Source organism: Stenotrophomonas sp. STEN031 (genome assembly GCF_056759975.1).
In genome coordinates, this window is the sequence record NZ_JBRREA010000022.1 from 1 (window position 1) to 57,671 (window position 57,671).

Genomic DNA, 57,671 nt, shown 5'->3' on the forward strand with positions numbered 1-57,671 from the left:
CCGCTCTACCATGGCCGCAAGCACAAACCACAACCCGATTGCACCCACCCCGCCCCCAGCGCGGGCTGGTGTTATTTGTGGGTGTTGTGGGAGCGGGGGCAGCCGCGAAGCCGGCACCATTGAAACTGCCAGCCACTCCACAACCTGACAGAGCGTCTGCTTCGCGGCTGACGCCGCTCCTACAAAACCCCAGTGCTTCAACAATTGCAGCCATCGCCGCCGCCGCCGATACTCGGCGCGGCCATGAACCCGCTTTCCCCTTCCCTGCTGCAGGCCGCAACCGACATCCCGGTGATGGTCGGTTTCAGCGGCGGCCTGGATTCCACCGTGCTGCTGCACCTGCTCGCCAACGCCCCTGGACGCCAGCCCGGCAGCCTGCGCGCACTGCATGTGCACCACGGTCTGCAGACGCTTGCCGATGACTGGCAACAGCATTGCAGCAAGCTCTGCGCGCAGTGGAACATCCCGCTGCAGGTAGTGCATGTCGATGTCCCGCGCGACACTGGCCAAGGGCTGGAAGCGGCTGCCCGTGATGCCCGCCATGCCGCCTTCAAGACACATCTGCTTGAAAACGAATGGCTGGCCCTGGCCCACCATCAGGACGATCAGGCAGAAACTTTCCTGTTGCGCGCACTGCGCGGCGCCGGTGTCGACGGTCTTGCCGCGATGCAGGCACAACGCCGCTTCGGGGCCAGCACCTTGTGGCGCCCACTACTGCAGGTAGCGCGCAGCACGCTGGAGGCCTACGCCCGCCAGCACGCGCTGCAGTGGATCGAGGATCCCAGCAACAGCAGTGCGGATTTCGACCGCAATTTCCTGCGCCTGCAGGTGCTGCCACTGCTGCGCCAGCGTTGGCCCCATGCAGACGCAGCGATGGCACGCAGCGCCGCACTCGCGGCACAGGCAGCGGCGCTGTTGCATGAGGACGATGCGAGCTTGCTACTGCATTGCCTGGGTGCTGAGAACGCGCTGCTGCTGAGCGAGCTCAAGCAGCTCGCAGCGCCGCAACAATCCCGCGTACTGCGCCTGTGGGCGAAGCAACAAGGGCTGCCAGCACTTCCGGCCAAGGGCGTGCAGGCAATCCAGCAACAGCTGCTGTCCGCTGGCCATGACCAGCAGGCCGAGTTCCGCTGGCAGCAGGTCCGCATCGTGCGCTGGCGGGACCAGCTACACGCAGTGCCCTTGATCAAGCCCTGGCCCGAGGGCTGGACGCGCGAATGGGACGGCGCTGAACCAGTGGATCTACCCGACGGCGGCAAATTGCTGCTGCAAGGCGCGGGCGCCTTCGATGAACCGCTGCAACTGCGCCAGCGTCGCGGTGGCGAGCGCATCCAACTGCCAGGGCGCGACCACAGCCACCAACTCAAGCATTGCCTGCAGCAGGCTGACGTGCCGCCATGGTTACGCGCGCAACTTCCCCTGATCTGCGCTGGCGACAGCGTGCTGGCGGCTGCGGACCGGGTGATTTCGGCTCCCCTGCAGGCATGGCTGCAGGCTCACGACGCGTCACTGCAATGGCAGCCGCCAGGCCCGGTGAATTGACCCTTTCCCGCTGGCCGCTCACACTTGCACCATGGCAAAGAAGTCCCCCAATGAAGCCTCACCGGTGGCCCACTTCGAGCAATCGCTCGAAGAGCTGGAGCAATTGGTAGAGAAGATGGAAGCCGGCGACCTGAGTCTGGAACAGTCGCTGACCGCATACGAGCGTGGCGTAGGCCTCTACCGCCAGTGCCAGCAGGCGCTGGAACAGGCGGAACTGCGCGTGCGCCTGGTTTCCGATCCGGCCCAGCCGGAAAAATCCGAACCCTTTGAAAGCAGCGGCAATGAAGACTGACGCCCTGCTCACGCGCTGGCTGCAACGTACCGAAGAACAGCTGCAAGACGCCCTTCCCGACCCGGAACTTGCCCCGCAGGGCCTGCATCAGGCCATGCGCTATGCCGCGCTGGGCGGCGGCAAGCGCATGCGCCCCATGCTGGTCTACGCCACCGGCCATCTGTTCGGTGCCGATGAGGCACGTCTGGATGCAGCCGCCGTAGCGGTCGAGTTCATCCACGCGTATTCGCTGGTGCATGACGACCTGCCCGCGATGGATGACGACGACCTGCGCCGCGGCCGACCCACCACCCATATCGCCTTTGACGAGGCCACTGCGATTCTCGCTGGTGACGCCCTGCAGACCCGTGCCTTTGAGATCCTGGCAGGTGCGTGGATGCCGCCGGCATTGGCGTTGAACTGCATACAGACCCTGGCCAGCGCCTCCGGCGCCGCCGGCATGTGCGGCGGCCAGGCACTGGACATCGATGCCACCGGCCAGCAGCAGGCACTGGCCGACCTCAAGCAGATGCATGCCATGAAGACCGGCGCCCTGATCCGCGCCGCGGTACGCATGGGTGCGCTGTGTGGTGAAGCCAGCGACGCCCAGCTTGCGCAGCTGGACAGTTTCGCCGACACCCTGGGCCTGGCTTTCCAGGTCCGTGACGACATCCTCGATGTCGAAGCCAGCTCGGAGCAACTGGGCAAGACTGCCGGCAAGGACCAGGCGCAGGACAAGTCGACCTTCCCCTCCTTGCTGGGCATGGACGGCGCAAAGGCCACGTTGTCGGAACTGGCTGCCGCGATGCAGGCGGCACTGGTTCCATTCGGCCAGCGCGCGGCAGCATTGGCTGCATTGGCCGAACTGACGGTGCGCCGCACGCACTGACCGCGCTTCTGCAGGCCCCGGGTAGCGCTGTGCCACGGGGCTCTCATACCAGTCCCTTCCCCGTCCGGCCTGCAGGCATTGCATCAGGCCGCACCCCAGAGGTGCGCAAGCCGACCTTGCCCCCCCCTTGGCCCCGGCAAAGGGAGCGGCAAAACCGCCGCGCTTGGCATAAACAAAAAGCCCGGGATTCCCCGGGCTTTTTATCAGACAAACATCGCGCTGATTACTTGATCAGGCGGATCGTCATCGGATAGCGGTAGGTCTCGCCCTTGTTGGCCGCCAGGCCAGCAAGGATCGCGAACACCAGACCACCGATCCATGCAGCCAGATAGGTCAGGAAGCCGATCACCACGACCATCAGGATGCCGCTGATGAAGTAGGCACCCAGCAGCGTGAGCTGGAAGTTCAGCGCTTCCTTGGAGTTGGCGTTCAAGAAGGCCTTTTCCGGCTTGTCCTTGTTCACCAGCCACACGATCAACGGCACGATGAAGCTGAAAAAGATGCCCGACAGGTGCACCAGCATTGCAATGCTGTTGTCATCGGAAGCGCCTGCGCTGGTCGGCGCCGGCGGCGGAGTGTTCTGGTAGTCGCTCATTGTTTCCCCAAGATCCTTGTAAAGGGCTTATCCATAAAGGTAGACAGCTATAGGAAGTCTATTAACTTCCACATAAGAATAGTCCGCTGTTTAGTAAGACTGCGTCAATCATTACCTGCCACAGTCATCTTCCCGACAAGGATCGAACCGGTGGCGACATGCGAACGCTTGTCCACGTCGTTACCTACTGCTTCGATACCGGCAAACATCTGCTTGAGGTTGCCAGCGATGGTGATGCCGTCTACCGGGTAGGCGATCTGCCCGTTCTCCACCCAGAAACCGCCAGCACCCCGTGAGTAATCTCCGGTGATCCCGTTCACGCCCTGCCCCATCAGTTCGGTGACCAGCAAACCCGTGCCCATACCCGACAGCATGGAGGCCCGATCACCCGCATTGGCCTTCACTTTCAGGTTGTGGACGCCACCGGCATTGGCCGTGGTCTGCAAACCGAGCTTGCGCGCCGAGTAACTGCCCAGGATGTAACGCTGCAGTACGCCGTCGGTGATCAAGGCCGAGTTGCGGGTTGCAACCCCTTCGCCGTCGTAGGAACTGGAGCGCAGGCCGCGACGCAGCAGCGGCAGCTCGTCGATGGCAAACCAGTCCGGGAACAGCTGGGTGTCCACACTGTCGAGCAGGAAGCTGGCACGGCGATACAGGGCGCCACCGGACACCGCGCTGAGCAGGTGGCCGATCAAGGAGCGCGCCATTTCCGCGGCGAACAGCACCTGCACCTCGCCGGTCGGCAACGAGCGCGGCTGCAGGCGGGCGACCGTGCGCTCGGCCGCGCGCAGGCCCACCGCTGCCGGGTCGTCCAGGTCTTCGCGGGCGATGGCACTGGTGTACCAGCCATCACGCTGCATGCCATCGCCTTGCCCGGCGATCAGCGCGCAACCGATGGAATGGTGGCTGCTGCGATCACGGCCGATGAAGCCATGCGAGTTGGCATATACCGACACGCTCTGCGCCGTGGAGGCCGACGCGCCGTCGGAATTGCTGATGCGGCTGTCGCTGTCACGGCCAGCCGATTCACAGGCCAGCGCCAGGTCCACTGCCTGCTCGGCGGTGAGCGCCCACGGATGCCAACCGTCCAGATCGGGGAACTCGGTGGCCATCAGCGCCGGATCCGCCAACCCGGAGGCCGGGTCGTCCTCGGTATGGCGAGCAATCGCACAGGCCTGGGCCACGGTGGCCTCCAGGTTGGCTTCCTGCAGGTCGGCGGTGCTGGCACTGCCCTTGCGCTGGCCGAAGTACACGGTCACCGCGATGCCGCGGTCGTGCGTCGCCTCCACCGTTTCCACCTCACCCAGGCGCACGTTCACATCCAGTCCACGGTCTTCGCTGCAGCTGACTTCCGCCTGGCTGGCGCCCATGGCACGGGCCCGCTCCAACAGCTGCTGGGAGATGCCGGCCAGGCGCTCCAAGCGCTGCAGGCTGTCGTCGGCGGCAGGGTTATCGGTGCTAATGACGTTCAATGCTTTATCCTTGGTGGCCGAATCCCTTCACATCTGCCCGGTTTTGCAGGACCGGCGGCGTGGCGTGGATTCTTCGTGAAGCCCGGCGAGCGCCTGGCTTTCCTGTCATGAAGTTTAGTAGGTAGCAGTGCGATGCGTGGACGCGATCAAGAAACCGGTGAATATTTGGGCGAAAGCCGTAGCCAGAACCGGCGCGAAGCGCTGGAAGTACTGGCCCTGGGCGAAACCCTGGTGGCGCTGACCCCGGCCCAGCTGGCACGCCTGCCGATCCCGGAAGGCCTGCTGGAACACATCGAGTACTCCAAGCGCATCACCTCGCATGGCGCGCGCAAGCGCCAGCTGGCCTTCCTGGCCAAGCAGATGCGCCGCGAGGAAGACGAGACGCTGGACGCGATCCGCAACGCGCTGGACGCCAACAGCGAGACCTCGCGCCGCGAAGTGGCGATCATGCACCGCATGGAGCGCTGGCGTGAGCGGCTGCTGGCCGAGGGCGATGTCGCCCTGGGCGAGCTGCTGGACGAGCATCCGGAGGCCGACCGTCAGGCCCTGCGTACCCTGGTACGCAACGCCTTGGCCGAAAAGGCCAAGAACAAGCCGCCGCGCGCCTACCGCGAGATCTACCAGGTATTGCGCGAGCTGATGCTGGTGCCGGTGTTGAGCGCGGCAGCGGAAGTTGCTGGCGATGATGACGATGCTGCTGATGATGTGGATGGCGACGACGAGCAGGATTGAGTTGGATTGAGGGGCGTTGCTGCTGGTTTGGTTCTGCAGCGAAAAGCTTCCCCTCATCCGCCCCTTGCGGGGCACCTTCTCCCGCTCGCGGGAGAAGGGACGGCTGGCATGTGAAATTTGGCGGAGTCAGCTCGAACTGCAGCTCTGCAATCCCTTCTCCCGTTTACGGGAGAAGGTGCCCGAAGGGCGGATGAGGGGGCTCTTCAGCCTCAAACTCAAGCCTGGGTACCACCCACCGTCAGCCCATCAATCAGCAAGGACGGCTGGCCGACACCGACCGGCACGCTCTGCCCGTCCTTGCCGCAGATACCCACACCTTCATCCAGTGCCAGATCGTTGCCGATCATGCGTACCTTCTGCATGGTTTCCGGGCCGTTGCCGATCAGGGTTGCGCCCTTCACCGGCGCGGTAATCCTGCCGTCTTCGATCAGGTAGGCCTCGGTCGCCGAGAACACGTACTTGCCGCTGGTGATGTCGACCTGACCGCCACCGAAGTTGACCGCGTACAGGCCCCTTTTCACCGAACGGATCATCTCCTCCGGGTCATGGTTGCCGGCGCGCATATAGGTATTGGTCATGCGCGGCATGGTCATGTGCGCGAAGGATTCGCGGCGGCCGTTGCCGGTCGGCGCAACGCCCATCAAACGGGCATTGAGTGTGTCCTGCATGTAACCGACCAGGATGCCGTCCTCGATCAGCGTGGTGCACTGGGTCGGGGTGCCTTCATCGTCGATGTTCAAGGAACCACGGCGGCCATCGAGGGTGCCGTCATCGACAATCGTCACGCCCGGCGAAGCCACGCGCTCGCCGATACGGCCGGCATAGACGCTGGTGCCCTTGCGGTTGAAGTCGCCTTCCAGGCCGTGGCCGACCGCTTCGTGCAGCAGCACGCCGGGCCAGCCCGGGCCCAGCACCACCGGCATCACCCCGGCCGGCGCCGGAATGGCTTCCAGATTCACCAGTGCCTGGCGCAGTGCTTCGCGCGCGAAGGCTTCCGGGCGCTCACCGGCAAACAGTTCTTCGTAGCTGTAGCGACCACCGCCACCGGCATAGCCGGACTCGCGGCGACCGTTCTGCTCGACGATGACCTGTACGTTCAAACGCACCAGCGGGCGCACGTCGGCGGCCAGCACGCCGTCGCTGCGCGCGATCAGCACCGTATCGACGCCGCCGGACAGGCTCACCATCACCTGCTGCACGCGCGTATCGGCGGCACGCAGGAAGCGATCCAGGCGCTTGAGCACCTCCACCTTGGCCTCGTTGCCGATGCTGTCCACCGGGTCCAGCGCCGGGTACAGCGCGCGTGCGCTGCCCCGCACCAGCGAGCGCACGTTCTGCGCGCCGCCCTCGCGGGAGATGGCGCGCGCCGACTGCGCCGCCGCCAGCAAGGCGCTCGGCTGGATATCGTCCGAGTAGGCAAAGCCGGTCTTTTCGCCGGCAATGGCACGCACGCCGACACCCTGCTCGATCGAATGCGCGCCATCCTTGACGATGCCGTCCTCCACGCTCCAGCTCTCGCGGCGCGAGTGCTGGAAGTACAGATCGCCGAAATCGATACCCGGCCCAAGCAAGGTGCCAAAGGTGCGTTCCAGGCGATTGGCGTCCAGCCCGGCGGGCAGCAGCAGGCGGGTTTCGGCGAGCGAGAGAGCGTTTTCGGTCATGACATTCCAGATGGGGGCAGGCGCGCCATCATGCAAGCCTGCGCAAATTCAGGGGGAGCTCGCCGCCCTGGGGGTCACCGCGGGCGGCGGCAGACGGGCGGCATCACGGTCCAGCACTTCGACCTTGGGATCTTTCCACGGCCCGGTCACCTTGTAGGTCTTGGAGCCGATCTCGCCCAGCGGCTTACCCAGCACGGCATTGGCGGCCGCGCCTACGGCAGCACCCACCGGGCCACCGGCTACCGCGCCGACCACGGTGAGCAGGTTGCCCGAGCGTGGATTCACGTCGATGGTCTGGTTGAACTGCTGGGCGACCAGGTCAGCCTGGCCGCGGATGGTGATCTCCGCCGCCGGTGCCTCGATGGCGATCTTGTCGGTACTGGCCTGGCCGTTGCCGAAGCGCATCGCACCTTCCACGTGGTTGAAGGCCAGGCCCTTGGAAAACAGATCGCGGAAATCAAACAGCAGGCGCCGTGGCAGCTGCGCCACGCTGAGCAGACCCAGCACCCGCCCCGCACCCGGTTCCACTTCCAGCAATTGGCCGTTGCGCAGGTTCATGTCCATGCCGCCCTGCAGGCTGGCGAGGTTGAAGGCCGCCGGCCCCCCTTGCCAGCCGGCCTGCAGATTGACCTTGCCCTGCCCTCCACGCAGCTGCCCGGCATAGCCAAGCCGCTGCAGCAGGTCGCCCAAGTCCTCGCTCTGCACGGCGGCAGTGGCCTGGGTACGCGCCTGTGCCCCCATGCCACGCCATTCCCCGTGCGCATCGATCACCTGCTTGGGCGCGCGGATCGCCAGCTCCTGCACCTGCAGGCCATCACTGGTCGGGCGCGTGCGCAGTCGGGTCTGGCCAAGCTTGACCGTGGCGAACTGCAGATCGTCGATATCCAGCGCCAATGGCGGGATGTTGGCCGGATTGATGGCCGCTGCCGGGGTGTCGCTGGATTCTGCCGTGGCCGCCTTGGCGGCCTGCCAGTACACACGCGCCAGTTGTCCGCTGACCGTGCCGCCATCGGCGGTGGGGACGCGCAGGTTGCCCGCCAGTGCGGGGCCATCAAGCTGCACGGCAACGGCGTCGGCACCGGGCCGCAACTGCAGCCGGGTCTGCGCGAAGCGCCCGCCCACCAGCAACAGCTGGTCAGCCAATACGTCGACCTGCTTGAGCGCCACACCGCCGTCGCTGCCATCGCTATCGCCACCGCGTGCCAGGGTGATCCACTCCAGCGCATCCAATGAAGGAGTGCGGCCATTGACCACCAGCCCCTCGGCCGGCGGCTCGTGATCGACAGCATCGCTTCCCATGGTGACCTGCACGCCGGTCTTGCCGTTCTGACTGCGCGCGGCCAAGGCCATCAGCTTGCCGAAGGAGACATCAATGCGCCCCGCGCCCATCGGCAAGGCGGCCTGCACGGTCGTCGCCAAGGCATCGGCAGCCGGCTTGTTCAACGGTGCCGGCAACTGCAGGCGGGTGCCCTGCAGATCCGAGCGCAGGGTCAGCAGGGTTGGCGGGCCCGTACGCGCGCCAACCTGCTCCTTGGGCAGGCTGACCCCCACCGTCCATGCCGAGGTGCCATGCACATAGGGCTTGAGCCAGGCCAGCTCCGGCGCGCGATCCAACAGCTTCCCGGCGTCCAGGTCCGCACTGAGCTCGGCCTCGAAGGCATGCGAGGGGTCCTTGACCGGCTTGCCGGCGCGCAGCGCCAGCACGCCGTCACGCTCCTGATGGCGTACCTGCAGGGCCGGCGCATCGAAACCATCGCTGCTGTACTGGGCCTTGCCGCGCACACCCTCGAACTGCAGGTCCCAGCGTTTGTCCGCCATGCGCACGCCACGCAGATCGATATCGCCGCGCAGATGCCCACCACCATCGTGGCGCAAGGGCAGCAACAGGTCGAAATTGACGGCAGCGGGGCCGGCGACGCTCAGGTTGTCCAAGGTGTCGCCATAACTGGCCTGCAACGGACTCTGCCGCAACATCGCCAGCAAGCGCCCACTTTCATCGACAGTACTGGCCTGCACCAGCAGCCGGGAATCGGCAAAACTGGCGATACCCGCGCGTAGCTGATCCACCTTGACCCCGGCCAGCGCACCACGCCCGCTCAGTTCAAATCCGCCGCCAATGAAATTGATATCGGCGTTGACGTGCTGCATCAGCGGCCAATCCTGCTGGAAGCGGATCGACCCGTCATCGATATGCCCACCGGCCTCGAACCGGCCGTTGTTGCCGGTGAACGGCCAGTCGTCCAGATCGCCTACCGCCAAGCCGGTGCCACCACGCAGGGTGCCATCGACCAAGGCCGCATCCAGCCAGTTCACCGCCGCCTCGCTCATGTTCGAGCGCACCCAGAACTGCTTGGCGGCAGTCATCGGCACATCATCGATCTTGGCCGCCAGGCCTATCCACGGCCGCGTGCCATCGCCCTGGAACCACAGCCCACCGCGCACATCGGCAGCATAGTTCCTGCCCTGCACCCGCAACGCCGGCGTCCCGACCTGCCAACCGGCACCTTCGCGCCACCCCACCAGGTCGCCGGAAAGCTGCAGCTCATGCAGCACGCCGAATCCGGTCGGCCAGTCAAAGCGCACCACGTGATCCGGCTTCAGCGCCAGTGAAAATGCCTGCGCATCGCCTTCAAAATGCCCACGCAAACCGCTCAGGCCGGGGCTGCCACCGACCGCAGCGAAGCTGGCATCGAGCAACTCGCCACTGGCCCGCAGCGGACCATCGGCCGTGCCCAGCAGGTTGATATCCGCAAACCGCAGCGACGGTTTGGAACGATGCAGCCAACGCCGCAAGCTGGGCTCCAGGCGGTCGCTGAGCGCCAGCACCTGCAGCAACGGACCGGCATCAAGCTGCTTGCCCTGGACCGCGAAATGCCGGCCGCCGGCGAGCAACAGACCATCCAGCGCCTGAGTGTTGCCGTCGGCAGCGATCCGCAGCGTGGGGGCATCCAGCCGCCAGCCACCCTCGATCAGCTTCCAGCGCGCGCGCAAGCGCAGCTTGCTGAAAGCCACGGTCGGCGCGGCACCAGCGCCCGGCAACGGTGCACCTGCCAATTGCACATCGTCCAGTTCACCCGCGGCGGTGACCGCCACCACGCGTTTGTCCTGCAAGCGTACCCAGCTCTGCAGTTCACCCTTGCCCTGGCGCAACTGCACGCCCGCAAATTTCAGCAGCGAGGACCAGGCACCCAGTTCGGCTGGATCGGCCGAGAACCAGGCCTGACCATCGCCACGTTGACGCTGGAAATCCAATACCGCGGTAACCGGCGCGGCGCGGGTGTCGATCCAGCCCTTGGCACCTACCCGCAGACGCTCACCGTCCACGCGCAGGCGCAGGTCGATGCGAGGAATACGCGTTTGCAGGCCGATGGACGGCGCCTGCACCTGCAGTTGACCGCCAATCACCTGCAGCTCACCCAGCCTGCGCAGGGCGTCCAATGGATCGCCGCCGGCCCTGGACTCGGGCAGACCACGCACCGACCAACGGCCGTCATCGGCCCGTTGCAGGGTCAACGCCAGTCCGCGCAGGCGCAACTCGGTCAGCGGCGCGCCAGGCAGCAGACCCGAATACACCGCCACCAGTACTTCAGCCTGGCCGATGCGTACGCCTTCGCCCTGCCCCACCCGCAAGCCATCGAGCTGCAGGATCGGGCCACGCCGGGTCCAGCGCGTGTCCAGCTTATCGAAGGCTACCGGTTGCCCGGCGCGTTCGCTCAACCAGGCAGCCACCTTGTCCGGGTGTGCCTCCACCATCGGCAGCAACTGGCTGACCGTGCCGACCAGCAAAGCCACGCACACCAGCGCGATCGCCAATGCCATCAAGGCGTAGCGACGGAAGCGGCGTAGGCGGTGGCGCAACAGCGTGGTCATCAGCTCACTTCGTGCTTCCGTGCGGCGAAGTGAGCGCGCTCAGAGCAGCACGACATCGAACTGCTCCTGCAGGTATTGATCATCGGCCTGGAAGCGGATGCTCTTGCCGAGGAATTCCTCCAGCTCGGCCACCGCCGCCGACTCTTCGTCGGTGATACGCGCGACAACCTTGCTCGATGCAATCACCAGCAGGCGCGCGGCTTCGAACTGGCGCACGGCACGGGTGATCTCGCGGAAGATCTCGTAGGTCACGGTCTCGGCAGTCTTGATGCTGCCGCGGCCGCTGCACTGCGGGCAGGTTTCCGACAGCTGGCGCTCCAGGCTCTCGACCGTGCGCTTGCGGGTCATTTCGACCAGCCCCAGCGGCGAGAAGTCGTACACCGTGGTCTTGGCGTGGTCGCGCGCAAGCGCCTTTTCCAGCGTGCGCAGCACCTGGCGGCGGTGCTCGGCGTCATCCATGTCGATGAAGTCGATGATGATGATGCCGCCCAGGTTGCGCAGCCGCAGCTGGCGGGCGACCGTCTGCGCCGCTTCCAAGTTGGTGCGGAACACGGTCTCTTCCAGGTTGCGCTGGCCAACGAAAGAACCGGTATTGACGTCGATGGTGGTCATCGCCTCGGTCTGGTCGATGACCAGATAGCCACCGGACTTGAGCGGCACCTGCTTGTTCAAGGCGCGGACGATCTCGTCCTCGACCCCGAACATGTCGAAGATCGGGCGGTCACCGGTATACAGCTCCAGCTTCTCGCCCAGCACCGGCATGTACTTGGCCACGAAAGCCTGCAACTGGCCGAAGGTTTCCTTGGAGTCGACCTTGACCTTGTCCACGTCCTTGCGGATGAGGTCGCGCACCGAGCGCAACGGCAGGCTCAGGTCCTCGTAAATGATGCTGCACGGCGGCGCCTCGCGGCCGCGCCGCTCCACCACCGCCCAGACCCGCGACAGGTAGGAGATGTCTTCGGCCAGGGCCTCGGCCGGCTGGCCTTCGGCGTTGGTGCGCACGATGTAACCGTAGCCGCCGTGCTGGGCCGAGATCTCGGTGACCAGTGACTTCAGGCGGGCGCGCTCGCCCTCGTCCTCGATGCGGGCCGAAACCCCGACCATCTTGGACTGCGGCAACAGCACCAGGTAACGCGAGGGAATGCTGATCTGCGTGGTCAGGCGAGCACCCTTGGTGCTGATCGGGTCCTTGACCACCTGCACCACCACGTCCTGGCCATCGCGCAGCAGCTCCACGATCGGCACAGAGGAGGGCAACGGCAGGCTGGGCGCGGTTTCGTCGGTATCGGCCGCGACCGGCGCCGGCCGCACCACATCATTGGCGTGCAGGAACGCAGCGCGGTCCAGGCCCACCTCGACGAAGGCCGCCTGCATGCCCGGCATCACCCGCTGCACCTTGCCCTTGTAGATGTTGCCGACCACGCCCCGGCGCCAACCGCGCTCGATATGCAGTTCCTGCAACATGCCGTTCTCGATCACCGCCACGCGGGTTTCGCGCGGGGTGACGTTGACCAGAATTTCTTCAGACACGTCCTTCATTCCCCCTTGTCCATGGAATCTTCGTCCGCGCCCGCGGCAAATGCCGCCAGCAGCGCGGCGGTCTGTTGCAATGGCAACCCCATCACCCCGGAGTAGCTGCCGGCCAGATGGCTGATGAAACGCTCCGCCCCGCCCTGGATGGCGTAGCCGCCGGCCTTGCCCATCGGCTCGCCAGTGGCGACATAGGCCTGGATCTGCGCCGCGCTCATCGGCGCGAAGGTCACTTCCGAGACCACCGTGTCCAATGCATGTCGCCCGGCCGCAGCCAAGGCCACCACGGTGATCACCCGGTGCGTGCGCCCGGCCAGCGAGGCCAACATGGCCGCCGCGTCGTCGGCATCGGCCGGCTTGCCATAGACCCGGTCATCCAGCACCACCTCGGTATCGGAGCCCAGTACCACGGCTTGCGGATCATCGGCGACCAGCGCCAGCCCGGCCCGGGCCTTGTCCAGCGCAACCCGGCGCACATAGGCCTCGGCCGCCTCACCCGGCGCACGCTGCTCCGGCACCTCCAGGTCGAGGGCGCGGAAAGGCACATCAAGGCGGGACAGCAGTTCGTTGCGACGGGGCGAGCGGGAGGCGAGATAAAGCATCGTGAAAGCATAACCCGCGCCAGCAACCTGAATGATGAGCATTGCTGGCAAAGTGACGGCGACCCCATCATGGCTCACCACCCGTTCATCGCCCTGTGTTCATTTTCACGATCCAGCCAAGGAGGATCACCATGCGCCGTACCGCCCTCGCCCCACTGCTGCTGTCCCTGTCACTCGCTCTTGGAGTCTCGATGACCGCCCATGCCCAAACCGTCCCGGCCGTGGTTGCCAGCGACGCGACCTTGTTGAACGTCTCCGCCCAGGCCGAAGCCCGCCGGGTGCCGGATGTGGCCACCCTGTCCGCCGGCGTGGTCACCCAGGCGGTCGATGGCAACACCGCCATGCGCGACAATGCCGTGCAGATGGACAAGGTGATGGCGGCGATCAAGGCCGCTGGCATTGCCGAGCGCGACATCCAGACCAGCGGCATCAACCTCAGCCCGCAGTACCGCTACGCCGAGAACGAAGCGCCGAAGATCACCGGCTACCAGGCCAACAACACGGTCAGCCTGAAGGTGCGCGACATCAGCAAGCTGGGCAAGGTGCTGGACAGCCTGGCCGCGCAGGGGGCCAACCAAATCAATGGCCCCAGCTTCGAGATCGACCAGCCCGAGCCGGTCTATGACGAAGCCCGCCTGGCCGCGCTGAAGAAGGCCCAGGCCCGTGCCGAGACCTATGCCAAGTCGCTGGGCCTGCGCGTGCGCCGTATTGTCAGCATTTCCGAAGGCAGCCAGGGCGGTTTCCGGCCGATGCCGATGATGGCCATGGCCGCCGGCCGCGCCAACAAGATGGAGATGGATACCGCGGTGTCGCCGGGCGAAACCACCGTCTCGGTCAACCTGGACGTGGTGTTCGAGCTGGGCCGCTGAGCCAACCAGCAGCTGCAACAAGAACGGCGCCTACGGGCGCCGTTTTTACTGGCAGCGACGCCTGCGCTTGTTTGTGGGAGCGGCGTAAACCGCGAAGCTGACGCCGCTGCCGGCAGTAGCAGCTCTGATCCCGCACTCGCTTCGCGGCTGACGCCGCTCCCACAAGGTCCTACCTGCCTGCCACCACGCAGTCCGTAGCCCGGGTAAGCGCAGCGCACCCGGGGCTGTTCGCGCACAACGGCAAGCCCCGCAGATTTGTGGGAGCGGAGTAAGCAGCGAAACCGGGAGAGCTGAAGTCGATGACAGCCGTACCAACTGATTGAGTAACTGCTTCGCGGCTGACGCCGCTCCCACAAGGTCCTACCTGCCTGCCACCACGCCGCTCCGGCGCCCTCAAGCTGTCCGCCAGCTGACCAGGAACATTCCCCCCGCTTGCCGAACGTCTGAATAAAAGGCGCACTGCAGCCAGGGGACGCACATCTGCAACCCCGTCCCGTGTCATCGCGCGTTGTTCTCTGTCACACGCCCACGCATGGAGGTGGTACATGGTCCGCACGCAACAACGCAGTCCGTCCCTGCACGTAGAACCCTCGCGCATCCTTGCCTACAGCACTGCCCTGGCACTGCACGCGCTTGCCCTGGGCCTGTTGTTGATTCCGCTGTCACAGGTACCACTGCAGCGGGAGGCCGAGCGGGAGCGCTGGCAGGTTCCCGACGTCAAACCCATCGTTCCCAATCCGCCAACGCCACCGGTCGAGGTTCCGGTAACCCGCGCCCCGGCCACGCCTCCGCGACAACCGGCACTGGCGGCGCCCGTGGACAGCACGCCGATGCCGGTCTTCGCCACCGAAGCGGTCGTCACCGCGCCAGTGGATGTCGCCCCTGTCATCGACGACAGCCCGGCAATCGCCCCGATCGGCGCGTCCGCGCCGCTGCAGGGCGTGCAGCTGCGCTACCTCTCGGCGCCGGCGCCAAGCTACCCGCGTGAGGCATTGCTGGCCGGCGCCCAGGGCACGGTGACACTGCGGGTCTTGGTGGACGTGGACGGCTCGCCATTGGAAGTCAGTGTCGAGCACAGCAGTGGCAATCGCAGTCTGGACACCGCCGCACGCAACCAGGTGTTGCGCCGCTGGAAGTTCCAGCCCGCCACGGATGGTGGCCGTCCGGTACAGGCATACGGACTGATCCCGGTCGACTTCAAACTGGGCTGAACAGGGCAAATGAGCGCTTATGGCAGCGATTTCTAAACGCTGCCATAAGCGCCGCCAAACTGTCTGTGGCTATTAATGATTATTTCACTGCGTCGTCACCCATGGGAAACCTAGATTCGCGGCCGTCGATGTTCTTGGCCGCGTTCTGGCGGCCTTCTTGCCGCTGTTCCCTGGAGAGAGACCGTGAAACATCCGACTTACCTGCGCAGCAACCGCCTCAGCGCGGCCATCACCGGCAACCTCAGCCGCCTGCTTCTGCTTCCACTGACCCTGGCAACGACTGCATCGTTGGCCATGGCCCAGGAGCAGCAGGCCACCAACCTGGACCGGATAACCGTCACCGGCTCCAACATCCCCCGCGCCACCACTGAAACCGCCTCCCCGGTGCAGGTCATCACCCGACAGGAAATCGACCGCACCGGCAAGGCCACCATCGCCGAATACCTGCAGACCCTGACCAGCGACGGTGCCGGTTCCATTCCCAAGAGCTTCGGCACCGGCTTTGCCGGTGGCGGCTCGGGCATTTCCCTGCGCGGCCTGGGCGCAGCATCCACCCTGGTTCTGCTCAACGGACGGCGCATGGCGCCGTACGGCCTGGCCGATGATGGGCAGAAGGTCTTCACCGACCTGAGCGTCATCCCGATGGATGCGGTCGAACGCGTCGAAGTACTGAAGGACGGCGCCTCGGCGATCTATGGCTCCGACGCCATCGCCGGCGTGGTCAACATCATCCTGCGGCGCGACTTCACCGGCGCCATGCTCAAGGCTTCCTATGGCACCTCCGGTGACAGTGACGGCAATGCGCGCAAGGCCTCGCTGACCGCCGGCGTGGGCGACCTGGACACCGATGGCTTCAATGCCTTCGTCAGCATCGACCTCAGCAAGACCGATGACATCCGCATTTCCGACCGTCGCAACCGCAAGTGGATCGGCAACGGCGACCTGAGCCCTTATGGTTTCGATCGCGTCGCCGGCGGCCAGTTCTTCCCGCTCAACGGCGCCATCACCTCCAACGGCACCGTCGCCGGCAGCTCACCGGCGGGCAGCATCCGTGACCCCGCTACGGGCATCTACCAGTCCTTGCCCGGCTGTTCGCAGTTCTCCAATATCAGCCCGGTCGATGCTGGCGGCGGCTGCCTGTGGCAGACCCAGGATTTCCGCAGCCTGAGCCCGAGCGAGGAATTCGGCAACCTGTTCGCGCGCGGCACCTTCGTGCTTTCGGACAACTTCGAGATGTACGGCGAGTTCGGCTACTCGAAGAAGAAGAACGTGTTCTACAACACGCCCAGTGGCGTCTCCGGCACCTGGGGTTACCCGGGCGGCCCGGTCAATGCCAGCAGCGGCCCCGGCGCCACGGTGCTGGGTGCGGACCATCCGGACAACCCCTTGGGCGTGGACGCACGCCTGCGTTATGCAGCCTTTGATGTTGGCCCGCGTGTCACCACCAACACCAATGAATTCACCCGTTTCCTGGTTGGCGTGAAGGGCACTGCCGGCGACTGGGATATCGACACCGCCTACCTGCACTCGGCCACGCAACTGGTCAACGAACGCACCGGTTTCCTGCGTTACAGCCACGTGCGTACCGCACTGACCGACCCCAACAGTCCGGTCGGCTGGTGGCGTATCGGTGCCAACGCAGGACAGAACTCGCAGGCGTTGTACGACTACATCTCGCCCACCATCCACGCCAATGCCTCGACCACACTGGACATGATCGACTTCAAGGCATCGCGCAGCCTGGCCGATCTGGCCGGTGGCCCGCTGGGTTTTGCCATCGGCGCCGAATACCGCCGCCAGAAAGCCAATCTCGACCCGCAGAGCTACACCGATCTGGGCGACATCATCGGCCTGGGCTACTCGGCCTATAAGGGCACCCAGGAAGTTGGCGTGCTCTACTCGGAAATCGTAGCGCCGGTGCTGGACTCGCTGGAGTTGTCCGGCGCCCTGCGTGTGGACAAGTACAAGGACGGCGATACCGCCACCACGCCGAAAGTCGGCCTGAAATGGACGCCTGCCGATTGGATCGCCTTGCGTGCCACCTATGCCGAAGGCTTCCGCGCCCCCGGTCCGGCTGAAGCCGGCGACGGCGGCCTTGCGGCTTTCAGCGCCGCGCGCGACCCAGTGCGTTGCCCGAACGGTACGCCGGCACCGGGCGCGACCGCGGTGGACTGCGCGGTCAGCCTGGCCATCATCACTTCGGCCAACCCCGACCTGAAACCGGAGAAGTCCAAGAGCTATACCGTCGGCCTGGTGCTGGACCCGACCTCCAGCACGACGATGACCTTCGACGCCTGGCAGATCAAGCGCACCAACGAGATCAACCAGGGCGATACCGATCTGGCCCTGGCAGCCGGCCGCGGCATCCGCTCGGACAACGACCTGCCCGGCATTCCCAACAGTGGCAGCCTGCTGGCGGTCAGCGTTGACTACATCAACTCCGCCTCCACCACCATCCGCGGTTTCGACTTCGACATCCGCCAGCGGGTGGCCCTGGGCAACTATGGCAAGCTGCTGATGGACCTGCAGTGGACGCGCATCAACTCGTTCGAACGCGACGATGGCACTGGCACCGTGTACCAGTACGCCGGCACGCACGGCAACTGCGATGTCACCAACTGCATCGGCACGCCCAAGGATCGGCTCAACCTTGGCCTGACCTGGGACATGGACCGTTTCAGTATCAGCGGCATCGCCAATTACATCGGCAGCATGGACAACGTCGCCTTTGAAGGTGACAGCTGCGCCAACCACTATGGCGATGGCTCCGATGCACCACGTGGTTGCGAACTGCGTTCGTTCTACACCATCGACCTGTCCGGTCGCTGGCGTGCGACCGATGCGTTCGAGATCTTCGGCTCGGTCCAGAACGTCACCGACCGGATCGCGCCGCTGGATCCGCTGACCTATGGCGCGGTCAACTACAACCCGCTGCATTACAGCGGTGCGGTTGGCCGTTACTACACGATCGGCGCCAAGTACACGTTCAAGTGATGTCCCCGGCCCCGGCGCGAGCGCGCCGGGGCCACGTGGGCGACAAAGGCGCGCCCGCGCTGCCGGCAAGAGTTCCTCACCCAGCCGGCCTGTCATCGTCCCCCGCGTCCGCAGGCAATGGCAGACTGTCGCATCCACTCGCTGCCGGAGCGCCCACGCCATGTCACCTAGCTTGCCGCCCATGGAGGCTTTCCTGCAGGCGATCGAACGGTTTGCCGCAGCTTCAAACGCCCCCAGCGCCGAACAGGCCTTGGCGGCTGTGGCCGACACGTCAGCCAGCCTGCCATTGGACAACCTGGACAGGCTGGAACGGCGTATCCGCTGGGAACTCTCCGCCGCGAAGCCGGCGCATGCAGGTTTCTGGTCTCGGGCAAAGCCTGCCCGACACCTGTCCTGGCTGGATCTGGGCAATGCCGATGGCCATGTGCGTGAACGGACCCTGCGCAGCTTGTCGGCGGCACCCAATGCGCTGTGCCTGGCGTTGGCGCTGCGCAGGTTGAACGATTGGGTGCCTGAAGTGCGCGCCGCCGCGCGCGCGCATCTTCCCGGTATTGCCCACAGCTCAGCACCGGAACATGTGGCGGAAGCTTTATGGGCGGTGCTGTGCAACGTCGCCTCATGGGGCAGGTTGGGTACGCCGGAACGTCACACTCTCGATGCGCTGATTGCCTTCGAGCCGGTGCGGCTGGCCCTGTACACACGCATCTGCAACGCCGCCACCGGCCCGGCCACGTCGATCCTGGTGCAGATCACCCGCACGCCGGTTTTCGATCCTTGGCTGCACACCCTCGCTCGGCAGGCGGTGCAGCCCGCCGTCCGCGCCAGGACCCTGCGTTTCCTGCTGGAAGGCCGCGCATTCTGGTTCGCAGGCCGCGCATGGACCTGGACGGATCTGAAGTGGTGCGAAGGCAAATACGAGCCAGTGATCGACGAACGTCCACTGCAGGTGAACTATCCACGGCAGGAATTGCTGGAAACGGCGCTGCGCGATGCCGCTCCTGCGGTCCGCCACATCGCCGCGGAAACCCTGATCCTGCACCTGCCCAGCTTCGGCGCGCAGGCAAGCGCACTGGCCACGATCCTGGCAGCGGATCGATCAGCGCGGATCGCCGCGCGCGGACGCTTTGTACTGGCACAGCTGGCCAAAGCCACCTGCCCCGCCTAGCTGCGGTGCAGGCACGCGCACGATGGCGCCCGACCTGCACAACACCAAAAAAAAACCCGCATCTCGCGATGCGGGTTTCCTTGAATCTTGGCGCCCGAAGTTGGACTCGAACCAACGACCCCCTGATTAACAGTCAAGTGCTCTAACCGGCTGAGCTATTCGGGCGGGGAGGCGCATTCTATACGTTAATTACGCGCGATGGTAGGGGTGATTGGCCAACATCGCTGCCGCGCGGTACAACTGCTCGGCAACCACCAGCCGAACCAGCATATGCGGCAAAGTCAGCGGACCTATCGACCACTTCTCGTCCGCCACCGCAGACACTTCCGCAGCATGCCCTTCCGGGCCGCCGATCAGGAATGCCAGGTCACGCCCCTGCGTGCGCCAATGCTCCAGCCGCTGCGCGACCTGCTCTGAACTGAGCTGCCTGCCGGGCACATCAAGCGCCACCACATAGGGATTCTTGGGTAGCGCTGCCAATACCCGCTTGCCCTCGTCCTCGATCGCACGCCGGGGGTCACGCCCCTTGCCGCGCAGGCCCGGCTCGATTTCCACCAATTCCAACGGCAGCCAATGCGACAGCCGCTTCTGGTACTCGGCAAACCCCTGCGCCACCCAGGACGGGGCGCGTTCGCCGGTGGCGATCAATCTGGCTTTCATGCGTGGACTCCTATCAGCCTGCACAAACGAAGACGGCGCCCTGCGGCGCCGTCACAGAAACAGAAGCTGCGGCCTTTGGGCTCAGCCAGCATCCTGTTCGTCTTCGTCGTCGTAGGCCGAACGCGGCTGGTCGCCGACGGTCCACAGACGCTCCAGCGCATACAGCTCGCGCACGCGCGGCAGCATGACGTGGACGATGACATCACCCAGGTCGACCAGCACCCACTCGGCTTCGCGCTCGCCTTCGACACCCAGCGGCATCACCCCCAGGTTCTTGGCGAAACGCACGACTTCCTCGCCAATCGACTTGACGTGGCGGGTGGAGGTGCCGGAGACCACCACCATGTAATCGGCCACGCTGGACTTGCCACGCACATCGAGCTCGACGGCATCCCGGGCCTTGATCTCCTCAAGGGCGGAGTGAACGGACGCCAGCAGGGCCGGTACGGAAGGTGCCGGGCTGGGCATTTGGGTCTTGATGACTTGGGCTTCGGTGGTCAAAGCAGCAGAACTCGATGAATTAAGGGGAACGATTATAGAGAACCTGGCCGCAGCCGGCATTCACACCCGCCCGCCACTGCCATACAGGCCTTGCGCAAGGATGTACTCCGCCACCGCCGAAGGCAACAAATCACGCCATTGCCCACCGTTTGCAATGGCCGCACGCACCACGGTGGCGGACTCTGCATGCAGCGGTTGGCGCAGTCGCCAGACCCGCCCCGCCGGTTGAACGGACAGCGCTTCGGCCGTGCTGGCCCAGGCGCCGTGCAGCCGCTGCGCCAGTTCCGCTGGCAAATCACCGTCCAGGCCACTGCCGGGGCGTTCAGCCACCACGATATGCGCCAGGTCGAGCAGGTGTTCCCATTCATGCCAGCTGGGCAGGCCAAGCAGGCTGTCGGCCCCCATCAGCATCGCCAGCGGCCGCTGCGGGCCGATCTGGGCGCGGATGTCACGCAGGGTGTCCACGGTCCAGGACGGCACGCCGGGCTGTCGTTCGGCACGCTGCAACTCGCGGGTATCCACCCGTAGCCCCGGTGTGCCGGCTATCGCCAGCATCAACATCTGCGTGCGCTGGGCGGCATTGGCCCCCGGCGGCGCACGGTGCGGCGGGTCGGCGGCCGGCATCAGGTGTACCGGCACCTGTAATTCGGCGGCTGCGCAGCGGGCAATGGCTAGGTGGCCGTTATGAACCGGGTCGAAGGTGCCGCCGTACAACAACCACAGGCCAGCGTCCTCGGCACCGGTGGCCGGCGGCGGCGCCGCCGCCATTCAGCGCACGCCCCGGACGAGCAGGCGCACTGCCCGCGCCTCGGCCAGCGCCACCAACAAGCGTTCCAGTGCCAGCCATGGATCGCCTTCGGCGCGGCCCTTGGCCATGCGATCAACCTGCGAGGCCTCGGCGACAAAGCGCTCCCAGCGACGCGGATCGGGATGACGCTGCAGGGCCCGTTTGAACGGCGCCTGCCGCGACTCCCAGATACCTTTCGATTTCATTTCCGCCGCAAGATTGCCGCCGCTGGCCTGCACCCGCGCCAGCCCAGCGGTAATCAGCAGTTCGCGGATCAGGATGGGCATCAGCGCGGCCACCGCCTCGCCTTCCGCGCGCAGCCCCGCGACCATCCGCAGCACCGCTTGCGCCTGCCCGGAGAAGGCCGCTTCGCTCAGCCGGAAAACGTCATAACGCGCCGCATCGGCCACCAACGACTCCATCTTGGCAACGTCCAGTGGCTGGCCATCGGCCAGCAAGGCCAGCTTGTCGATTTCCTGCGCTGCCGCCAGCAGATTGCCTTCGACACGTTCGCTCAGCCGCTGCACGGCTGCCGGATCGGCACGCAGCCCCTTGCTGCGCAGGCGCCGCTCGATCCAATCCGCCAGTTCATGCGGCTTGATCGCCCACGCCACCGACAGCACGCCCACCTTGTTGACGGCCTCGGCCCATTTGCCCTGGTGCGCCTTGCTCCATTCGCCGGCGGTGATCAGCAGCACGACATCCGGTGCCGGCCGTGCACAGAAGTCGCTGATGACCTCGGCGCCCTCCTTGCCAGGCTTGCCGTTCGGCAGGCGGACTTCCACCAGGCGGCGCGCACTGAACAGACTGGGCGCGTTGAAGCTGGAGGCCAGCTGCCCCCAGTCAAAATCGCGCCCATCGGCGTCGAATACCTCGCGTTCGCCGATGCCATCGGCACGCGCCTTGGCGCGCACCGCATCGGCAGCTTCAATTACCCGCAGCAGCTCCGGGCCGGCAATCAGGTACACCGGCGCCAGGGGCTGGGAAGCTATCTGGCTGGCCAGTTGTTCCGGTCGCAGTTCCATCGCTCAGGCCTGTTGCGTCTGGACAGCGCGCAAGAGCCGCAACTCAGCGCACCGGATCCGCAGCGTCCTGTGCAGGCTTGGGTGCTTCAAGCGCCCCTTCGTCCGCCGCAGGGGCATGCAGGGCTTTTTCCAGATCGGCGCGAACCACGCTGTCGATACGGCGCAGGATCGAGGCCGACATTTCGCGGCGCAGTTCGTCGGCCAGGATTTCGCGCTCGGTCGTGGTACCGGTGGCGTCCTGCGGCGGCGACACATAATCGCGCGACAGCTCCACTGCCTGTTCCGGCACGATCACACCGCCATCCGGGCGGATGAAGGTGAACACCACGGCGTAGCGCAGGCTGTATTCCTGGGCACGGCCCTGGGCGTCAATGGCGATGGGCAGGTCACCCCAGCGTTCGGAGCGGATCTGCAGGCGGGCAACCCCGGGTGTCTTGCCGGCGACCGCGAGCGTGTCGCCATCTTCCACCACGGTGGCGCCGGAGGAGCGCAGGCCGCGGTTGAGGAACTTGACCAGCTCGCTGTAACGCACCGCTGAGTCCACCTGCACCGCCGGCATGTCGGCAGGCAGCGCGAGCTTGTTACGCAGATGGAAGCCGCAACCGGTGAGGCTGGCGGCGAGTATCAGGGCGGTCAGGTATCGAGTCATGCACACAGTCTGGAGGAGCCGGCCGGGGGCGGCAACAGGCAGCAAGCCTGCCTGATGCCGCGTGAACAGCACTTGAGATACCCGTTGCGGCTTACGCCGCAACGATATTGACGATCTTGCCCGGCACGATGATGACCTTGCGGATGCTCAGACCCTCCAGGAACTTGGCCGCATTCGGCTCTTCCCTGGCAAGGACCTCGATCTGCTCGCGCGCGGCATCGGCGGCGACTTCGATGGTGCCACGCAGCTTGCCGTTGACCTGTACCGCCAGGGTCAACGAATCCTTGACCAGGGCAGCACTGTCCACCTGCGGGAACGGCTGGTCTTCCAGCAGCGTTTCGGCATGGCCCAGCAGCTGCCACATGGCGTGGCAGGCGTGCGGGGTGATCGGGTTCAGCAGCAGCACCGCGGCCTGCAGGGCCTCCTGGCGCACCGCGCGGCCCTGCGCGCTGGCGTCGTCGAACTTGGCCAGGGCGTTGAGCAGTTCCATCACCGCGGCAATGGCGGTGTTGAAGGCGTGGCGCCGGCCGTAGTCGTCGCTGACCTTGCCGATGGTCTCGTGGGTCTTGCGGCGCATGGCCTTCTGCCCGGCATCCAGTGCCGCGGCGTCCAGCGCCGGTGCCACGCCGTCGACAACGTGCTTCTGCACCATCGCCCACAGGCGGCGCAGGAAGCGCGCCATGCCGTCCACGCCGGCCTCGTTCCACTCCAACGACTGTTCCGGCGGCGCCGCGAACATCGAGAACAGGCGCACGGTGTCGGCACCGTACTTGGCCACCATGCTCTGCGGGTCAACGCCGTTGTTCTTGGACTTGGACATCTTCTCGACACCGCCGATCACCACCGGCTGGCCGTCCTCGCGCAGGGTCGCGCCGGTGATGCGGCCGCGCTCGTCGCGCACCGTGTCCACGTCGGCCGGGTTGAACCAATCCTTGGAACCGTCGCTGTTCTGGCGGTAGAAGGTCTCGGCGATGACCATGCCCTGGCACAGCAGGTTCTGCGCCGGCTCGTTGCTGTCCACCATGCGTGCATCACGCAGCAGCTTGTGGAAGAAACGGAAATACATCAGGTGCAGGATGGCGTGCTCGATGCCACCGATGTACTGGTCCACCGGCAGCCAGTAGTTGCCGCGCTTGTCCACGGCTTCGCGGGCACCCGGCGAGGTGTAGCGGGCGTAGTACCAGCTCGACTCCATGAAGGTGTCGAAGGTGTCGGTTTCGCGCTCGGCCGCGCCGCCGCAGTCCGGGCAGGTGGTCTTGCGCCATTCCGGGTCGGCCTTGATCGGCGAGCCGGTACCGTTGAGTGTCACGTCTTCCGGCAGGATCACCGGCAGCTGGTCTTCCGGCACCGGCACCGCGCCACACTTGTCGCAGTAGATCACCGGGATCGGGCAGCCCCAATAGCGCTGGCGGCTGACGCCCCAGTCGCGCAGGCGGTAATTGATGCGGCGCTGGCCCTGGGCCTTGCGCTCGAAACGCTCGGCCAGTGCCTCGAACGCGCCCTGGAAATCCAGGCCATCGAACTCGGCCGAATTGACCAGCTCGGTCTCGCGGGTCTTGTCGCCGTACCAGTCCTGCCAGCGGCTGGCGTCATAGCTGCGCTCGTCGTCGTTCTTCGGCGACCTCAGCGCGATGACCTGCTTCTTCGGCAGGTCGTACTTGCTGGCAAATTCGAAATCACGCTGGTCATGGCCGGGCACGGCCATCACCGCGCCGGTGCCGTAGCCCATCAGCACGAAGTTGGCGACCCAGATCGGCACCTGCTCGCCGCTGACCGGATGGATGGCCTTCAGGCCGGTATCCATGCCGCGCTTTTCCTGGGTTTCCAGTTCCGCCTCGGAGACACCACCCTGCTTCAGCTCGGCCAGCATGGCGGCCAGCTGTGGGTTGTTCTTTGCGGCATGCACGGCCAGCGGGTGTTCGCCGGCAATGGAGACGAAGCTCACGCCCATCACCGTGTCCGGGCGGGTGGTGAACACGCGCAGCGGGTCCAGTGCGGCACCGTCCACGTCCCGTACGTCGAACTGGATTTCCAGGCCTTCGGAACGGCCGATCCAGTTGCGCTGCATGGTCTTGACCGAGTCCGGCCAGCCCGGCAGTTCGTCAAGGCCGTCCAGCAATTCCTGGGCGTAATCGGTGATGCGCAGGAACCACTGCGGGATCTCGCGCTTTTCGACCAGTGCGCCGGAACGCCAGCCGCGGCCATCGATGACCTGCTCGTTGGCCAGCACGGTGTTGTCGACCGGGTCCCAGTTCACCACCGAGTTGCGGCGGTAAGCCAGGCCCTTGCGCATCAGACGGGTGAACATGCGCTGCTCGTGGACGTAGTAGTCCGGCGTGCAGGTAGCGAATTCGCGCGACCAGTCGATGGCATAGCCCAGCGACTTGAGCTGGCTGCGCATGTGGCCGATGTTGGCGTAGGTCCACTTGGCCGGCGCGGTCTTGTTCTTGATCGCGGCATTCTCGGCCGGCAGGCCGAAGGCGTCCCAGCCCATCGGCTGCAGTACGTTGTGGCCGGTCATGCGCTTGTAGCGGCTGATGACGTCGCCAATGGTGTAGTTGCGCACATGGCCCATGTGCAGCGCACCGGACGGGTACGGAAGCATCGACAGGCAGTAGTACTTGGGCTTGTCCGAGGTTTCGTTCACCTCGTATGCCTTCTCGGCCTCCCAGAACTTCTGGGCGGCGGCTTCAACCTGCTGGGGATCGTAGATATTCGGTTCGACGCTGGACATGTCAACGCTGGGCAACGGCAAAGCGGCAAAGGGTACCGCAGTGCATCATTGCACTCCAATCCGGGCCCCGGCCCACAGGCAACAAAATCTGCAGGTCATTGAAATATAGGGCTTTTAAAAAACTAGAGGTTTCTGGAAATGTAACCGCGTGCAGCGCCCGCGCGTACCTTCCCCAAGGATCGGGGCCATTGCGCCGGCGGCGCTCAGCGGCGCAACGGCGCCAACCGCGCCGCGCCCAGCAGCCATACCAACCACCCCAGGAAGGCCAGCCGCTGTGCCATTGCCACCGGCATGGCGATCTCGAACAGGAACGCGCTGCAGACCGCCCATGCCGCGCAGACCAGCGTCAGCGTCGACAGCGCGCGCCAGCCGGCAGCCTTGCCGGCGCCGAAGCGCAGGGCGATGGCGGCGGCAGTGAACGCCAACAGCCACAACAACCAGGCGCTGGCGTGGAATTGGCTGGCACGGTTCTCGATATCGTCCACATCCAGTGGAAACAAGCCCATCGCGGCAAAGGCAATGGCCGCCAGCAGCAGCATCTGCCCGCCCACGCGCAGCGGGCGGGGCGCGCTGACCGGCATGCGCAGGATCAGGTCCAGCATTGCAATTGCCGCCAACAGTCCTGGCAGTACGAAACCCAGCAGGCTGAAAGCCGTACCACCGGGGACACCACGTGCCCCCAGCAGGGACACCGGGTGCCGCATCTGGTCATAGCCCTGCAACTGCGCGCCGAAGCCCACCACTGCCGCAATGAAGACCACTGCCGCCAAAGGCCCGGCCCAGGCCATTGCATTGTTCCGTTCCAACACCGCCACCTTGTCACGCCCTGGTCGCAGCAACGGTGCCGCGACTACCAAGCGCCATTGTGAGGGTTACCGGCACCAAAGGCATCGTTCGCCCGCGCCGGGCGTCCCGACTCAGCCACCGCTCACGGCGATCTCGACCCGGCGATTCGGGGCCAGGCAATCCAGCAAGGCGGCACCGGCGTCATCACACTGCACCAGCGGCGCACTGTTGCCACGGCCCTCGGCGTGGATGGAGGCGGCGGGAATGCCCTGCTGCACCAGATAATTGCGCACGCTCTGCGCGCGGCGCTGCGACAGCTCCATGTTGTAGGCATCACTGCCAATGCGGTCGGTGTAACCGATGATGTTCAGGGTCGCCTGCGCGGCGCTGACGCTGAGGCTTTGCACAAGCTCATCCAGTTTCGCCCGGCCGGCAGCAGACAGATTGGCGCTGTCGAAGGCAAACAAGGCGTCTGCCGACAACCTCAAGGGTGCCACAGCCGGAGGTGGCGCCGGTGGCGGTGGTGCAACCGGAGCTGGCACCGGTTCCAGCAGCGCGGCACAACTGTCCGGCTTCCAGGCTTGGCCCATGGCCACCCCGTTGCCATCAAACCTGACCTGGAACTGGCATTGAATCGGCTCGGCCCCAACCGAGCGCCGGAAATTGAATACGTAGTTCCACTCGCGCACACCCCACAGGCCTTCGTTGAACTGCGGGGTGCCCAGCAGCGTCTGGATCTGGCGCTTGTTCATGCCTGGCGCGTACTGCCGCAGGTTGTCCAGGTTCACATAGGTGCCACCGGCAGGATAGGCGCGCGCCGGATCCGGAAATTCCTCGCGCACCTGCCCCTTGCCACAGGCGGCCAGGGTTGCCAGCAAAGCCAGTACGGTCCATTTCGTGTTCATAGCGTCCTCGATGCATAGCCAGGAGTGTCTACCTGCGGACGGCGCCGCCTACCACTGGAAGCCGGCGCCCACGGTCACCCCGCCATCGCCGCGGGTATTGGCCGAGCCACTGAGCTTGTAGATCCAGCGACCACCATCACTGACACCCGACACGCCCACGGCCATGCTCGACTCGCCGTGGAAGGTGCTGGCCGCCATCGATGCCATGCGCCGGCCAGCTTCGGTAGGTTGCGGCAGGCCTGCCATCGCCATCGCCGAAGCGACGCCTGCAGACGCCCGGTCATCGATGCGCTTCATGTCGCGACTGACATCATTGAAACGTTGATCGGTGTAGTTCTTCGACCAGTCCATGACCTCCCCCATGCCCTTGTTGAGCTGCGCGACATTGACCGCGTCGGTAGGCGCCACACCGGTACCCACGTTGTGGATGACGGTGCTGGTACCTGGCCGCCCCATCGTCACGCTGCTGTAGTTGGTACTGCCATCGGTGTTCTGGTCGTAGCGCACCGTGCCCTGCTGCGAGGCCTGCAACTGGCGCAGGTTCACCGCGTCCGTCGCTTCGCTGCCGTCACCCACATTGGTGATCTGCCGCTCCGCACCTGCGGCACCCACCGACACGGTGTTGCTGCGATTGGCCACCGACCCTGCACCCAGCGCCACGCTGCCAGCTGCCGACGCGTTGGCGCCGTCGCCTATGGCCACCGCCTGGTTGCCGCTGGCAGTGGCCTGCGGGCCGGCGGCCACGCTGTCCTGACCGGTGGCCGAGGCAGCCGCCTTGGTCGAGTTGACCGCGAAGTAGGCGTTGCCCGCACCGCCGTTCTGGATGTTGTCGATACGCTTGTTGACGTTGACGATGGAGCTGTCCATTGCCGCAAAGGCATCGGTGACATTGCCGAACGTCTGCTGGGTAGCGGTGCCGCCGCTGTTGATCGAGGTGATGTTGAAGCTGGCCGCGCTCCACTGGCCGGTGCTGCTGTTGTACTGCATGGTGCCACCGATGGTGGAAGCCACTGCGTCGTTGGTGGCGGCCAGCTGACCGCCATTGATCGCGTCCAGGCTGCCACTGGTGACGCTGCCGGCAGCCACGTTGCCCAAGGCAACCGCCGCGCCGCTGCCATCGCCGGTCAAACGCACTGCGTTGGTCGGATTGCCAGCGCCGTCCGCAATGTACTTCACCGCCAAGGGGTCACTTCCACCCGGGACACTCCGCGGCAACAGGTTGCTCAGGTTGAGCAGCGAATCACTGATGGAGCTGAAAGCACTGCCGATGTTTGCGTAGGGCTGCAACGCAGCCACGCCCAGCACGCTGATGCTGTTGATCTGGTAGCTCGGCGCACCGAGCACGCCACCATTGAAGGTCGCACCGCCGCCCAGATAGGTCGCCATCGAAGCGCCCAGGCCGAACAACTGCCCACCGTTGACCGCCTCCATGCTGCCCGCGGCGACCGCACCGGCGGCCAGATTGGCCAACACCGTGCCGCTGACCGCCTGACCACTGCCAAGCGTCACCTTGCTGTAATTGACGACACCGTTGACGTCCTCGTCATAGACCACCGCCGCCAACCCCAGATCATCGATCTGGTCCAGCGCGCCACGCAGCTGCTTGACGTTCACCGCATCGGTGTCCTGGCTGCCGGCGGCAACATGGGTGATCTGCCGTTCGCGCCCGCTCGAGCCCACGGCGACTTCACCAATGGAGGTCTGCGCGGCGGTCAAGCCAAAAGCAGCGTAGTTGTCCTGGCCACCACGCGCGGCATTGGACTTGAAGCCCAGCGCCACACTGTTGGCCTTGTCCGACGTTGCACCCGCACCGAGCAGGGTCTGCGCATGGGCAGTGCCCTTGGCACTGTCACCGACCACCACCGAATGCCCCAGCCGCGCATCGTAGTCGGCGGTGGGTACGCCGGTCTTGCCACCGGCGTCATCGATGAACACCTGATCCGCCGTCTGCGTTGCCAGCCGGTGTTCGGCGTTGCTGCCGATGACTACTTCCTTGGAGCCGTTGGCGAACGCACCATCGCCAATCAGCACCTGATAATCCTGCGCTGCCGGCACTGCCCAGCACTTGGCCGTGACGACATTCAGCACGTTCACGCAATTCGACGCCCAGGCGGGCGCGCCACCAGGCAGCACCAAACCAAGCAAGCCACCGGGATCGCCGTTGTTGATGTTGGTGATGTAGCTGTCGGAGGTGACACCGCCGATCAGCGTCAGGTGCGAGTTGCCGCCGGTGGTCAGGCTACCCAGGCCGTCCAGCAGATCACCGACCGGCGTCAGATTGACCACCGGCACGCCCGCCAGTTGCACCTCCGAATAGGTCTGCATCACATTGGTGTTGTTGACCTTCAGGCTGCCGCTCTGCATGTAGCCGTTGCCACCCAGCAAGGAGGTCAGTGGCGATTCCACCAGCTGGTTGACCGAGCCTACCAACCCTCCGTTGCCGACGATCATTCCCGACGGGCCGGGCGCTGCAGGCACCGCACTGGGTATGGCCGGGCTGCCGGTGAGCCCGCCCACCACATTCGACAATCCCCCGGTCACGCCGCCTATCACGCCGCTGAGCGCACCGGTCACGCCTGTCACACCGGAAGCGGAACCGGTGATGCCGCCCAGCGTGTTGCCGGTGGCACCCAGCAAGGTGGAGGCCGTGTTGTCGACCGTTCCCAGCAGATGCTGCACGGAGCCGCCTACGTTGCCCTCTGCGAGTGCGCCGGTGGTGTCCTTGAGTCCGCCGGTCAAGCTGCCAACCGTGCCAACGATGCCTGCAGCGAGCGTACTGGAACCGGTCACTCCGCCAACCACCGCCCCCAGCAGGCCACCGACACCGTTCACTGCCGGCGCGATGCCATTGACCAAGCCATTCACCACTGCGCCCAGGCCGGTTCCCTTGACAGCACCGCCAGCCAACGCGTCGACCGCACCCAGCGTGCCGGTCACGGTTTCACGCACGGGATTTCCACCCTGCTCCGCACCCGGCACCAACACGCCGCCCACGCCTGCGACGCTACCTCCCAGATGCTGGGTCAGCGCGCCCACGGTCGTACCTGCATGTGATGCGAGCGTCTCCACCGCCGCCACCGGCTGGCCGCCCAGCACTTCACCGGTCAGCTCCTTGACCGCGCCCGCCGTCGAAACCAGCGTCCCCTGCAGTGGATTCCCGCCCGGCGCGTGGCCTGGCAGCAACCCGTCGACCACATGGCCGACACCGCCACCCAGGTGCTCGACAAGCGGCGTCACCGTTGCGCCTGCATGTGCACCCAGTGTCTGGATTGCCGCCACCGGCTGGCCACCCAGCACCTCGCCGGTCAACTCCTTGACCGCGCCCGTCGTCGAAACCAGCGTCCCGTGCAGTGGGTTTCCGCCGTCCTCCTTGCCCGGCAGCAATACCGCTGCGATGCCCCGCAAGCCTGCACCGGTTCCAGTCAACGGCCCGACCGTCGCCGTGATCGTGGTGTTGGCTGCTGCCGTCAACGGTTTCACCGCAAGGGCGGCGTCGCCGACCACGGCCAGCGCCGCTGCCGGATCACCTGCCGCCCCCTGTGCATGTGCGCGCGGCAACGCGGCGCGCACGCCAAGCTGGGCGCGTATCGCTGCGGGTGCGGCCTGCGGCTTGATTGCGACCACAGCCGATGCATCCACCCGCAACACCGCCGGCAGCGTGACCGAGGTGCCAAGCGCAGCGCCCGCGCTGGTCGCTGGCAAGGTGGTGGCCACAATCTGCTGGGCATCGGTAGCGCTGTACTTGGCGACCAGGTCCTGCAGGTCGGCGAGCTTGGCGTCGGTTGCCGCAGCGGGGCCCGCCATCGCCAGCGCAATGGCGCTGCCCACGCCCGCCAGGCTCCAGGATACGGACGGCGACAACTTCGACGGGCCCGAGCGCTTGCCTTGCACGCTGGCCAATTCGGAACCGACAACGAATGCATTGAGTGCACGGTTCCAGACCAATCGGTAGATGCGGTTCATGTGGAGCCTCCGGTTCGACCCGTCCGGGCGCGGAGGGGTCTTGGTTCGTGAGGCCAGTACACCGCTTGCACGCGCGTCGGTTTGCGCGCATCCGGCACATCCATAGGACGATTTGGCAAAGCGATGCCCGTTGTCGGCACGCACATGCACGTATTCGGCAACGGCGATTATTGAGTGATGGACGTCACGCAGCTGGCCAACGCACAGCTCAGGCGGGCGAATAAGTGCCGCGCATCAGGGTCTCGCTCGGCAATTCACCGAAGACCTTGCGGTAGTTGTCGGCGAAGCGCGATAGATCCCACAGACCGCAGCTCAGTGCGATCGACTTGACCGACTTGCGCCCGGCATCCGCGCTGGACAGGTTGCGGCAGGCTTCGCATAGACGCAGCATCGACAGATAGCGCACCGGCGAAATACCCACCAGTTCCTCGAACGCATAGCGCAGGGCGCGCTCGCTCACGCCCGCCGCATCGCACAGCTCATGCATGTAGATATGACGGCGCAGATTGGCGTACATCATGTCCTCAGCACGGCGGAAGATCAGATAGCGCGCACGGCGGCTGCGATTGCAGCCGGCGCGCTCCGGCGGCCCGTTGGTGACCACTTCCTTGACGTGCGCATCGAGCATGGCATCGATCTCTTCACTGCCCACCTCGCCTTGCCGTATGCGTTCGTGCAGGCCCTGGTAATAGGTTTGCAGCGGCACATGCGGGCGATTGCTCAACAAGGGAACGCCGGCGGCTTCTTCCAGCGGACTGCCGAGCCGCTGTGCGGCCGCGCGCTCCTGGAAACGCTTGAGCGGAACCAGCACAAACGTCACCCGGCTACCGGCACCCAGCGCGAATTCGGTGACGCCCTCGGGCATCACCGACACGATATTGCCCGACACCAACGGGACGCCATGGCACCAGCTGCTGTCCGGATCCACCGCCTGCAGGCAACCCAACAGGCACCAATCCAGCGGCAACATGAAACGGCCACGCGTGCGCGCACCGATCTCGAAGGTGCAGAGCAAGGCCTGGTCGTGGACGAAGGAGGTGATCGAGGCCGTCGGCGGCTGATCGTCAAGCAACACCAATTCAACGTGGCACACCCGAAGCGTGCCGCTCAGCGACGCCAGATCAAATGATCGCAAACCGTTTCCGCCGACTACCGCATCCATGTGAACGCCTTTGCGCATCCTGGCCAGGACGCGCTTCAGAAGCCCGACCATCCGTTGCAGGTCAATGAGCAAAACCTGCAATCCCCTGCCGCACAGCCTGAAACCCGCATTACGGAATCACACGTGCAGGTGCGTTCAAATACGTCCTGCGCTTGGATACTGACAAAAAAAAACGATCTTCACGCCGGCTCCGCCATGGCCGATTCGCCAAGTCCATCACATATATGAAAAACAATTGATTCTTGCCGAATATGCGCATCCGCCTACGGGGCTGATTGCAATGATGTTTCCGGGCATGCGCGGCATGCCGACAGGGGACAACGGAAGCAACGGTAGGAAAGCCGCCTGCGTCATCCGGCACACCGTGCAACCGTCGGCACACTCTTGCCGGTGTCACGCGTATCCCAATGACCTCAATCGGGCAGCAATGCCCATCGCCCGGCTATCTGTCGGTGCACTACCGACACCGGGTCATCAGGGAGAACATCATGAACGCACAGCTGCGCAGGTTTTTCCGGGAAGAAGACGGTGTCACTGCACTGGAGTACGGGCTGTTGGCTGCGGTGGTGGCCGGCCTGATCATCTTCTTCGCACGCGATGGCCTGAGAACCGTATTCCAGACCGTCCTCGACAAGCTGACCGAACTGGTTGGCGGCGGCACCGGTAGCACGCCAGCCTGAGCTGCGGCGGCCACCATGACCCTCACCTACCTGACGGCGCTGCTGCTTGGTGCCCAGGTCGCGATCAGCGACCTGCTGGCCCGTCGCGTGTCCAACCGGACGCTGCTGGCGGTGCTTGCAGGGGTGGCGGCGATGCAGCTGCTGCAGTTTGGCAGCCCCCCGTCGCTGGCCGACTGCCTGCTCGGCGGGGTCATCGGCTTGGCCACATTGCTGCCCTTCTACGCCGTCGGCTGGATGGGCGCAGGCGATGTGAAGCTGTTCTCGGTGATCGGCTTGCTGCTGGGCAGCACTGCCTTGCTGCCGATCTGGATCATCGCCAGCCTGGCGGCCGGCCTGCATGCGCTGGTTGCCATCTGCTGGCCGCTGGCCGCCGGTTACGCCCCGCTCCCGCTGCAACGGATGGTGCTGTCGCTGCAGGGTTCCGGACGGGTAACGGACTGGCGGATGGATCTGCGCTCGGCACGTCGCGGCCGCCAGGGTATTCCCTATGCGGCCTATCTGGGGCTGGCAATGATTGCGCTCGTGGCAAGCGGAGGTGCCCATGTCTAGGCGGAAAGCACCAGGCCGCCGGCGTACGCGCGGGGTCGTGACCATCGAGTTCGCGATGATGATGATGTTCGGCGTGCTGCCGTTGCTGTTCATCACCTTCACCGGCGTGATGATCTTCGCCGCCCAACAGTCACTGGCCTTGGCTGCCGGAGAAGGTGCCCGTGCGTCGCTGCGTTATGGCACTACTGCCGAACGACGCAACAATGCCTGCCAGGCAGCCGCACGTTCGATGCAGTGGTTGTTGAACTACTCCAGGACCGCGGCCAGCTGTGGCACGGCCAGTGCTGCACCGATTGCGGTATCTCAACCTTATGCCTGTGCCGCCGATAGCACTGTCAAGTGCATCAAGGTGACCACCTCGTACGACCATGATGCCCACCCCTTCATGCCCGGCACTGGCACGTTGATGGGGTGGACCATGGGCAAGTCACTGAGCAGTACCGCCGTTGTTCAACTGGATCTAGGCGACCGCTGAACGCGGACTCCAAGGGGGAGGAGCTTCAAGATGCCAAAGGCAATACGCATAGCTGCAATCCTGTTGTTGGCCATCGCCGCACTGCTGATGGTGCTTGCCTTTGGATTGGGCCGCCGGGCGCCAGCAGCGGCCGACAGCGCGCACGACACAGCGACGCTACGCCAACCGCCCAAACGCCTGATGGTGGTCGCCGGCAAGGAGCTGCCGGCCGGCCAGCCAATTGCCGCCGGTGATCTCACCATCGCCGAAATGGCGTTGCCGCCTGCAAACGGCTACACGGTGATCGGCGAAGTGGAAGGACGCACGCCGGCAAGAAACATCGCTGCCGGTGCAATGATCACCAGCGAGCACCTGCTGCAGGGCATTGCAATCGGCATCAAGCCAGGCGAACGCGCGGTGGCGGTGCCTGTCGACGAGCTTGCCGGGGTCAGCAATCGCGTCACGCCCGGTGACTACGTCGATGTCTTCATGAGCCTGCAGGACCCATCGGCAGCAGCCAGCGGTCGCTCCAATACCCAGGCGCGGCTGCTGCTCTCACGCCTGCAGGTGCTCGGCTACGGCAACGCCGATGTAGGCCAACGGGCGGCCTCCGACGACGCACGGAACAATGATGTCGGCGAGCTGCCACCGGAGCCCGGCAGCCGCGCCGAAACCATCGCCGCCCGCGACAGCCGCAGCAGCGGTGCGAACAATGCCGATGGCGCACAGGCACGCAGTGCGATCCTCGCCGTCCCGGTGCAGGATGCCGGGCGCCTGTTGCTGGCCGCACACAGTGGCAAATTGTTCCTGGCGCTGCGCAACCCCGGCGACACGGGCCTGGCCGACGAAACCATCTTTGCCGCGCCGCCGCCGGTGCTGGCCTTGCGCGGCAATCTGGACGATGCCGCGGCGGAGGCTGCCGCGCGGCCGGAGAACCGTGCCTATGCCGGCATCGACCTGAGTGCGCTGGCAGGCGACGGCAGCCGCTCGACGCCGGCGACCAACGCAAATGCCGCCACCACAGCACCGCAACGGCGGCGTTCGCCACGTCCGGCCGCACGCCAGGGTATCGAGATCATCCGTGGCACGACCCCATCCAACCGTCTGTCTTCGCCATGACCGGGGGCACAATCTTGCACCAGCGTTCTTCCCGCACTGCATCGGTCCTTCTCGCCCTGGCACTTGTTGCGGCGAGCGGCAGCCTGCCGCCGCTGATGCCGCTCGCCCAGGCGCAGACCAGCAGCAGCGTCGTTCTCGAACTCAACGAACAGCGTCCCTGGACCCTACCAGCGGGCGTGGAGCGCATCGCCATCGCCGATCCTTCGATCGCCGATATCACCCGTATCGGTCGCAACAGCGAAGCGTTGCTGGTTGGCAAGTCCGCAGGCAGCACCACCTTGCTGCTGTGGCTGCAGAAGCAGGCTGCGCCATCGCGTATCCGCGTTGAAGTGCGCAACGCGGTGCAAGGTGGCCTGCTGACTGACAACGGCAACCTGCTCACCGTGCAGGATGGCCAGGCCCTGCTGTCGGGCAGCGCAAGCTCCCTGCTGGAGCATGAAGCCCGTCGCAAGGCCGCCGCCTCCGCCATTGGCGAGAAGGGGGTGATCAGCGACGTCGCGACCATTGCCAGCAGCGGCGTGGTGCAGGTCGAGGTGAAGGTGGTGGAGTTCAACAAAAGCGTGTTGCGTCAGGTTGGCATCAACTTCAAGAACATCAATGGCGGCTTCAGCTACGGCATGACCTCCCCCAGCAGCGGCGGCGATGGTGGTGCGCTTTCGTCGGCCTTCAAGTTGATCGCCAAATCCGTCCCTGGCGCCTGGGAGGCCAATATCGACCTGCTGCAGGCCAACGGCATGGCACGGGTACTGGCCGAACCGACCCTGGTGGCGCTGTCCGGGCAAAGCGCGAGCTTTCTGGCCGGTGGCGAGCTGCCCATCCTGGAACCGCAGGGACTGGGCACCACCACCGTCAGCTTCAAGCCGTTTGGCATTGGTTTGACCGTTACCCCCACGGTGCTGTCCGCCGACCGCATCGCATTGAAGGTGGCGCCGGAAGCCAGTGACCTGGATTACACCCGCGGCATCACCCTGGATGGCACCCAGATCCCGGCCATCTCCACCCGCCGTGCCGACACCACGGTGGAATTGGGCGATGGCGAGAGCTTCGTCATCGGTGGACTGGTCAGCAGCCAGCTGTCCTCCAACGTCAACAAGATCCCGCTGCTGGGCGACATTCCGGTGCTTGGCTCGTTCTTCCGCAATCTCAGCTACAAGCGCGAAGACAAGGAGCTGGTGATCGTCGTCACCCCGCGCCTGGTCAAGCCGCTGGCGCGTGGCACCGACATTCCCCTTCCCGGCCAACGCGAAGCACAACCGCGCCTTCCGGTCTGGGGCGCATGGCTGCTGCATCCGGCCAGCCCCGACCAACTCCCCGGTTTCTCACGCTGACGTATTCCCATGCCCCCGGTGATGCCATTGCCCCAGACCCAACGCCATGCCGAGCTGAATCTGCTGCTGTACGCACCGGATAACCGCCATATGGCGCGACTGGGGGCGGCACTGGCGGGGCAGGCCAACCTGCGCTGGGTCGACAGTCGCGAAACCGCGCCGCGGCAACTGCTGGAGGCCGCTGCGGCGTCGGCCTTCGTGCTGCTCGACTACTGCGGCGGCAACGCTGCCTATTCCACCGATCTGGCTCGGCAACTGCATGCATTGCCCGCTTGCCCGGCGCTGATCGGCCTGGGCACTACCGGTCCGGAACAGGCCGCACACCTGCTGGCGGCGATGCGTGCCGGCGTCTGCGACTTCATCGACATCGACAACAGCACCGCGCAGATGCTGGAGGTATTTGAACGCGTCGCAGCCGTCCCCACCCCCGCGCGCGTGGCAACCACGCCGGAACTGCGCCCGGACGGCCGCCTGATCGTGTTGTTGGGCGTGCGCCCCGGCGTGGGCACCAGCACCCTGGCAACCCATCTGGGAGTGAGTCTGGCCGAACAGAACCCGGTGTCGCCCGATGCTGCCGGTCTGCAGGGTTGGCTGCTGCTGATCGACCTGGGCCAACCCGCTGCCGATGCCGCGCTGTACCTGGGCATGGAAAGCCACTTCAGCTATGAGGAAGCACTGCGCAACGTCGAACGGATGGATCGCACCTTCGCTGGCACGGCCTTTGCACATCACCCCAGCGGCATGGCGCTGCTCGGCATCGCCAGCGGCAGCTTGCTGAAGAAGCACGAGCCGATCACGTTGCTGGACCGCCTGCGCAGCGTTTTCCCGCTGAGCCTGTGCGATGTTGGCGGCCTGCCGGTACAGCTGTTACCCACCACACTGCTCAAAAGCGCCTCCGAGGTTTGGCTGGTCACCGACCAGGCCATCGGTTCACTGGTCTCCCTCGACCAGACCATGCGCGAGCTGGAAAGCCGTGGCCTGCGCGACGAACGCCTGCAACTGATCGTCAACCGCTTCGATCCCAACGGCGGCCTGGCCGATACCCAGATCGCGCAGCGCTTCAACCTGCCGCTGCTGGCCACGCTCCCGGACCGCTCGCGGGTGCTGCGCTCCAACGCAGGACTGGGCCGCCTGTTGACCGATGCGGCCCCGCGCGATCCCTATCTCAAGGCCCTGCAGTCACTCCTGCAGCGGCTGGACCGGCGTCGTCTCGCCCCGTCTCCGACCACCGCACCGGCCTCACCGCTGGCGCGTCTCGCCAATCTGCTGGGTAGATAACAATGGAAGACAAAGTCACCCCCTTGTCCCCCCGCATCGCCGCCGCGGCACTCTCGGTGGAAGCGGCACCGAGCGTGCCGTTCGAGCAGACCGAACAGTTCCAGAGCGTGCTGTCCGCCGCCCATGAGTACCTGCTCAACCATGTCGAGGACCAGCGCGTCGATATCGATTCCTGGTCGCCGGAAACCATCGGCAAGTACGTGCGCACGCAGACCGCCGCCTTCGTCAAGGAATGGAAGATCCCCGTCAACGCACAGGAAATGGAAGCCGTTGCCAGCGCCCTGCACAAGGAGCTGACCGGCTTCGGGCCGCTCGATGACCTGCTGCATGATCCGGAGATCGAGGACATCCTGATCAACGGCTACAAGGACGTGCATGTCTCCGCCGGCGGCATGCTGCGTCGTTCGACCCAGCGCTTCAGCGATGACCGCCACCTGCTGCGCATCCTGCGCCGTATCATCGCCCCGCTCGGCCGGCGCCTGGATGACTCCAATCCGATGGTCGACGCGCGCCTGCCCAATGGCGGCCGCCTCAACGCCATCATCTCGCCGTTGGCCGTCGACGGGCCGATGGTATCGATACGCAAGTTCCGCAAGGACCCGTTCACCCCGGACGAACTGCTCGGCCGTGGCGCGTTCGACAAACCCATGTACGCATTGCTCAACGCGATGGTGCGAGGGCGCTGCAACATCCTGATCTCCGGCGGTACCAGCTCCGGCAAGACATCACTGCTCAATGCACTGGCAACCTTCATCCCGCACAACGAGCGGGTCGTCACCGTGGAGGACACCGCCGAGCTCGCCCTGAACCACCCGCATGTCGTGCGCCTGGAGTCACGCATGGGCGGCTTTGATGGCAGCGGCGCGGTCAGCATCCGCGACCTGGTGCGCAACAGCCTGCGCATGCGTCCGGACCGCATCGTGGTTGGCGAGGTCCGTGGCGCCGAAGTGCTGGAAATGCTGCAGGCGATGAACACCGGTCACGATGGCTCGATGGCTACCGTGCACGCCAACAACGCGCGCGACTGCCTGTACCGGCTGGAAATGCTGGCCGGCTTTGCCGGATTCCAGGGCAGCGAGGACAGCCTGCGTCGGCAGATCGCCAGCGCCATCGATTTCATCGTGCAGATTTCGCGACTGGGCAGTGGCCGCCGGGTGATCGTTTCCATCACCGAGATCACCGGCGTCAGCGACAACGTCATCACCAGCCAGGAGCTGTTCAAGCACGAGGCATGGGTTGACCACGACAACCGCGAACGTGATCGTTGGACAGGGCTGGGCTTCCATCCGCACTGCCACAAGCTCGAGCCGTTCCGGCAGGAACTGCGCGAGGCCAACATGGGGAGCTTCTCTTCATGATGGTGCCGCTGCTGCTGGGGAGTGTCGCGCTTGGGCTGGTGGCGGTCGCCATGGGCCTGTGGTGGGGGCTTGCCACCCGCGTGCAGCAGCGCGCCGCCGCCAGCCACGCCGACACCCGGCTGTCGCAGCCCGGCCCACAGCGTGCGGCCGAAGAAGCGCGCAACACCCGCCCCGCCAGCAAGCGCTGGGCCGAGCTGCTGCGTCGTGCCGGCCTGACGGACACACCGCGCACGCTGCTGATGCTCGCCTTGCCCGCCATCGGCCTTCCCATCGCGGCCGGCCTGCGCCTGGGCAGCGCCTGGTTCGGGGTCTTTGTGCTGGCGCTCTACCTGCTGGGCGTGGCGCTATGGCTGTACCGGCGCATCGACAAGATCCAGCAACGGCTGGTCGCGCAGATGCCGGACTTCCTGGAGAACATGGTGCGCATGGCCGGCATCGGCAACAGCCTGTCGATGGCATTCCAGAGCGCTACCCAGAACGTCGATCCACCGTTGCGCCCCATCCTCGACAACGCGCTGACCTATACCCGCGCGGGCATGGACCTGGACCGCGCCCTGCAGCACGCCGCGCAGGCCTATCGGCTGCGTCCGCTGGAAATGCTGGCAGTGATCCTCGGTACCAGCATCCGCATCGGTGGCCGCAGCGACCAGATCCTGCAACGCATGAGTGATTTCATGCGCGACCTGGAGGAAGTTCAGCGCGAACTGCAGGCCACCACCTCCGAGACCCGGATGTCGGCCTGGGTATTGGCCCTGCTACCGGTAGGCGCAGCACTGTCGATGGCACTGATGAGCCCGGATTTCTTCCAGCCCATGTTCCATGAGCCACTCGGCAAGAAGATCCTGCTGATCGCAGTGCTGCTGGAGCTGTTTGGCGGTTTCCTGCTGTACCGGCTGGCCAAATCGCTATGACAGCGCGCAGTTTCTCCCCCCTTCGCAGGAGCGAAGCATGAATCTGCTGTTGACCATCGCCATGATGCTGGTCGTGCTGGCCCTGGTATTGGCGGCGGCAGGCCTGCTCTATCGCGGGCGGCGCAGCCAGCAGGCCGGTGCGGCCTTGCAGAGCGCGCTGGACACTGCCCAGCATGTGGAACCGCACAATGCGCCGAAGATCGGCTGGTGGCGGCAGCGCCTGGCCGATCTTGCCGCCATTGGCCAGCACTTCGATGGCAGCCGCTTGCAGAAAGCCTTGTTGGCGCCGGAGGACAGACTGCTGCTGGAACAGGTGGGCTGGAACCACAACACCGGCACTGCCGCCTTTCTCGCCACCCGGCTGTTGCTTGCCGTGCTAATGCCCTTCATCGCCGTGCTGGTGCTGCAGCCGCACGGCGGCGATACCCTGATCGTCCTGCTGGTCGGCTTTGCCCTGGGCATCCTGTTGCCGAAACTGCTGCTGCGCAGCTGGGCCGCGCGCCTGCGCAGGAAAGTGGATGAAGAACTGCCCTTGCTGATCGACCTGCTGCGGCTGCTGCAGGGCGTGGGCTTCAGCATCGACCAGAGCCTGCAGATGGTCGCCGAGAAACTGCATATCGCCATCCCCGTGCTGGGCCGCGAACTGCAGCTGGCCAATGCCGGCTACAGCCGCGGCCGCAGTCGCGCGCAATCGCTGCGGCGCCTGTCCGAGTCGTTCGACAACGACGACCTGCGCAGCCTGATACAGATGATATTGCAGGTGCATCAGCATGGCGGCGCGGTGCAGGAACCGCTCAAGCAGTTCGGCATGCGCCTGCGCGAGCAGCGCCGCATGAAGATGAAGGAGAAGGTCGGCAAGCTTTCGGTGAAGATGACCGTGGTGATGATGGTCACCTTGCTGCCGGCGTTGATGTTGGTACTGGCCGGGCCGGCGATCATCTCGCTGGCCGCCGCGATCAAGGGGATGTGATGAAGATCGGTGCGTCGAAAGCCAAGACGGTGCTGCTGATTGTGCTGTTTCCTGCGCTGCTGGCCGGTTGCGGAGGCAAGCATGCCGCCTATCGGCAAGCTCCCGTGGAACCGGCCCTGGTGGAGGCTCCCCAGGATGACCGCGGCATGTACCTGGGGCTGCTCAGGCAGATGCAACAGCAAGGCGCCTACTACGCCTCGCTGGCGCATATCGATGCCTTCCGGCAACGCTTCGGCGACAGTCCGGAACTGCGCATCCTGCAGGCCAACGCACTGCGCGAAACCGGCGATCGCAACACGGCCGGCAACATCTATCGTGGCCTGACCAAAGGCGCCCAGGCCGCGCCGGCCTGGCATGGGCTTGGCCTGATCGCGGCCGACGCGCGTGACCACGATGGCGCGCGCCTTGCACTGGAAAGCGCCGTGCGTGCCGATCCACTCAACATCGCCTACCTGGGCGATCTTGGCTTCGCACTGCTGCAGGCTGGCCAGTTCGAACAGGCGCGTGCACCGCTGGCAAAAGCGGCGGAGCTCGCACCGGAAAACATCCGCGCCATCTCCAACCTCGCCCTGTGGGCAATGCTGTCAGGGCAGCCGGCGACGGCCGAGAGCATGATCCAGCGCGCCGACCTGCCGCAGTCGGCACGAAGCGAAATCTACCGCCTGGCACACACCTTGAGACAGGCCGCCGCAGCCAGCAATGCCAATGCAGTCAACAACGCCACTGCCCTGGCCGTGCAACCACCTGGCAGCAGCACGCAGCGGCCCCGTCCGCCGGGCTCGATGCTCGATCGTTTCAACCCCACGACGACCACTTCGCAGGAGGCAACGCCATGAACCGAACTGTTCGCCTCCCCTGCGCATGGCTGCTGGGCATGCTCGGCATCTGTGCATCGGCGCAGGCACAGCATGCGCCGTTGATCGAACGCATGGCGGATCCAGATCCGGCCACTACTTCCGCTACTGCAACGGACGCGCCGAACACCGTCGCGGATACCCGCGCCGCCGCCACGCGCCAACGCACCTACCTGCCCCGTTCGCAGGTAGGTGACACCACCCGCAGCCTGCTGCAGCTGCAGGCCGACAGCGGTCGTCCCGGCAATGCCCTGCCGATGCTTGGTGAAGCCGCCAGCCGCAGCTACCAGCGTTATCTCGACAGTTTCAGCCATCCCATCCCCGAGTACTTCGAAGCCGCACTCCCCGATCCCAAGCAAGGCGGCAGTAGCCGCTGAGGCCAACCATGTACAGCCCGCGCCTGTCTTCGCCCCCGCCCGCACGCGCGCCAAGCGATCCCCGCCACAGCGCGCGGCAGCGTGGGGGCGCCGGCCTGCCGATGATGTTGTTGCTGCTCGGCCTGGTGGTGATCCTCGGGCTGGTCGAGGTCGGCTATCTGTACTGGAGCAAACGCGATGTACAGAAGACCGCCGACCTGGCAGCACTGGCGGGCGCGCAGCGGCTTGAGCTGTGCACTACCGATTACAAGGACAACCTGGCAGCGCGCAGCAACGCGGTGACCGACAACCAGTTCTCCGGCCAGCTGGCGATCAACTGCGGCTATTGGGGGGCCGAACTGGCGCCCGGCGCGCGCTTTGTAGCGGTCGCCAGCAGCCGTCCTTTGAACGCCGTGCAGGTCACCGCCTCGCGGCAGGCGATACCGCTGCTGGGGCAGTTCACTTCACTGCCCCGCGTCAGTGCCACCGCGGTGGCCAAGCGCATCTCACCGCAAGCGGCCTTCAGCGTCGGTTCGCGCCTGCTCAACACCAACAGCAATGCACCCTTGCAGGGAGTACTGCGCCTGGTCGGGGTCGACCTTACCCAGACCCAGATCGCCAGTTACCAGGGCCTGGCCAACGTCAAGATCACCCCGCGCGGATTGCTGCAGGCATTGGGCATCCCGGTCGCCACGGACCTCAATGTTGGTGAATTGAACACTCTGCTGGCGGCCAACAAAGTGTCGGTTGGCAGGCTGCTGGAGGTGATGGCCAGCCTGGCCAGCCAACAGGGACTGACCGCGGTTGATCTGCGCCTGCTGCAGCAGAAACTGCTCGACAAGGGCATCAGCGGTTTGCTGCTGCAACTGGGCTCCAACGCCACCAGCAGCGGCCTATTCGCGCAGATAGCCGGCGCCAGCGACGCCGCCAATGGCGCACTGGATGTGGACCTCAATGCGCTGGATCTACTGGGCACCAGCATCTCCATTGCCAACGCGAAGCACGCTCTCGCGGTGCAGCAGCTGGATCTGCTGGGCCTCAGCGCGAAGGCCAGCATCGTCGAACCGGCCTCGATCGGCATCGGCCCGGTTGGCACCACCGCCTACAACAGCCAGGTCCGGCTGTTTCTGGATATCGACTCCGAGCGGATCCCCGCGCTGGGTCCGATCCTGACCTGGCTGGGCACACGCATCCGCTTGCCCACCTATATCGATGTGATCGACGGTTTCGGCCGGCTCACCGCCATCGATTGCGCCAGCCAACCGGCAACGGCCACCGTCGATGTCACCAGCGCCATCGCCAATGTGTGCATCGGCAAGGCAACCACTCCCTGGGACTCCACCCGCGAGTTGTGCCGAACCGGCCTGGGCAGTGAGACCCTGGTCAGCCTGCTCGGCCGCGACGTACTCAACAAGAAGGTCACGCTGGAAGCCTTGTCGCAACGTGAGTCGTTGCGACTGAGCGCCAGTGAGACCGGCACGGTCAAGCCCAATGACCTGAAGATAGGCAAGCTGGTCGACGATCTGCTCAAGGAGCTGCTGGACACCCTGGGCGCATTGTTCGCCTCGCAAGGCGACAACAATGACGTCGCCAAGCAGTTGGCCACCCAGTATCTGGAGGCCACCAAGGTCAACGGCCTCTACAATCCCGCCAAGGTCGTGCAGGCCTTGCAGAACGGCCAGCAGAACGCGGCCAGCCAGGTCAACCTGCCGGCACTCGGCGACTGGACCACCGATATCCCCGGTTGCAAATACGTCGTGCTGGTCTGCATGCCCGCCAAGGTACCGGGCAGCGTCTGGGAGGGTTTCAAGCGCGAGACCGGGATCAGCGACATCAGTCTGGTCGGAGGCCTGCTGGATGCCTTGGGCCTGACCGCCTGCGATGGCCTGATCAATGGACTGCTGCGTTACAACGACTGCGTGCGCGAAGCCTTGGTCAAATACCTGCAGACCAAGCCCGGCGGACTCAGTGGTGCCGGCGGCTACAACCCGACCACGGGTACGGGCAGTTGCAGCAGTGGGCTGTGCCTGCTGCTCAAGCCCGTGGTTGATGGCTTCCTGCGCCCCTTGCTGGACGGGGTTGGCAAGCTGCTCAGGGACGTACTTTCGGAAGTGCTTGGCCTGCAGCTGGGTCGCACCGACGTACATATGCAATCCATCCAGTGCGGCCGCAGCCAACTGGTCGAATGAGTTCCTTCCGAAACCGTGCAGACGCCCACGCCACGGGGCTTTCCAGCGCCGGAGCGCATGCTATGCTCAGCCGCATACAGTGTGCATTCATGAATTGCGATAGCCATCGCAGTTCGGGGGAGTTACGAGGACTTATGACAAGGATCGAGATGCTTCCGAGCCGGCTTGCGTGTGCACTGCTGCTTGTAGTCGGCCTGCTGGCGGCACCTGCCGCGATGGCCGGGCGTTGGCAACGTGGCGAGGCCGAGGTACCGGCTGCCCCCGCCAACAGCGAGGACAGCGCGGTCGGCAATACCGTCGCCGAGCTGAAACGGCTGATGGGCAACCAGGAGCTTACCGAGCTGCGTACCACCTATAACGGCAATTACGGTGCCAGCCTGCTGTTCCATGCAGACTCCCTGAACTACTACGTGGCGCTGTTCCACGAGAAGGAGTTCTGGCGGGTGATCCGCACCGAGTCGGTGGAAAACGCCGAAACGCTTTACCTCACCTTCGCCGACCAGACCAAGCAATTGGCGCAGGTCTATCTGGACACCATCCGCCTGCAGGCCGGCAAGGCCTATAGTGAGAAGCTGGTGGCCATGAACGAGCGCCGCCTGCGCGGGTTGCAGCAGGAAGTGGAACAACAGCGCCAGCAGTCGCTGCAGGTCAGCAACGCCTTGCAGGAGCGCAAGCAACAGGCGGTGGCATTGAGCTCGGACCTGCGCGCCACCAATACCCAGTTGGAAGCCCTGAACCAGCAGATCAAGGCCTTGCAGGCGCAGCAGGTCAATCCTGAGTTGACCCTGCCAGCCACGCCCACCGTTGCCCCGGTGACCGCGGCCACCCCGGTGATCCACACGCCCCAGGAACCAGCCAGCAACCCCTGAGGTCCTGGCTTCAGCGCAAAAACGCGAACGCCGCCTTCCTTCGGGAAAGGCGGCGTTTTTGTACTGCCGAGCCATGCTCGGCAAGGGCTTGCCCAGCAACGCATCAGCCCCGGATCACCCGCAGGAGCAGTGCAGGCGGGCCTCGGGCCATAAGCTGCGAAGCCACCACGGCATCAGCCCGCGAAGAGCATACCCCTCCCCAACCCTCCCCTTCGCTGCGCGAAAGGGAGGGAGCAACGCAAAGTGCGGAGCTGTGCGCCGCAAGGGATGGCCCGGTAAAACCCCTGCCGAGCATGGCTCGGCACTACGGGCACTGTCGGTGAAATCCAGTACCTGACGCCCTGCCGCCCGCGCCTGCTATTTGCCCTGCCAGCCCCCACAGAACTTGAGAACCCGCCCGGCCGTCGCCATAAAGGAAGTTCCTGACAGCAACGTAGCCAGCCATGAGCGATCTTCCCCACGTATTCGAGGCCACCACCGAAACCTTCGAAGCCGAAGTCCTGCAGAAATCCATGCAGACCCCGGTGTTGGTCGATTTCTGGGCGACCTGGTGCGGGCCGTGCAAGAGCCTGGGCCCGATCCTGGAGAAGCTGGCAGGCGAGTACAACGGCGCCTTCGAGCTGGCCAAGGTCGATGTGGACAAGGAGCAGCAAATCGCTGCGGCCTTCCAGATCCGCTCCGTACCCACTGTCTTCCTGATAAAGGACGGGCAGATCGTTGATGGCTTCCCCGGCGCGATGCCTGAGGGTCAGCTCCGCGAATTCCTGACCCAGCACGGCGTCAGCCCTGCCGAGGCGGACGCTGCCATCGAGGACGAAGCCCAGGCATTGCCGTTGGACCCGGCCGCCGAAGTTGCCGCCTTGCGCGAGGCCATCGCTGCCGAGCCGGACAAGGCCGAGCTCAAGCTGGATCTGGCCTTGGCCCTGCTCAAGACCGGCGCCACCAGTGAAGCCGGTGCACTGCTTGACGGCCTGCCGGCCAACCTCGCGACTGACGACCGTGCCATCCGCGCACGCGCCCGTCTGGATTTCGCCGCCGCCCTGCAGGACGCACCTGCCAGCGAGGCGCTGGCGGCCCGCCTGCAGGCCGACGGCAATGATCTGGAAGCACGCTACCTGCTCGGCATCCATCATCTGCTCGCCGGTGCCGATGAAGCCGCATTGGAACAGTTCATCGAGATGCTGCGCATCGACCGCAGCTTCCGCGACAGCCTGCCGAAGAAGGCACTGATCGATGCGTTCCGCGTCATCGAAGACGAGGACCTGGTGGGCCGCTACCGCCGCAAGATGTCTTCGCTACTGTTTTAACTTAACGCCAGACAGTTCAATTTGCGTGTCAATTGCACGAAAATTGACAGCCCATCGTGGATGATCGCGCCGTGGCCCTTGCCACGGCAGCCCGGATCACCAAACGATGAAGCCGCAACCAGCACGATGCCAGCGTAACGGACACGCGTTTTTGGAGCCAAAGTGGCCGTGAGAAACATCGATGTTCGCTCCTCCCTGATGCGGCTGCTAGTGGCTGGATTGCTGCTGTGTTGGGCAACGCTTGCCAGTGCCCAGGATTGGACCTATCGCGCCCGCCCCGGCGACACCTTGTGGGATCTGGGTGCGCGCTACCTGAAAGCCAACGTGCCATGGCAGCAACTGCAGGCGCATAACCGGATCAGCGACCCTTACCGGCTCGCGCCCGGCCTGACCCTGCGTTTCCCCATCGCCTGGCTGCGCGTGCAACCGGCTCCGGCACGGGTGGTTGCATTGCGCGGCCCGGTCCAGGTCAGCGACCCGGTCAACGGTACCCGCCCCTTGCAGGCCGACATGCTGTTGCCTATCGGCAGCCAGCTGCAGACCGGAGACGACGCCAGCGTCACCCTCAGCTTTGCCGATGATTCACGCCTGCAACTGCGCGAGAACTCGCTGCTGCAGTTGGACCAGCTCAGCAGCTACGGTGCCACCGGCATGGTCGACACCCGCATGCGGCTGCAGCGCGGGCGCAGCAGCAACCAGGTGACACCGGCGCGCGGGCCGGCATCGCGTTACATCATCACTGCACCCACCGCGACCAGCAGTGTGCGCGGCACCCTGTTCCGGGTGAATGCCGGTGACGAAGACAGTGCAGCGACCACCGAAGTCGTCGAAGGCCGTGTCCAGGTGGGCAACCGGGCCGGCAAGCGACTGATCAACGCCGGCCATGCGACGCTGATCCCGGCACTCGGCACAGCGCCCGCAGCGGCACGCCCGCTGCTGCCACCGCCGCAGCTGATGGAGGCACAACTGCGCCTGCAGTCCCTGCCGTTGCTGGCGGCCTGGCAGCCAATGGATGCGGCACGAGGCTACCGGGTGGAAGTCGTACCCGCGGTAACACCGGACATTCTGCTGTTCGCCCGCGAAGTGAGCACGCCGCAGATCCGGATCGACAACCTGCCTCCGGGTCAGCTGCGCCTGCTGATAAGGGCGATCGACGCCGACGAGGTTGAAGGGCTGGACGCCGCACGCGATTTTTCCGTGCCCGACGGCCTGCCCCCGCCATTGACGATTGCCCCGTTGCACGGGCAGACCGTGCATCAGCTGCAGCCACGCTTCCAATGGGCCAAGGTTGCCGGCGCCACCGGCACCGTCCTGCAGATCGCCGACAACGCCGACTTCCGCAACCCCCTGCTCGAACAGCAGACCAGCACCCAGCACCTGCGCATTGGTAGCCCCTTACCGGCTGGCAGCTATTTCTGGCGGCTGGCCTCGATCGACGGTGACAGCGCGCCGGGCCGCTATGGCCAGGCGCTGCCGTTGCAGCTCAGCGATGCGCCCGCGACCACGCCACTGGATTCGGCAAAGGACAGCAAGGGCCGACTTACCCTGCGCTGGCCAGCCGACGCTGCCGCCGAACGCTATCGCGTACAGGTCTCGCGCCAGGCAGACTTCTCCCGACTGCTGCTGGATGAGCACGTGGATACACCGGAAGTCGCATTCAAGCAGCCTTGGCGCGGCGGCACCCTGCACGTCCGTGTGCAGGCCATCGAGGAGGATGGCTATGCCGGCGCGTTCTCGGCGCCACAGCAGATCCAGCTGCGCTGCCGGCTCTGCTATGGGGTCGGCGCAGGTGTCTTGCTGCTGCTCGCCTTATGAGGCCACTGCGTCCACGTTGGCGGGTCCGCCTGTTGTTCGTGCTCGGCTGCTCCCTGCTGGTCGGATGGCTCAGCCATGCGCGGGTGTTCTGGCAGCAGGACGTAGCCAGCTATGACCTGCTGGTCGGTGACTGGGGCTACCCGCCCGATCCGCGGCTGGCGATCATCGCCATCGATGACCGCAGCCTGCAGCAGCTGGGGCAATGGCCTTGGCCACGCAGCACGCACGCGGCGCTGCTGGATCGCCTGCATCAGGCCGGCGTGGCGCGCGTCGCGCTGGACCTGATGCTGCCTGAAGCCGACCGCAAGGACCCCGGCCAGGACGCTGCCTTGGCTGCGGCCATCGCCCGCAATGGCCGGGTGGTGCTACCGGTGTTGGCCGCACCGGCCAGCGACGAGGCCGTTCCCGAGGAACTGCTGCCGGTGCCGGCCATCGCCCAGGCAGCCGCCGCGCTGGCGCATACCGACATCGAAGTCGATGGCGATGGGGTTGCGCGCGGGGCTTACCTCAAGGCCGGCATCGGATCACCGCATTGGGCGGCACTGGGCGCAGCGCTGGCCGGCATCAACGACCCACTGCCTGGCATGGCCGATGACAGCCCGCGCGCCAGCTCCCCGTATCAATGGCATCGCGACCACTATGTAAGGCTGCGCTATGCCGGACCGCCCGGCAGCTTTCCGCAGATGTCCTACATCGATGTGTTGGAAGGCCGCATATCCCCTGACCTGTTGAAGGACCGTTTGGTCATCGTCGGCATGACCGCCAGCGGCATCGCCCCGCGCCTGCTCACCCCGACCTCGCGCGACAACTGGATGAGCGGGAGCGAGTACCAGGCCAACGTGGCCGCGATGCTGTTGGCAGGCAATGCCATTCGCCCCCTGCCGCCGCTCCTGCAGACCACGATCACCGTGGCGCTGGTGATACTGGGTGCGCTGGGCATCACCTCCCGCATCCGCCAACGCTGGCTGCTCGGCGCGCTTGCCATTCCGGCCCCGCTGTTGCTCAGCCTGGCTCTGCTGCATGCCAACAGCCTGTGGTTTGCCCCGATAGCGGCGAGCTTCGGCCTCATCGGCATGCTGTTGTTCTGGACGCTGTGGCAGATGCGCTACTGGCGCCACCAGGCCAACCGTGACCCGCTCACCGGCCTGGCCAACCGCATGCGCTTCGAGGAAACGCTGCGCCGCGAAACCGATGCCGCGCGCCGCAGTGGCCGGCCGTTGACCTTGCTGCTGATCGACGTGGATCACTTCAAACGTTGCAATGACAGCCACGGGCATTACGTCGGTGATCGCCTGCTGCGTTATCTGGGCCGCACCATCGAGGACATGGCGCGGCGGCCGCGTGACCTGGCCGCACGCTTTGGCGGCGACGAGTTCGCCATGATCCTGCCCGATACGCCTCCTGCCGGTGCCGAGCAACGGGTGCAGACCCTGATCAACCAGGTGCGCCAGCTCAGCATCCCGGTCGACAAGGCCCACCACAGCAAGACCGGGACCACCGTCACCATCGGCGTATGTACCGTGCTACCCGGTCCGGATGACGGCCCCGCGCGCCTGTTCGAGGCCGCCGATGCCGCCCTCTACCAGGCCAAGCAGGCCGGCCGCGATGGCTACCGGATCGCCCCGCCCTGGCCGAACTGAATTTTCCATACGCATGCGAATGCTAGACTCCGGTTCCCCGTCCGTCTGCACGCACAATGAAAGCCAGCCTGTTCCGCCGCGGCATCAACCTGTGGCCGCCCTTCCTGTTCGCCGGCATCCACGTGACCGACATCAGCGCCGACTACCGCTACGTGCGGGTCGAACTGCGGCAGCGGCCGTGGAACGTGAACTACGTGCGCACCCATTTCGGCGGCAGCCTGTTTGCCATGACCGATCCGTTCTGGATGCTGTGCCTGCTGCAGAACATGGGCAGCCGCTATTTCGTCTGGGACAAGGCCGGCAGCATCGACTTCCTCAAGCCGGGCCGCGGCGTGGTCTGGACCGAGTTCCGGCTCGACGACGCCACCCTTGGGGAGGTACGCACCGCCACCGCCAACGGCGACAAATACCTGCACTGGTTCCAGAACGACGTGCTTGATGCCAGTGGCGAGGTGGTCGCGCGGGTGCGCAAGCAGGTCTATGTGCGCCTGAAGCCCGACGCGCGCAGTCCGGGCTGACTGCCCGGGCCGTCTGCTCCTTCCGTCTCAGTCCGGCAACCGGCTGGCCGGTAACGGCAGGCCCAGCCAATCATCAATGCGGGGCTCGCCGTACAAGGCAACCCGTAGTTGCTGGCCATCCGCGTCCAGTTGCAGCGGTCGCCGCTGTCCGCGCAGGCGCAGCGGCATTGCCGCCAGGCTCTCGGCGGTCGGGCCTTGCGGGTGCGCCCGGAGCCACAGCAACGCCTCCGCCGCACGCAGGCTGGCGCCGGCGTCCTGCAGCCGTGTCGCGTAGCCGTCATAGGCCGGACTCGCGATGTCGGCCAGGATGCACCCCATTACATTGGCCGCACATTCCAGTCGCCACAGCGAACGCGGCGGCGATACCGGCCAACGCTGCGCCTGATCGGCGGCCAATGCCTGCATGCTCGCCGGCAGGCACGCCCCCTGCAGGCGCTGGGCCATCGTTGCCCGGTATTTGCGCGCATCCCATACCAGCATGGCCATTGGCTGGCGTGGATCCGGTCCGCCACTGCTGACCATCTGGAACTCACCCCGCATGGCCGTACACATGCTCAGCTCGGCCGGCGCCGGTGCCGTGAACACGTCCTTGCAGGCCTCGGGCAAGGCGTGATCAAGCGGCAGCTCCGCCAGCACCTCGGCCAACAGGCGGACGTTGCCCTGGACCATACCGGCCCCCAGTACCGTCGGCACCAATCCATCACTGTGCGACATCAACATCCTGCCGGCACGGGCGTCATTGCAGATACCCGCCAAGGCCGCATCGCTATGCCCCTGCACATGGGCCAAGGCATGCGCGGCACTTGACCGCTGCAGCAGGCCCCAGCGTGGCAGCGGTGCGTGGGCGTCAGCAACGAAAGGGCTTTGATAGCGGTCGTAGCGCGACAACGCCGCGATCCGCGTCAGCAGGCCCTGTTGCGATTGCAGCGCCTGCGCCAACGCAAGTGGTGCTGCGCGCACCTGCGGCAGGCAGTCGGCGCCACGCCAACTGCAGACCACGGCCATGTCAGGCACTTCGGGGTAACGCCCCTGCGCCGCGCGCGTTATCGTCGGCTCCCCGTCATCCTCGCCACCGGCATCGCCGGCTGGGGTCCGCGCAGCCTCGGCAATCCGCCGCCCGTCTTCGGCGATCAAGGCAGCCCCGGCGGCGTTCGGCACGTCGTCGAAGTCGAGCAACCAGACCATCTCGAAGGCATTGGCGCCCGGCAACCGCACCGGCTGCTCCATCAGCTCCAGCGCCTGTTGCTGCGCCTTGGGCAGTGGCATCCACCGCGACACCGACCACACCAGCACCGCCGTGACCAGCACCAGCAGGGCGGCGATCACGAACCATCGCAGCAACTTCAACACAGCGTTCTCCCGATGTTCCGTTGCAGCTGAACCGCGGCAGCTTAACCGGCAGCTGCATCCCGCTACAATTCGCAGATGTCGCCCGAAGCCGTCTCCCCCGCCCCCCGCCCCTCCCTGCATCGTCTTTTCCTTACCGGCCTGCTGACGCTGCTGCCGATCTGGTTGACCTGGGTGGTCGTCAAATTCGTGTTCGTCCTGCTCTCGGGCATCAGCAGCCCGCTGATCGTGCCGTTGTCCGAACGTATTGCCGCCTCGTTCCCGGACTACCTGGGCTGGATCAAGGTTGAATGGATGCAGGACATCACTGCCCTGCTGGCCACGTTGCTGGTCATCCTGCTGGTCGGCATCCTCAGTCGCCGGGTCATCGGCCAGCAGTTGCTACGCTGGTTCGGTGCGGTGATCCGTCGCATCCCCCTGGCCAGCATCATCTATGACAGTGCCAAGAAGCTGCTCGACATCCTGCAGACCAAGCCGGGCAGCACCCAGCGCGTGGTGCTGATCGACTTCCCGCACCGCGACATGAAGTCGATCGGCCTGGTCACCCGGGTCCTCAAGGAACAGGGCACCGGCCGCGAACTGGCTGCGGTATATGTGCCCACCACCCCGAACCCGACCTCCGGTTACCTGGAAATCGTCCCGGTTGAGCTGCTCACGCCCACCGACTGGACCGTGGACCAGGCCATGAGCTTCATCATTTCCGGTGGCGCGGTCGCCCCGGACAGCGTGCCATTCACGCGCTCCGCCGACCGTTGAGCCCTCTCCCGTGCCTTGCGGCGGGCCCCGCAAGGCATGGGATATAACCGGACCTGTATCACCGGCGCGTGTTCATCCGCGCCACGGCTGGTCGTCACCGCGGATATCGGGCAAGCTCCCGGGTCGATGTATTTGCGGAACACCTGATGCCTTACAGCCCGTTGCGCCTGCTTGCGCTTGCCATTGCCTCGATCATGACGCTGTCCGTTGCGGCCCCTGCCGACGCGGCGAAGAAGAAAACCCAGCGCCAGTCAGCGCCGCAGAGCCGCGCCGCCAAGCCCCGCACCACGCCGCGCCCGGCCCCGCGCCGCCCGGCGGCGGTGCCGCTGCCGATCAAGCAGGACAACGCCGCCAAGCTCAACCGCATCTACGACGAATACTGGGATGCCTCGATGCGGCTCAACCCGCTGCAGGCCACCTTCCAGGGCGACCCGCGCTACAACGACCAGCTGCCCAACTTCCTGTCCGCCGCCTCACGCCAGCAATCGCACGACTTCATGGTCGAGTGGCTGGGCAAGGTCCAGGCCGTCGGCCCCAGCGGCCTGCAGGGCCAGGACCTGCTGAGCTATGAGATCTTCGTGCGCGACGCGCAGGTCTCGCTGGCCGGCGAGCAATACCCGACCTGGATGCTGCCGATCAACCAGTACTACAACCTGTCCAGCATCATCGCGGTGCTGGGCTCGGGTGCGGGCGCGCAACCGTTCCGCACGGTCAAGGACTATGAGAACTGGTCCAAGCGCTCACTCGGCATCCCGGCGCTGTTCGACCAGGCCATCGCCAACATGCGCGAAGGCAAGGCCGCCGGGGTGGTGCAGCCACGTGCATTGATGGAAAAAGTGCTGCCGCAGCTGGACGCGGTGATCAAACCCACCGCCGAGGAAAGCCTGTTCTGGGGCCCGATCCGCAACATGCCCGAGGACTTTTCCGCCGAGGACAAGGCCAGGCTCAGCGCCGAGTACAAGCGCATGATCGAGAACCGGATCATGCCGGCCTATCGTTCCCTGCGCGGTTTCATCGCCACCGAGTACATGGCCGCCGCGCGCAGCACCGATGGCATGGCCGCGCTGCCCAATGGTCGCGCCTGGTATGCACACAATGTGGCCAGCAGCACCTCACCGGCGCGCACACCGGCCGAAATCCACGCGCTGGGCGAGCAGGAGGTCAAGGACCTGCAGGCGCGCATCGATGCGGTGATGAAGCAGGCCAGGATCCGCGGCTCGCAGCAGAAGGCATTCAATGCCATGCGCAACGACCGCCAGTTCGTCTTCCGCGACGCCAATGCCCTGCTGGCGCGCTATGCAGAGACCGGCGTGCGGGTGAATGCCGCCGTGCCCGCACTGTTCAACGAACAGCCCAAGGCCAGCCTGGAAATCAAACCCGTGGAGGCCGAGCGCGCCGCCACTTCCAGCGCCGCCAGCTACCAGCCGGGCAGCGCTGATGGCCAGCAACCAGGCGTGCTTTACGTCAATACCAGCGACCTGCCCTCACGCAAGCGCTGGGCAGTGACGATGCAGTACCTGCACGAGGCCATTCCCGGCCATCACTACCAGCTGGGCGCGCAGCAGGAACTGACTGCACTGCCGCGCTTCCGCCGCCTTGGTGGCGATGTCGCCTATGTCGAGGGCTGGGGCCTGTACGCCGAATCGCTGGGCCAGGAACTGGGCCTGTACAGCGACCCCTACGATCAGCTCGGCTATCTGCAGACCACCTTGCTGCGCACCGTGCGGCTGGTCGCCGACACCGGCCTCAATGCCGCCGGCTGGAGCCGCCAGCAGGCCACCGAATACATGGTCAAGAACGCCGACATCCCGGCCGCCGATGCCGCCTCCGAGGTCGAGCGCTTCATGGCCTTGCCCGGCCAGACACTGGCTTACCGGGTCGGCGAGATCAAGATTCGACTATTGCGCGACAAGGCCCAGGCCGCGCTCGGCGATCGTTTCGACCCACGCGAGTTCCATCATGAAATCCTCAAGGACGGCTCCATGCCATTGGAGATCCTTGAAGCCAAGATCGACCGCTGGATCGCCAGCAAGAAAGCCTGATCACCTACCCAGGAGCCGCCATGCCACGCTGGAAACCCCGACTCGCCCTGCTCTGCCTGTTCGCGTGCTCCAGCCTGGCCGCTGCCGCCCCCTTGGCGCCGCCTGATGCGGGCATCGACGGCTTGATGCAGCGCTACGACGGCCAGGTTCCCGGCGCTTCTGTGCTGGTATTGAAAGATGGCCAGCCCGCATTCCGCCGCAGCTACGGACTGGCCGTGGTCGAGGACGGCACTGCGGTCACCCCGGCCAGCAATTTCCGCCTGGCCTCGGTCAGCAAGCAGTTCACCGCCGCGGCAATCCTGCTGCTGGCCGAAGACGGCAAGCTGGGCATCGATGATCCGCTGAAGAAGTGGCTGCCCAGCCTGCCCGCCGTGGCCGACACGATGACCCTGCGGCAGCTGCTCAGTCACACCAGCGGCCTGCTCGACTATGAAGAGCTGATGGACCCGGCGGATACCCGCCAGGTCCATGACGCCGACGTGCTGCAACTGCTGCAGAAAGAGAACCGGACTTACTTCACGCCGGGCAGTGACTACCGCTACAGCAATAGCGGCTATGCCTTGCTGGCGCTGGTGGTGGGCAAGGCATCGGGCAGCGACTTCGCCAGCTTCCTGCGCCAGCGCATCTTCCTGCCGCTGGGCATGAGCAACACCTACGCGCACCAGGACGGCATCGATGAGGTACCCAACCGCGCCTATGGCTACAGCCAGATCGATGGCCGCTGGCAGCGTACCGACCAGAGCACCACCAGTGCCGTGCTCGGCGATGGCGGCATCTATTCCTCCATTGACGATCTGGCCAAGTGGGATGCGGCGTTGTACGACGAACGCCTGCTGAAAGCAGCGTCACTGAAACTGGCGTTCAGCCCGGCAACGAAAACCACTGAACCCGACGTTCCGTTCTATGGCTTCGGCTGGCGCATCAATGGGGAAGCGCTGTGGCATAGCGGCGAGAGCATCGGCTTCCGCAATGTGATCGTGCGTTATCCGACGCAGAAGCTGACGGTGATCGTGTTGAGCAACCGCAACGAACCCGAACCCTATGCGCTGGCCATCGACATCGCCCGGCGCTGGCTGGATGCTGCGCGATGAATCTGCTTGGCATCCACCATGTTGCGGTGATTGCCGCCGACTACGCGCGTTCGCGTGACTTCTACGTGCGCATCCTCGGGCTGGAAGTGATTGCCGAGAATTACCGCGACGCGCGTGACTCCTGGAAGCTGGACCTGCGCCTGCCCGATGGCAGCCAATTGGAATTGTTCTCCTTCCCGAACCCTCCCGCACGCCCCAGCCGCCCGGAAGCCCGCGGACTGCGCCACCTCGCCTTCCGTGTCGCGGCGCTGGACGATGTAGTGGCCCACCTGCAACGCGAAGGCGTAGCCTGCGAGCCGGTACGCGTGGACGAATTCACCGGCAGCCGCTTCACCTTCTTCGCCGACCCCGACGACCTACCGCTGGAACTCTACGAGACCCCAGCCAGGTAGTGCCGAGCCATGCTCGGCAGAGGCTTTCCTGGCGAAAAGCTGCCCTCACCCCAACCCCTCTCCCGCCAGCGGGAGAGGGGCTGAAGCAAGCGATGCCGCTACCCCGTAGTGCCAAGCCACGCTCGGCAGGCGCTTTCCTGGCAACACATCCGCGCAACGGATTGCAGGAACGGCGTAAGCCACGAAGCCAAAGCAAGATCAACAGCGATAGAGCCACCCCCTCCCCAACCCTCCCTTTCGCCTTCGGCCAAAGAGAGGGCGCAACAACAGGTCACATTCCGACCGTAACCACGTCCCTGGTCCTAATGACTTCCGGCGCATTGTCGCCGGCCCGGCCGTGGCGGAAGGTTGCGGTCATCATCCAAGGAGAGGTTGGGTTCCCATGCTGCAGATCCGTGGTCTGTCGAAAACCTACGCCAATGGCGTACACGCACTGAAAAATGTCGATCTCGACATTCCCCGCGGCATGTTCGGCCTGCTTGGTCCCAATGGCGCCGGCAAGTCCTCCTTGATGCGAACCCTGGCCACCCTGCAGGAGGCCGATTCCGGCAGCGCCACCTTGACCACCGCCGATGGGGCCAGCATCGACGTCCTGCGCGACAAGGATGCGCTGCGCCGCAAGCTCGGCTACCTGCCACAGGACTTCGGCGTCTACCCCAAGGTCAGCGCACTCGACCTGCTCGACCATTTCGCCGTACTCAAGGGCCTGACCGCGCGCAAGCAGCGCAAGGAAGTGGTCGAAGCCCTGCTGCAGCAGGTCAACCTCTGGGATGCACGCAAGCGCAAGCTCGGCACCTATTCCGGTGGCATGCGCCAGCGTTTCGGCATCGCCCAGGCGCTGCTGGGCAACCCGCAGCTGGTGATCGTCGACGAACCCACCGCCGGCCTGGACCCGGAAGAGCGCAACCGCTTCCTCAACCTGCTGGCCGAGATCGGCGAGAACGTAGCGGTGATCCTGTCCACGCACATCGTCGAGGACGTCACCGACCTGTGCCCGACCATGGCCATCATGAACAAGGGTGAGGTGCTGCTGACCGGACGTCCCACCGATGCCATCAATGCATTGCAGTCACAGGTCTGGCGCAGGCAGGTGGCCAAGGCCGCGCTGCCTGACTACGAAAGCCGGTTTACCGTGCTGTCGACGCGACTGGTTGGCGGCCACCCGGTGATCCACGTATTCGCCGACAACTGCCCTGAAGCAGGCTTCGAACCGGTAGCACCGGGCCTGGAGGACGTCTACTTCCAGCGCCTGCGCCTGCAGGCGCAGGCCGCC

At 65.5% G+C, this 57,671-nt stretch carries 47 protein-coding genes and 1 tRNA gene (1 of these 48 running past the window's edge); 30 read left to right on the forward strand and 18 right to left on the reverse strand.

From position 1 onward, the window contains the following. Positions 1-243: 243 nt before the first annotated feature. From tilS to ACVOLQ_RS11700, 3 genes are read left to right on the forward strand one after another with little or no spacing between them, the layout of a single operon-like run. Positions 244-1,542 carry a tRNA lysidine(34) synthetase TilS gene (gene tilS / locus ACVOLQ_RS11690; RefSeq protein ID WP_481528114.1) on the forward strand — a complete coding sequence of 433 codons (1,299 nt, stop codon included), beginning with the start codon at positions 244-246 and terminating at the stop codon, positions 1,540-1,542. A gap of 31 nt (positions 1,543-1,573) precedes the next feature. Continuing rightward, entirely contained in the window at positions 1,574-1,834 is a 261-nt protein-coding gene (locus tag ACVOLQ_RS11695; RefSeq protein ID WP_313173824.1) for an exodeoxyribonuclease VII small subunit, read from the forward strand. Next, positions 1,824-2,702 (forward strand): polyprenyl synthetase family protein, encoded by an 879-nt coding sequence (locus ACVOLQ_RS11700; protein ID WP_313173825.1) that lies wholly within the window; start codon positions 1,824-1,826, stop codon positions 2,700-2,702. Before ACVOLQ_RS11695 ends, ACVOLQ_RS11700 begins: the two co-directional genes overlap by 11 nt. 223 nt (positions 2,703-2,925) lie before the next feature. Here the strand turns inward: ACVOLQ_RS11700 and ACVOLQ_RS11705 are convergent, their stop codons facing one another. Together ACVOLQ_RS11705 and pmbA are read right to left on the reverse strand one after the other, a co-directional pair. Next, on the reverse strand, positions 2,926-3,297 hold the full coding sequence (locus ACVOLQ_RS11705; protein WP_313173826.1) for a DUF4870 domain-containing protein: 372 nt from the start codon (positions 3,295-3,297) through the stop codon (positions 2,926-2,928). Between the two features lie 104 nt (positions 3,298-3,401). Continuing rightward, positions 3,402-4,769, reverse strand: coding sequence for a metalloprotease PmbA (gene pmbA, locus ACVOLQ_RS11710; RefSeq protein ID WP_481528115.1), 1,368 nt, complete (start codon positions 4,767-4,769; stop codon positions 3,402-3,404). 132 nt (positions 4,770-4,901) lie between these two features. Between pmbA and yjgA the strand changes: the two genes are divergently transcribed. Beyond that, positions 4,902-5,501 (forward strand): ribosome biogenesis factor YjgA, encoded by a 600-nt coding sequence (gene yjgA / locus ACVOLQ_RS11715; RefSeq protein ID WP_313173828.1) that lies wholly within the window; start codon positions 4,902-4,904, stop codon positions 5,499-5,501. 215 nt (positions 5,502-5,716) lie between these two features. Here the strand turns inward: yjgA and tldD are convergent, their stop codons facing one another. The 4 genes from tldD to ACVOLQ_RS11735 are packed head-to-tail and all read right to left on the reverse strand — an operon-like array spanning position 5,717 to position 13,164. Beyond that, positions 5,717-7,162: a metalloprotease TldD gene (tldD, locus tag ACVOLQ_RS11720; protein ID WP_481528116.1), complete on the reverse strand. Its 1,446-nt coding sequence runs from the start codon at positions 7,160-7,162 to the stop codon at positions 5,717-5,719. A 48-nt stretch (positions 7,163-7,210) separates the two neighbouring features. Continuing rightward, entirely contained in the window at positions 7,211-11,032 is a 3,822-nt protein-coding gene (locus ACVOLQ_RS11725; RefSeq protein ID WP_481528117.1) for a YhdP family protein, read from the reverse strand. A 39-nt stretch (positions 11,033-11,071) separates the two neighbouring features. Continuing rightward, on the reverse strand, positions 11,072-12,562 hold the full coding sequence (rng, locus tag ACVOLQ_RS11730) for a ribonuclease G (protein ID WP_057627141.1): 1,491 nt from the start codon (positions 12,560-12,562) through the stop codon (positions 11,072-11,074). A gap of 5 nt (positions 12,563-12,567) precedes the next feature. Beyond that, positions 12,568-13,164 carry a Maf family nucleotide pyrophosphatase gene (locus ACVOLQ_RS11735; protein WP_313495018.1) on the reverse strand — a complete coding sequence of 199 codons (597 nt, stop codon included), beginning with the start codon at positions 13,162-13,164 and terminating at the stop codon, positions 12,568-12,570. Positions 13,165-13,295: 131 nt separating this feature from the next. Here ACVOLQ_RS11735 and ACVOLQ_RS11740 point away from each other — a divergent pair, with 131 nt between their 5' ends. From ACVOLQ_RS11740 to ACVOLQ_RS11755, 4 genes are all read left to right on the forward strand, one after another. After that, positions 13,296-14,033 carry an SIMPL domain-containing protein gene (locus tag ACVOLQ_RS11740; RefSeq protein ID WP_313173832.1) on the forward strand — a complete coding sequence of 246 codons (738 nt, stop codon included), beginning with the start codon at positions 13,296-13,298 and terminating at the stop codon, positions 14,031-14,033. Between the two features lie 545 nt (positions 14,034-14,578). After that, a complete protein-coding gene (locus tag ACVOLQ_RS11745) occupies positions 14,579-15,244 on the forward strand; it encodes an energy transducer TonB (protein ID WP_481528118.1) in 666 nt (221 codons plus the stop codon). Positions 15,245-15,427: 183 nt separating this feature from the next. Then, positions 15,428-18,238 (forward strand): TonB-dependent receptor, encoded by a 2,811-nt coding sequence (locus tag ACVOLQ_RS11750; RefSeq protein WP_481528119.1) that lies wholly within the window; start codon positions 15,428-15,430, stop codon positions 18,236-18,238. Positions 18,239-18,398: 160 nt separating this feature from the next. Then, positions 18,399-19,403 (forward strand): hypothetical protein, encoded by a 1,005-nt coding sequence (locus ACVOLQ_RS11755; protein WP_481528120.1) that lies wholly within the window; start codon positions 18,399-18,401, stop codon positions 19,401-19,403. 88 nt (positions 19,404-19,491) lie between these two features. Here ACVOLQ_RS11755 and ACVOLQ_RS11760 read toward each other — a convergent pair. The 11 genes from ACVOLQ_RS11760 to ACVOLQ_RS11810 all read right to left on the reverse strand — a co-directional run bounded on the left by ACVOLQ_RS11760 (position 19,492) and on the right by ACVOLQ_RS11810 (position 32,548). Continuing rightward, positions 19,492-19,568 (reverse strand) — tRNA-Asn (locus tag ACVOLQ_RS11760). A 24-nt stretch (positions 19,569-19,592) separates the two neighbouring features. Next, positions 19,593-20,063, reverse strand: a complete 471-nt coding sequence (rlmH, locus tag ACVOLQ_RS11765; RefSeq protein ID WP_481528121.1) for a 23S rRNA (pseudouridine(1915)-N(3))-methyltransferase RlmH — start codon at positions 20,061-20,063, stop codon at positions 19,593-19,595. An 81-nt stretch (positions 20,064-20,144) separates the two neighbouring features. Continuing rightward, positions 20,145-20,564: a ribosome silencing factor gene (gene rsfS, locus ACVOLQ_RS11770; protein WP_282269796.1), complete on the reverse strand. Its 420-nt coding sequence runs from the start codon at positions 20,562-20,564 to the stop codon at positions 20,145-20,147. A 60-nt stretch (positions 20,565-20,624) separates the two neighbouring features. Continuing rightward, positions 20,625-21,332, reverse strand: coding sequence for a nicotinate-nucleotide adenylyltransferase (gene nadD, locus ACVOLQ_RS11775; RefSeq protein WP_481528122.1), 708 nt, complete (start codon positions 21,330-21,332; stop codon positions 20,625-20,627). Next, positions 21,333-22,376, reverse strand: coding sequence for a DNA polymerase III subunit delta (gene holA / locus ACVOLQ_RS11780; protein WP_313173836.1), 1,044 nt, complete (start codon positions 22,374-22,376; stop codon positions 21,333-21,335). It abuts the gene before it with no gap. A 43-nt stretch (positions 22,377-22,419) separates the two neighbouring features. Then, positions 22,420-23,025 carry an LPS-assembly lipoprotein LptE gene (locus ACVOLQ_RS11785; RefSeq protein ID WP_313173837.1) on the reverse strand — a complete coding sequence of 202 codons (606 nt, stop codon included), beginning with the start codon at positions 23,023-23,025 and terminating at the stop codon, positions 22,420-22,422. A 91-nt stretch (positions 23,026-23,116) separates the two neighbouring features. Next, positions 23,117-25,759 carry a leucine--tRNA ligase gene (leuS, locus tag ACVOLQ_RS11790; protein ID WP_481528123.1) on the reverse strand — a complete coding sequence of 881 codons (2,643 nt, stop codon included), beginning with the start codon at positions 25,757-25,759 and terminating at the stop codon, positions 23,117-23,119. Positions 25,760-25,962: 203 nt separating this feature from the next. Beyond that, positions 25,963-26,568, reverse strand: coding sequence for a DUF998 domain-containing protein (locus ACVOLQ_RS11795; RefSeq protein ID WP_481528148.1), 606 nt, complete (start codon positions 26,566-26,568; stop codon positions 25,963-25,965). Positions 26,569-26,676: 108 nt separating this feature from the next. Then, positions 26,677-27,450, reverse strand: coding sequence for an OmpA family protein (locus ACVOLQ_RS11800; protein ID WP_313173839.1), 774 nt, complete (start codon positions 27,448-27,450; stop codon positions 26,677-26,679). Between the two features lie 48 nt (positions 27,451-27,498). Beyond that, the gene (locus ACVOLQ_RS11805; protein WP_481528124.1) at positions 27,499-31,413 is read right to left on the reverse strand and encodes an ESPR-type extended signal peptide-containing protein; all 3,915 of its coding nucleotides are present in this window, start codon (positions 31,411-31,413) and stop codon (positions 27,499-27,501) included. Between the two features lie 208 nt (positions 31,414-31,621). Further along, the gene (locus ACVOLQ_RS11810) at positions 31,622-32,548 is read right to left on the reverse strand and encodes a helix-turn-helix domain-containing protein (protein WP_481528125.1); all 927 of its coding nucleotides are present in this window, start codon (positions 32,546-32,548) and stop codon (positions 31,622-31,624) included. A gap of 515 nt (positions 32,549-33,063) precedes the next feature. Here ACVOLQ_RS11810 and ACVOLQ_RS11815 point away from each other — a divergent pair. From ACVOLQ_RS11815 to ACVOLQ_RS11895, 17 genes are all read left to right on the forward strand, one after another. After that, entirely contained in the window at positions 33,064-33,255 is a 192-nt protein-coding gene (locus ACVOLQ_RS11815; protein ID WP_313173843.1) for a Flp family type IVb pilin, read from the forward strand. 15 nt (positions 33,256-33,270) lie between these two features. Continuing rightward, positions 33,271-33,804 carry an A24 family peptidase gene (locus ACVOLQ_RS11820; RefSeq protein ID WP_313173844.1) on the forward strand — a complete coding sequence of 178 codons (534 nt, stop codon included), beginning with the start codon at positions 33,271-33,273 and terminating at the stop codon, positions 33,802-33,804. Then, on the forward strand, positions 33,797-34,279 hold the full coding sequence (locus tag ACVOLQ_RS11825) for a pilus assembly protein (RefSeq protein ID WP_313173845.1): 483 nt from the start codon (positions 33,797-33,799) through the stop codon (positions 34,277-34,279). The genes ACVOLQ_RS11820 and ACVOLQ_RS11825 overlap by 8 nt, the downstream gene beginning before the upstream one ends. Before the next feature lie 30 nt (positions 34,280-34,309). After that, on the forward strand, positions 34,310-35,377 hold the full coding sequence (cpaB, locus tag ACVOLQ_RS11830; RefSeq protein ID WP_481528126.1) for a Flp pilus assembly protein CpaB: 1,068 nt from the start codon (positions 34,310-34,312) through the stop codon (positions 35,375-35,377). 95 nt (positions 35,378-35,472) lie between these two features. Beyond that, positions 35,473-36,705, forward strand: a complete 1,233-nt coding sequence (locus ACVOLQ_RS11835; protein ID WP_313173847.1) for a type II and III secretion system protein family protein — start codon at positions 35,473-35,475, stop codon at positions 36,703-36,705. Between the two features lie 27 nt (positions 36,706-36,732). Continuing rightward, the gene (locus tag ACVOLQ_RS11840) at positions 36,733-37,983 is read left to right on the forward strand and encodes a CpaE/TadZ family protein (RefSeq protein ID WP_481528127.1); all 1,251 of its coding nucleotides are present in this window, start codon (positions 36,733-36,735) and stop codon (positions 37,981-37,983) included. 2 nt (positions 37,984-37,985) lie between these two features. Next, complete coding sequence (locus tag ACVOLQ_RS11845) at positions 37,986-39,341, forward strand: TadA family conjugal transfer-associated ATPase (RefSeq protein ID WP_481528128.1); 1,356 nt, start codon at positions 37,986-37,988, stop codon at positions 39,339-39,341. Next, on the forward strand, positions 39,338-40,252 hold the full coding sequence (locus tag ACVOLQ_RS11850; protein ID WP_481528129.1) for a type II secretion system F family protein: 915 nt from the start codon (positions 39,338-39,340) through the stop codon (positions 40,250-40,252). The genes ACVOLQ_RS11845 and ACVOLQ_RS11850 overlap by 4 nt, the downstream gene beginning before the upstream one ends. 37 nt (positions 40,253-40,289) lie before the next feature. Then, positions 40,290-41,222 (forward strand): type II secretion system F family protein, encoded by a 933-nt coding sequence (locus ACVOLQ_RS11855; RefSeq protein ID WP_313173851.1) that lies wholly within the window; start codon positions 40,290-40,292, stop codon positions 41,220-41,222. Then, entirely contained in the window at positions 41,222-42,058 is an 837-nt protein-coding gene (locus ACVOLQ_RS11860; protein WP_481528130.1) for a tetratricopeptide repeat protein, read from the forward strand. The genes ACVOLQ_RS11855 and ACVOLQ_RS11860 overlap by 1 nt, the downstream gene beginning before the upstream one ends. After that, complete coding sequence (locus ACVOLQ_RS11865; RefSeq protein WP_481528131.1) at positions 42,055-42,453, forward strand: DUF3613 domain-containing protein; 399 nt, start codon at positions 42,055-42,057, stop codon at positions 42,451-42,453. Before ACVOLQ_RS11860 ends, ACVOLQ_RS11865 begins: the two co-directional genes overlap by 4 nt. 8 nt (positions 42,454-42,461) lie before the next feature. After that, positions 42,462-44,621 carry a TadG family pilus assembly protein gene (locus tag ACVOLQ_RS11870; protein ID WP_481528132.1) on the forward strand — a complete coding sequence of 720 codons (2,160 nt, stop codon included), beginning with the start codon at positions 42,462-42,464 and terminating at the stop codon, positions 44,619-44,621. Between the two features lie 134 nt (positions 44,622-44,755). Beyond that, a complete protein-coding gene (locus tag ACVOLQ_RS11875) occupies positions 44,756-45,490 on the forward strand; it encodes a DUF2968 domain-containing protein (protein WP_481528133.1) in 735 nt (244 codons plus the stop codon). Positions 45,491-45,933: 443 nt separating this feature from the next. After that, the gene (gene trxA, locus ACVOLQ_RS11880; protein ID WP_313173856.1) at positions 45,934-46,797 is read left to right on the forward strand and encodes a thioredoxin; all 864 of its coding nucleotides are present in this window, start codon (positions 45,934-45,936) and stop codon (positions 46,795-46,797) included. Positions 46,798-46,965: 168 nt separating this feature from the next. Beyond that, complete coding sequence (locus ACVOLQ_RS11885; protein WP_481528134.1) at positions 46,966-48,612, forward strand: FecR family protein; 1,647 nt, start codon at positions 46,966-46,968, stop codon at positions 48,610-48,612. Beyond that, complete coding sequence (locus tag ACVOLQ_RS11890) at positions 48,609-50,252, forward strand: CHASE2 domain-containing protein (RefSeq protein ID WP_481528135.1); 1,644 nt, start codon at positions 48,609-48,611, stop codon at positions 50,250-50,252. The genes ACVOLQ_RS11885 and ACVOLQ_RS11890 overlap by 4 nt, the downstream gene beginning before the upstream one ends. Before the next feature lie 56 nt (positions 50,253-50,308). Continuing rightward, positions 50,309-50,770 carry a DUF4442 domain-containing protein gene (locus ACVOLQ_RS11895; protein ID WP_481528136.1) on the forward strand — a complete coding sequence of 154 codons (462 nt, stop codon included), beginning with the start codon at positions 50,309-50,311 and terminating at the stop codon, positions 50,768-50,770. Between the two features lie 27 nt (positions 50,771-50,797). Here ACVOLQ_RS11895 and ACVOLQ_RS11900 read toward each other — a convergent pair whose 3' ends face one another. Next, positions 50,798-52,117: a hypothetical protein gene (locus tag ACVOLQ_RS11900; RefSeq protein ID WP_481528137.1), complete on the reverse strand. Its 1,320-nt coding sequence runs from the start codon at positions 52,115-52,117 to the stop codon at positions 50,798-50,800. A gap of 78 nt (positions 52,118-52,195) precedes the next feature. On the opposite strand from ACVOLQ_RS11900, the gene ACVOLQ_RS11905 reads away from it, so the two are divergent. From ACVOLQ_RS11905 to ACVOLQ_RS11925, 5 genes are all read left to right on the forward strand, one after another. Beyond that, positions 52,196-52,873: a DUF502 domain-containing protein gene (locus ACVOLQ_RS11905; protein WP_481528138.1), complete on the forward strand. Its 678-nt coding sequence runs from the start codon at positions 52,196-52,198 to the stop codon at positions 52,871-52,873. 146 nt (positions 52,874-53,019) lie between these two features. Then, positions 53,020-54,915: a DUF885 domain-containing protein gene (locus ACVOLQ_RS11910; RefSeq protein WP_481528139.1), complete on the forward strand. Its 1,896-nt coding sequence runs from the start codon at positions 53,020-53,022 to the stop codon at positions 54,913-54,915. A 20-nt stretch (positions 54,916-54,935) separates the two neighbouring features. Beyond that, entirely contained in the window at positions 54,936-56,006 is a 1,071-nt protein-coding gene (locus ACVOLQ_RS11915; protein WP_481528140.1) for a serine hydrolase domain-containing protein, read from the forward strand. Continuing rightward, positions 56,003-56,398: an SMU1112c/YaeR family gloxylase I-like metalloprotein gene (gene gloA2 / locus ACVOLQ_RS11920; protein ID WP_481528141.1), complete on the forward strand. Its 396-nt coding sequence runs from the start codon at positions 56,003-56,005 to the stop codon at positions 56,396-56,398. The genes ACVOLQ_RS11915 and gloA2 overlap by 4 nt, the downstream gene beginning before the upstream one ends. Positions 56,399-56,780: 382 nt before the next feature. After that, positions 56,781-57,671, forward strand: partial view of an ABC transporter ATP-binding protein gene (locus ACVOLQ_RS11925; protein WP_313173865.1) — the 5' portion only. It continues 3 nt past the right edge of the window; 891 of the gene's 894 nt are visible here — the first part of the coding sequence; the start codon lies at positions 56,781-56,783; its stop codon lies off the right edge, out of view.

Coding starts and splice junctions, on each gene's coding strand:
- tilS (WP_481528114.1), top strand. CDS start 244: ATGAACCCGCTTTCCCCTTCCCTGCTGCAGGCCGCAACCGACATCCCG.
- ACVOLQ_RS11695 (WP_313173824.1), top strand. CDS start 1,574: ATGGCAAAGAAGTCCCCCAATGAAGCCTCACCGGTGGCCCACTTCGAG.
- ACVOLQ_RS11700 (WP_313173825.1), top strand. CDS start 1,824: ATGAAGACTGACGCCCTGCTCACGCGCTGGCTGCAACGTACCGAAGAA.
- ACVOLQ_RS11705 (WP_313173826.1), bottom strand. CDS start 3,297: ATGAGCGACTACCAGAACACTCCGCCGCCGGCGCCGACCAGCGCAGGC.
- yjgA (WP_313173828.1), top strand. CDS start 4,902: ATGCGTGGACGCGATCAAGAAACCGGTGAATATTTGGGCGAAAGCCGT.
- tldD (WP_481528116.1), bottom strand. CDS start 7,162: ATGACCGAAAACGCTCTCTCGCTCGCCGAAACCCGCCTGCTGCTGCCC.
- ACVOLQ_RS11725 (WP_481528117.1), bottom strand. CDS start 11,032: ATGACCACGCTGTTGCGCCACCGCCTACGCCGCTTCCGTCGCTACGCC.
- ACVOLQ_RS11735 (WP_313495018.1), bottom strand. CDS start 13,164: ATGCTTTATCTCGCCTCCCGCTCGCCCCGTCGCAACGAACTGCTGTCC.
- ACVOLQ_RS11740 (WP_313173832.1), top strand. CDS start 13,296: ATGCGCCGTACCGCCCTCGCCCCACTGCTGCTGTCCCTGTCACTCGCT.
- ACVOLQ_RS11745 (WP_481528118.1), top strand. CDS start 14,579: ATGGTCCGCACGCAACAACGCAGTCCGTCCCTGCACGTAGAACCCTCG.
- ACVOLQ_RS11755 (WP_481528120.1), top strand. CDS start 18,399: ATGTCACCTAGCTTGCCGCCCATGGAGGCTTTCCTGCAGGCGATCGAA.
- rlmH (WP_481528121.1), bottom strand. CDS start 20,063: ATGAAAGCCAGATTGATCGCCACCGGCGAACGCGCCCCGTCCTGGGTG.
- nadD (WP_481528122.1), bottom strand. CDS start 21,332: ATGGCGGCGGCGCCGCCGCCGGCCACCGGTGCCGAGGACGCTGGCCTG.
- holA (WP_313173836.1), bottom strand. CDS start 22,376: ATGGAACTGCGACCGGAACAACTGGCCAGCCAGATAGCTTCCCAGCCC.
- ACVOLQ_RS11785 (WP_313173837.1), bottom strand. CDS start 23,025: ATGACTCGATACCTGACCGCCCTGATACTCGCCGCCAGCCTCACCGGT.
- leuS (WP_481528123.1), bottom strand. CDS start 25,759: ATGTCCAGCGTCGAACCGAATATCTACGATCCCCAGCAGGTTGAAGCC.
- ACVOLQ_RS11800 (WP_313173839.1), bottom strand. CDS start 27,450: ATGAACACGAAATGGACCGTACTGGCTTTGCTGGCAACCCTGGCCGCC.
- ACVOLQ_RS11805 (WP_481528124.1), bottom strand. CDS start 31,413: ATGAACCGCATCTACCGATTGGTCTGGAACCGTGCACTCAATGCATTC.
- ACVOLQ_RS11815 (WP_313173843.1), top strand. CDS start 33,064: ATGAACGCACAGCTGCGCAGGTTTTTCCGGGAAGAAGACGGTGTCACT.
- ACVOLQ_RS11820 (WP_313173844.1), top strand. CDS start 33,271: ATGACCCTCACCTACCTGACGGCGCTGCTGCTTGGTGCCCAGGTCGCG.
- ACVOLQ_RS11825 (WP_313173845.1), top strand. CDS start 33,797: ATGTCTAGGCGGAAAGCACCAGGCCGCCGGCGTACGCGCGGGGTCGTG.
- cpaB (WP_481528126.1), top strand. CDS start 34,310: ATGCCAAAGGCAATACGCATAGCTGCAATCCTGTTGTTGGCCATCGCC.
- ACVOLQ_RS11835 (WP_313173847.1), top strand. CDS start 35,473: ATGCCGCTCGCCCAGGCGCAGACCAGCAGCAGCGTCGTTCTCGAACTC.
- ACVOLQ_RS11845 (WP_481528128.1), top strand. CDS start 37,986: ATGGAAGACAAAGTCACCCCCTTGTCCCCCCGCATCGCCGCCGCGGCA.
- ACVOLQ_RS11850 (WP_481528129.1), top strand. CDS start 39,338: ATGATGGTGCCGCTGCTGCTGGGGAGTGTCGCGCTTGGGCTGGTGGCG.
- ACVOLQ_RS11855 (WP_313173851.1), top strand. CDS start 40,290: ATGAATCTGCTGTTGACCATCGCCATGATGCTGGTCGTGCTGGCCCTG.
- ACVOLQ_RS11860 (WP_481528130.1), top strand. CDS start 41,222: ATGAAGATCGGTGCGTCGAAAGCCAAGACGGTGCTGCTGATTGTGCTG.
- ACVOLQ_RS11865 (WP_481528131.1), top strand. CDS start 42,055: ATGAACCGAACTGTTCGCCTCCCCTGCGCATGGCTGCTGGGCATGCTC.
- ACVOLQ_RS11870 (WP_481528132.1), top strand. CDS start 42,462: ATGTACAGCCCGCGCCTGTCTTCGCCCCCGCCCGCACGCGCGCCAAGC.
- ACVOLQ_RS11875 (WP_481528133.1), top strand. CDS start 44,756: ATGACAAGGATCGAGATGCTTCCGAGCCGGCTTGCGTGTGCACTGCTG.
- trxA (WP_313173856.1), top strand. CDS start 45,934: ATGAGCGATCTTCCCCACGTATTCGAGGCCACCACCGAAACCTTCGAA.
- ACVOLQ_RS11890 (WP_481528135.1), top strand. CDS start 48,609: ATGAGGCCACTGCGTCCACGTTGGCGGGTCCGCCTGTTGTTCGTGCTC.
- ACVOLQ_RS11895 (WP_481528136.1), top strand. CDS start 50,309: ATGAAAGCCAGCCTGTTCCGCCGCGGCATCAACCTGTGGCCGCCCTTC.
- ACVOLQ_RS11905 (WP_481528138.1), top strand. CDS start 52,196: ATGTCGCCCGAAGCCGTCTCCCCCGCCCCCCGCCCCTCCCTGCATCGT.
- ACVOLQ_RS11910 (WP_481528139.1), top strand. CDS start 53,020: ATGCCTTACAGCCCGTTGCGCCTGCTTGCGCTTGCCATTGCCTCGATC.
- ACVOLQ_RS11915 (WP_481528140.1), top strand. CDS start 54,936: ATGCCACGCTGGAAACCCCGACTCGCCCTGCTCTGCCTGTTCGCGTGC.
- gloA2 (WP_481528141.1), top strand. CDS start 56,003: ATGAATCTGCTTGGCATCCACCATGTTGCGGTGATTGCCGCCGACTAC.